The sequence below is a fragment of the Polaromonas eurypsychrophila genome, assembly GCF_014641715.1.
GTDB lineage: Bacteria > Pseudomonadota > Gammaproteobacteria > Burkholderiales > Burkholderiaceae_C > Polaromonas > Polaromonas eurypsychrophila.
This window is the reverse complement of sequence record NZ_BMIG01000005.1, coordinates 1-55,698: the sequence shown is the minus strand read 5'-3', so window position 1 is coordinate 55,698 and position 55,698 is coordinate 1. Positions and strand designations below refer to the sequence as shown.

52 protein-coding genes and 1 pseudogene (1 of these 53 only partly in view) are annotated in these 55,698 nt (G+C 62.8%); 21 read left to right on the top strand and 32 right to left on the bottom strand.

The genetic code is table 11. From position 1 onward, the window contains the following. The 12 genes from IEX16_RS08535 to IEX16_RS08480 form a co-directional block, all read right to left on the bottom strand. A protein-coding gene (locus IEX16_RS08535; protein WP_188707931.1) for a DUF411 domain-containing protein crosses the window boundary here: on the bottom strand, positions 1 to 360 show its 5' portion. It extends 129 nt beyond the left edge of the window; only the first 360 of its 489 coding nucleotides appear in the window; it begins with the start codon at positions 358 to 360; its stop codon lies beyond the left edge, outside the window. Between the two features lie 11 nt (positions 361 to 371). Next, the gene (locus IEX16_RS08530) at positions 372 to 866 is read right to left on the bottom strand and encodes a cupredoxin domain-containing protein (protein WP_188707930.1); all 495 of its coding nucleotides are present in this window, start codon (positions 864 to 866) and stop codon (positions 372 to 374) included. Between the two features lie 27 nt (positions 867 to 893). After that, a complete protein-coding gene (locus IEX16_RS08525) occupies positions 894 to 1,490 on the bottom strand; it encodes a Spy/CpxP family protein refolding chaperone (protein ID WP_188707929.1) in 597 nt (198 codons plus the stop codon). A gap of 23 nt (positions 1,491 to 1,513) precedes the next feature. Further along, positions 1,514 to 2,938 carry a multicopper oxidase family protein gene (locus tag IEX16_RS08520; protein WP_188707928.1) on the bottom strand — a complete coding sequence of 475 codons (1,425 nt, stop codon included), beginning with the start codon at positions 2,936 to 2,938 and terminating at the stop codon, positions 1,514 to 1,516. A gap of 22 nt (positions 2,939 to 2,960) precedes the next feature. Next, positions 2,961 to 4,379 carry a TolC family protein gene (locus IEX16_RS08515; protein WP_188707927.1) on the bottom strand — a complete coding sequence of 473 codons (1,419 nt, stop codon included), beginning with the start codon at positions 4,377 to 4,379 and terminating at the stop codon, positions 2,961 to 2,963. Further along, entirely contained in the window at positions 4,376 to 4,720 is a 345-nt protein-coding gene (locus IEX16_RS08510) for a hypothetical protein (RefSeq protein WP_188707926.1), read from the bottom strand. The genes IEX16_RS08515 and IEX16_RS08510 overlap by 4 nt, the downstream gene beginning before the upstream one ends. Before the next feature lie 613 nt (positions 4,721 to 5,333). After that, positions 5,334 to 5,711: a hypothetical protein gene (locus IEX16_RS08505; RefSeq protein ID WP_188707925.1), complete on the bottom strand. Its 378-nt coding sequence runs from the start codon at positions 5,709 to 5,711 to the stop codon at positions 5,334 to 5,336. A 39-nt stretch (positions 5,712 to 5,750) separates the two neighbouring features. Beyond that, on the bottom strand, positions 5,751 to 8,864 hold the full coding sequence (locus tag IEX16_RS08500) for an efflux RND transporter permease subunit (RefSeq protein WP_188707924.1): 3,114 nt from the start codon (positions 8,862 to 8,864) through the stop codon (positions 5,751 to 5,753). 16 nt (positions 8,865 to 8,880) lie between these two features. Beyond that, complete coding sequence (locus tag IEX16_RS08495; RefSeq protein ID WP_229676256.1) at positions 8,881 to 10,560, bottom strand: efflux RND transporter periplasmic adaptor subunit; 1,680 nt, start codon at positions 10,558 to 10,560, stop codon at positions 8,881 to 8,883. Further along, a complete protein-coding gene (locus IEX16_RS08490; RefSeq protein ID WP_188707923.1) occupies positions 10,557 to 11,786 on the bottom strand; it encodes a TolC family protein in 1,230 nt (409 codons plus the stop codon). Before IEX16_RS08490 ends, IEX16_RS08495 begins: the two co-directional genes overlap by 4 nt. A 133-nt stretch (positions 11,787 to 11,919) precedes the next feature. After that, positions 11,920 to 12,297, bottom strand: a complete 378-nt coding sequence (locus IEX16_RS08485) for a hypothetical protein (protein ID WP_188707922.1) — start codon at positions 12,295 to 12,297, stop codon at positions 11,920 to 11,922. A gap of 67 nt (positions 12,298 to 12,364) precedes the next feature. Continuing rightward, positions 12,365 to 12,994, bottom strand: coding sequence for a cation efflux transmembrane domain-containing protein (locus tag IEX16_RS08480; protein ID WP_188707921.1), 630 nt, complete (start codon positions 12,992 to 12,994; stop codon positions 12,365 to 12,367). Positions 12,995 to 13,065: 71 nt separating this feature from the next. On the opposite strand from IEX16_RS08480, the gene IEX16_RS08475 reads away from it, so the two are divergent. Both IEX16_RS08475 and IEX16_RS08470 read left to right on the top strand, forming a co-directional pair. Continuing rightward, positions 13,066 to 13,539, top strand: a complete 474-nt coding sequence (locus IEX16_RS08475; RefSeq protein ID WP_188707920.1) for a Cd(II)/Pb(II)-responsive transcriptional regulator — start codon at positions 13,066 to 13,068, stop codon at positions 13,537 to 13,539. A 67-nt stretch (positions 13,540 to 13,606) separates the two neighbouring features. Continuing rightward, a complete protein-coding gene (locus IEX16_RS08470; RefSeq protein ID WP_188707919.1) occupies positions 13,607 to 14,221 on the top strand; it encodes a class I SAM-dependent methyltransferase in 615 nt (204 codons plus the stop codon). A gap of 69 nt (positions 14,222 to 14,290) precedes the next feature. Here the strand turns inward: IEX16_RS08470 and IEX16_RS08465 are convergent, their stop codons facing one another. The 7 genes from IEX16_RS08465 to IEX16_RS08435 form a co-directional block, all read right to left on the bottom strand. Beyond that, positions 14,291 to 14,956: a DsbA family protein gene (locus IEX16_RS08465; protein ID WP_188707918.1), complete on the bottom strand. Its 666-nt coding sequence runs from the start codon at positions 14,954 to 14,956 to the stop codon at positions 14,291 to 14,293. Next, entirely contained in the window at positions 14,953 to 15,249 is a 297-nt protein-coding gene (locus IEX16_RS08460; RefSeq protein WP_188707917.1) for a hypothetical protein, read from the bottom strand. Before IEX16_RS08460 ends, IEX16_RS08465 begins: the two co-directional genes overlap by 4 nt. Continuing rightward, positions 15,249 to 16,406 carry an MFS transporter gene (locus tag IEX16_RS08455; protein ID WP_188707916.1) on the bottom strand — a complete coding sequence of 386 codons (1,158 nt, stop codon included), beginning with the start codon at positions 16,404 to 16,406 and terminating at the stop codon, positions 15,249 to 15,251. The genes IEX16_RS08460 and IEX16_RS08455 overlap by 1 nt, the downstream gene beginning before the upstream one ends. A 182-nt stretch (positions 16,407 to 16,588) precedes the next feature. Beyond that, positions 16,589 to 18,223 (bottom strand): response regulator, encoded by a 1,635-nt coding sequence (locus tag IEX16_RS08450; RefSeq protein WP_229676255.1) that lies wholly within the window; start codon positions 18,221 to 18,223, stop codon positions 16,589 to 16,591. After that, positions 18,220 to 18,582, bottom strand: a complete 363-nt coding sequence (locus tag IEX16_RS08445) for a response regulator (RefSeq protein WP_229676254.1) — start codon at positions 18,580 to 18,582, stop codon at positions 18,220 to 18,222. The genes IEX16_RS08450 and IEX16_RS08445 overlap by 4 nt, the downstream gene beginning before the upstream one ends. Beyond that, positions 18,572 to 20,326 (bottom strand): PAS domain-containing sensor histidine kinase, encoded by a 1,755-nt coding sequence (locus tag IEX16_RS08440; protein ID WP_188707914.1) that lies wholly within the window; start codon positions 20,324 to 20,326, stop codon positions 18,572 to 18,574. Before IEX16_RS08440 ends, IEX16_RS08445 begins: the two co-directional genes overlap by 11 nt. A 441-nt stretch (positions 20,327 to 20,767) precedes the next feature. Next, the gene (locus IEX16_RS08435; protein ID WP_188707913.1) at positions 20,768 to 21,730 is read right to left on the bottom strand and encodes a Bug family tripartite tricarboxylate transporter substrate binding protein; all 963 of its coding nucleotides are present in this window, start codon (positions 21,728 to 21,730) and stop codon (positions 20,768 to 20,770) included. Positions 21,731 to 21,849: 119 nt separating this feature from the next. Here IEX16_RS08435 and IEX16_RS08430 point away from each other — a divergent pair, with 119 nt between their 5' ends. Together IEX16_RS08430 and IEX16_RS08425 are read left to right on the top strand one after the other, a co-directional pair. Beyond that, entirely contained in the window at positions 21,850 to 23,544 is a 1,695-nt protein-coding gene (locus tag IEX16_RS08430) for a long-chain fatty acid--CoA ligase (RefSeq protein WP_188707912.1), read from the top strand. 752 nt (positions 23,545 to 24,296) lie between these two features. After that, positions 24,297 to 25,214 carry an ion transporter gene (locus IEX16_RS08425; protein ID WP_188707911.1) on the top strand — a complete coding sequence of 306 codons (918 nt, stop codon included), beginning with the start codon at positions 24,297 to 24,299 and terminating at the stop codon, positions 25,212 to 25,214. On the opposite strand, the gene IEX16_RS08420 is transcribed toward IEX16_RS08425, so the two are convergent. Next, positions 25,211 to 25,768 (bottom strand): YaeQ family protein, encoded by a 558-nt coding sequence (locus IEX16_RS08420; protein ID WP_188707910.1) that lies wholly within the window; start codon positions 25,766 to 25,768, stop codon positions 25,211 to 25,213. The two genes, IEX16_RS08425 and IEX16_RS08420, sit on opposite strands and share 4 nt — an antisense overlap. Positions 25,769 to 25,987: 219 nt before the next feature. Here IEX16_RS08420 and IEX16_RS08415 point away from each other — a divergent pair, with 219 nt between their 5' ends. The 7 genes and pseudogenes from IEX16_RS08415 (at position 25,988) to IEX16_RS08385 (ending at position 31,533) form a co-directional block, all read left to right on the top strand. Beyond that, positions 25,988 to 27,007, top strand: a complete 1,020-nt coding sequence (locus tag IEX16_RS08415; protein ID WP_188708185.1) for an LLM class flavin-dependent oxidoreductase — start codon at positions 25,988 to 25,990, stop codon at positions 27,005 to 27,007. A 38-nt stretch (positions 27,008 to 27,045) separates the two neighbouring features. After that, positions 27,046 to 28,080, top strand: a complete 1,035-nt coding sequence (locus tag IEX16_RS08410) for a methionine synthase (protein WP_188707909.1) — start codon at positions 27,046 to 27,048, stop codon at positions 28,078 to 28,080. A gap of 1 nt (position 28,081) precedes the next feature. Continuing rightward, positions 28,082 to 29,194: pseudogene (locus tag IEX16_RS08405) on the top strand (serine hydrolase domain-containing protein); the annotation flags it as partial. An 87-nt stretch (positions 29,195 to 29,281) separates the two neighbouring features. After that, the gene (locus IEX16_RS08400; protein WP_188708183.1) at positions 29,282 to 29,797 is read left to right on the top strand and encodes a cupin domain-containing protein; all 516 of its coding nucleotides are present in this window, start codon (positions 29,282 to 29,284) and stop codon (positions 29,795 to 29,797) included. Between the two features lie 157 nt (positions 29,798 to 29,954). Continuing rightward, a complete protein-coding gene (locus IEX16_RS08395; protein ID WP_188707908.1) occupies positions 29,955 to 30,611 on the top strand; it encodes an outer membrane lipoprotein in 657 nt (218 codons plus the stop codon). 182 nt (positions 30,612 to 30,793) lie between these two features. Further along, positions 30,794 to 31,075, top strand: coding sequence for a DUF427 domain-containing protein (locus tag IEX16_RS08390; protein ID WP_188707907.1), 282 nt, complete (start codon positions 30,794 to 30,796; stop codon positions 31,073 to 31,075). Between the two features lie 20 nt (positions 31,076 to 31,095). Continuing rightward, positions 31,096 to 31,533: a universal stress protein gene (locus IEX16_RS08385; RefSeq protein ID WP_188707906.1), complete on the top strand. Its 438-nt coding sequence runs from the start codon at positions 31,096 to 31,098 to the stop codon at positions 31,531 to 31,533. Between the two features lie 175 nt (positions 31,534 to 31,708). On the opposite strand, the gene IEX16_RS08380 is transcribed toward IEX16_RS08385, so the two are convergent. Together IEX16_RS08380 and IEX16_RS08375 are read right to left on the bottom strand one after the other, a co-directional pair. Beyond that, on the bottom strand, positions 31,709 to 32,197 hold the full coding sequence (locus IEX16_RS08380; RefSeq protein WP_188707905.1) for a cyanophycin metabolism-associated DUF1854 family protein: 489 nt from the start codon (positions 32,195 to 32,197) through the stop codon (positions 31,709 to 31,711). A gap of 10 nt (positions 32,198 to 32,207) precedes the next feature. Further along, entirely contained in the window at positions 32,208 to 34,556 is a 2,349-nt protein-coding gene (locus IEX16_RS08375; RefSeq protein WP_188707904.1) for a cyanophycin metabolism-associated ABC transporter, read from the bottom strand. 206 nt (positions 34,557 to 34,762) lie between these two features. Between IEX16_RS08375 and IEX16_RS08370 the strand changes: the two genes are divergently transcribed. Further along, entirely contained in the window at positions 34,763 to 36,988 is a 2,226-nt protein-coding gene (locus IEX16_RS08370) for a cyanophycin synthetase (protein WP_188707903.1), read from the top strand. Then, positions 36,985 to 39,588, top strand: a complete 2,604-nt coding sequence (cphA, locus tag IEX16_RS08365; protein WP_188707902.1) for a cyanophycin synthetase — start codon at positions 36,985 to 36,987, stop codon at positions 39,586 to 39,588. The genes IEX16_RS08370 and cphA overlap by 4 nt, the downstream gene beginning before the upstream one ends. Positions 39,589 to 39,708: 120 nt before the next feature. Here cphA and IEX16_RS08360 read toward each other — a convergent pair whose 3' ends face one another. From IEX16_RS08360 to IEX16_RS08350, 3 genes are all read right to left on the bottom strand, one after another. Next, entirely contained in the window at positions 39,709 to 40,464 is a 756-nt protein-coding gene (locus IEX16_RS08360) for an SDR family NAD(P)-dependent oxidoreductase (RefSeq protein ID WP_188707901.1), read from the bottom strand. A 48-nt stretch (positions 40,465 to 40,512) separates the two neighbouring features. Beyond that, entirely contained in the window at positions 40,513 to 41,157 is a 645-nt protein-coding gene (locus IEX16_RS08355; protein ID WP_188707900.1) for a dioxygenase family protein, read from the bottom strand. A 67-nt stretch (positions 41,158 to 41,224) separates the two neighbouring features. After that, complete coding sequence (locus IEX16_RS08350) at positions 41,225 to 41,920, bottom strand: pseudouridine synthase (protein WP_188708181.1); 696 nt, start codon at positions 41,918 to 41,920, stop codon at positions 41,225 to 41,227. Between the two features lie 44 nt (positions 41,921 to 41,964). Here IEX16_RS08350 and atpE point away from each other — a divergent pair, with 44 nt between their 5' ends. Further along, positions 41,965 to 42,207, top strand: a complete 243-nt coding sequence (gene atpE, locus IEX16_RS08345; protein ID WP_188707899.1) for a F0F1 ATP synthase subunit C — start codon at positions 41,965 to 41,967, stop codon at positions 42,205 to 42,207. Between the two features lie 11 nt (positions 42,208 to 42,218). On the opposite strand, the gene IEX16_RS08340 is transcribed toward atpE, so the two are convergent. From IEX16_RS08340 to IEX16_RS08325, 4 genes are all read right to left on the bottom strand, one after another. Beyond that, the gene (locus IEX16_RS08340; protein ID WP_188707898.1) at positions 42,219 to 42,485 is read right to left on the bottom strand and encodes a VF530 family protein; all 267 of its coding nucleotides are present in this window, start codon (positions 42,483 to 42,485) and stop codon (positions 42,219 to 42,221) included. 121 nt (positions 42,486 to 42,606) lie between these two features. Continuing rightward, the gene (locus IEX16_RS08335; protein ID WP_188707897.1) at positions 42,607 to 42,750 is read right to left on the bottom strand and encodes a hypothetical protein; all 144 of its coding nucleotides are present in this window, start codon (positions 42,748 to 42,750) and stop codon (positions 42,607 to 42,609) included. A 38-nt stretch (positions 42,751 to 42,788) separates the two neighbouring features. Then, the gene (locus tag IEX16_RS08330) at positions 42,789 to 44,099 is read right to left on the bottom strand and encodes an NAD(P)/FAD-dependent oxidoreductase (RefSeq protein WP_188707896.1); all 1,311 of its coding nucleotides are present in this window, start codon (positions 44,097 to 44,099) and stop codon (positions 42,789 to 42,791) included. A gap of 827 nt (positions 44,100 to 44,926) precedes the next feature. Next, positions 44,927 to 46,036 (bottom strand): substrate-binding domain-containing protein, encoded by a 1,110-nt coding sequence (locus IEX16_RS08325; RefSeq protein WP_188707895.1) that lies wholly within the window; start codon positions 46,034 to 46,036, stop codon positions 44,927 to 44,929. Between the two features lie 138 nt (positions 46,037 to 46,174). On the opposite strand from IEX16_RS08325, the gene IEX16_RS08320 reads away from it, so the two are divergent. Genes IEX16_RS08320 through IEX16_RS08310 form a run of 3 tightly spaced genes read left to right on the top strand, consistent with a single transcriptional unit; the run spans position 46,175 to position 48,449 of the window. Continuing rightward, a complete protein-coding gene (locus tag IEX16_RS08320) occupies positions 46,175 to 46,927 on the top strand; it encodes an ABC transporter permease (protein ID WP_188707894.1) in 753 nt (250 codons plus the stop codon). Next, complete coding sequence (locus IEX16_RS08315) at positions 46,927 to 47,616, top strand: ABC transporter ATP-binding protein (protein WP_188707893.1); 690 nt, start codon at positions 46,927 to 46,929, stop codon at positions 47,614 to 47,616. Before IEX16_RS08320 ends, IEX16_RS08315 begins: the two co-directional genes overlap by 1 nt. Next, positions 47,613 to 48,449: an ABC transporter substrate-binding protein gene (locus IEX16_RS08310; RefSeq protein WP_188707892.1), complete on the top strand. Its 837-nt coding sequence runs from the start codon at positions 47,613 to 47,615 to the stop codon at positions 48,447 to 48,449. Before IEX16_RS08315 ends, IEX16_RS08310 begins: the two co-directional genes overlap by 4 nt. A gap of 180 nt (positions 48,450 to 48,629) precedes the next feature. On the opposite strand, the gene IEX16_RS08305 is transcribed toward IEX16_RS08310, so the two are convergent. Beyond that, positions 48,630 to 49,535 carry an AEC family transporter gene (locus tag IEX16_RS08305; RefSeq protein ID WP_188707891.1) on the bottom strand — a complete coding sequence of 302 codons (906 nt, stop codon included), beginning with the start codon at positions 49,533 to 49,535 and terminating at the stop codon, positions 48,630 to 48,632. A 121-nt stretch (positions 49,536 to 49,656) separates the two neighbouring features. On the opposite strand from IEX16_RS08305, the gene IEX16_RS08300 reads away from it, so the two are divergent. The 3 genes from IEX16_RS08300 to IEX16_RS08290 all read left to right on the top strand — a co-directional run bounded on the left by IEX16_RS08300 (position 49,657) and on the right by IEX16_RS08290 (position 52,927). Next, positions 49,657 to 50,631: a tripartite tricarboxylate transporter substrate binding protein BugE gene (locus IEX16_RS08300; protein WP_188707890.1), complete on the top strand. Its 975-nt coding sequence runs from the start codon at positions 49,657 to 49,659 to the stop codon at positions 50,629 to 50,631. A 116-nt stretch (positions 50,632 to 50,747) separates the two neighbouring features. After that, positions 50,748 to 51,650 carry a site-specific tyrosine recombinase XerD gene (gene xerD, locus IEX16_RS08295; protein ID WP_188707889.1) on the top strand — a complete coding sequence of 301 codons (903 nt, stop codon included), beginning with the start codon at positions 50,748 to 50,750 and terminating at the stop codon, positions 51,648 to 51,650. Between the two features lie 284 nt (positions 51,651 to 51,934). Then, positions 51,935 to 52,927, top strand: a complete 993-nt coding sequence (locus tag IEX16_RS08290) for a Bug family tripartite tricarboxylate transporter substrate binding protein (protein WP_188707888.1) — start codon at positions 51,935 to 51,937, stop codon at positions 52,925 to 52,927. A 71-nt stretch (positions 52,928 to 52,998) separates the two neighbouring features. Here the strand turns inward: IEX16_RS08290 and IEX16_RS08285 are convergent, their stop codons facing one another. Beyond that, a complete protein-coding gene (locus IEX16_RS08285) occupies positions 52,999 to 54,276 on the bottom strand; it encodes a class I SAM-dependent methyltransferase (protein WP_188707887.1) in 1,278 nt (425 codons plus the stop codon). A 706-nt stretch (positions 54,277 to 54,982) separates the two neighbouring features. Between IEX16_RS08285 and IEX16_RS08280 the strand changes: the two genes are divergently transcribed. After that, positions 54,983 to 55,135 carry a hypothetical protein gene (locus tag IEX16_RS08280; protein ID WP_188707886.1) on the top strand — a complete coding sequence of 51 codons (153 nt, stop codon included), beginning with the start codon at positions 54,983 to 54,985 and terminating at the stop codon, positions 55,133 to 55,135. 225 nt (positions 55,136 to 55,360) lie between these two features. Here the strand turns inward: IEX16_RS08280 and IEX16_RS08275 are convergent, their stop codons facing one another. Beyond that, complete coding sequence (locus IEX16_RS08275; protein WP_188707885.1) at positions 55,361 to 55,660, bottom strand: TIR domain-containing protein; 300 nt, start codon at positions 55,658 to 55,660, stop codon at positions 55,361 to 55,363. Positions 55,661 to 55,698 lie beyond the last annotated feature (38 nt).

The following is a 55,698-nucleotide window of genomic DNA, read 5'->3' as shown; positions in this document are numbered from 1 at the left end:
CGGCGAACCGACCGGCATGCCCGGCACAGCTAGCCCCACAGCGCGGGGTTTTTCCTTGAGCAGGCGATGAATGTCGGCAGCCGGCACATGACCTTCAATGGCATAGCCGCTGATTGATGCGGTATGGCAGGAGCCGAGCTGCTCCGGTATGCCAAGCCGCTTTCTGGCCTGCGCGTTGCCGCTGTCGTAAACCTTCACCTGAAAGCCATTGGCTTGCAGGTGGTCTACCCATTCTTTGCAGCAGCCACAGTTCGGGTCTTTCCAGACTTCGACCTGCGGGCGTGTTTTTGCGATCACCGCGGGCGCCAGCGCAGCGGCAGTGAAACTGGCCAAGGTCTTAAGAAGAAAACGTCTTTGCATGTTGCTCATTCCTATCGTGTGGCGACATTGATCTTGCCAACCATGCCGGCCTGGTAGTGGCCGGCGATCAGGCAGGCAAAGTCAAAGTTGCCGGGTTTGTTGAAGGTCCAGACGATCTGACCGGTCTTGCCCGGGCCGACGTGTGCCATGTAGGGCTCTTCGTGCTCCATTCCAGGGAACTTGACCATCAGCGCGGCATGTTCGTCCAAATCCTTCCTGGTGCCGATCACCATTTCATGCATGATCTTGCCGCTGTTTTTAATCACAAACCGGATCGTCTCTCCCTGCTTCACATCAATTTTCTCGGGTGAAAACCGCATGGCGTCGCTCATGCCGACGGTGATGGTACGGCTGACGGCTTTGCTGTCGCCAGCAATTCCCCATTCCTTTTGTTCTTTTTTGACAGGGCCGGCTTTTTTGGCGTGCCCCTCATCGCCATGGGCAAAGGCGAGGGGGCTGGCGCTGGCAATAAAGGCAGCGAGGAGGGCAGAAGTCAATTTTTTCATGATGTGTCCTTATGGCGCGGTGAATGCTCAGTGTTTGTGGGAAGAGGGCACGGTGGGTGCCCCCGAGGTGTAGCCACGCAGCTCGGCGTATCGACTGATCTGCTGCGGTGTCAGCAACGCGGTTTGCTGCAGGTGGGTCTGCAGATGACTGGCGCGCAGTGCGGCCTGCAGTTGTGCGATGCGTTCAGTGTGGCTCGTCAGGCCGGCGGGGGTGATCTGCCGAGTCGAGAAAGCCTGATCGAGCAAGCGCTCAGCCTCCACCAGTTCGGCACCGATGCGTCGGGCGTCCGTCTTGTGGCGGTTCATCAGTGCCTGCGTGGCCTGCTGCTGCAAATCGCTCAGCGCCAAATCTTGCGCCAACTCCAGCGTGTGCATGGGGCCGGGGTAGCCATTGAGCTCGGCCGCCTTCGCCAACTCCATGCCCTTGCCAGCCAGCAAGTCTTCGGTCTGCGTCTCCGACAGCGATTTGATGTCGCGCTTTTGCTGCCCGGCGTAGGGGCTGGCTGCAGATGCCTGTCGCTGCCCGACGCCATGTCCCGTGGAGGAATGTTGAGAGAAAGTGGCTGTACCCCATGTCAACAGGGTATAAGCAGCTACTAATTTGATAGCGTTTTTAGTTTTCACGAAGATTTTTCCTGCCTTTGTGATCAGTGTTTCATGCCGCCCATGCCGCCCATTTTTGGCTTGCGGACCTGGACTTCGACTTCTTTCGCCGGCATGTTCTGCACCTTCATGGTCTGGCCACCTTGCGCCGCAAAACGCGCCGGGTTGGGCAGGGCGCCTGACCATTCATAGGCAACCTCGCCCGGCGGGTGCTTGTACCAGCCGGGGTCTTTGTAGTCGCCGGGTTTCTGGTTCTTGCGCACCTTGACCATGGAGAACATGCCGCCCATTTCGACCGAGCCAAAAGGGCCCTCGCCCGTCATCATCTTGGCGGTGTTGTCTGGCAGGGGCATGTCCATTTCGGCCATGTCCGCCATGCCGCGCTCACCCATCACCATGTAGTCGGGGATGACTTTGGTGATTTCGCTGACGATCTTGCGGTGGTCCACGCCAATCAGCGTCGGCACGTCGTGGCCCATGGCGTTCATGGTGTGGTGGCTTTTGTGGCAATGAAAAGCCCAGTCACCTTCCTCGTCGGCGAGAAACTCGATCTGTCGCATCTGGCCCACCGCCACATCGGTGGTGACCTCATACCAGCGTGTTGACTTCGGTGTCGGGCCGCCGTCCGTGCCAGTCACCAGAAACTCATGGCCGTGCAGGTGTATCGGGTGATTGGTCATGGTCAGGTTGCCCATGCGGATGCGCACCTTGTCGTTTTTGCGCACGACCAGCGGGTCAATGCCGGGAAAGACCCGGCTGTTCCAGCTCCAGATATTGAAGTCGAGCATGGTCATGATCTTGGGCGTGTAGGCGCCGGGGTCAATGTCGTAGGCATTGAGCAGAAAGACAAAGTCACGGTCCACCTCGTCGATCAGCGGGTGTTTTGCCTTGGGATGTGTAATCCAGAAACCCATCATGCCCATGGCCATCTGCGTCATCTCGTCGGCGTGCGGGTGGTACATGAACGTGCCGGGGCGCCGTGCCACAAATTCATAGACAAAAGTTTTCCCGACCGGAATGGCCGGCTGGTTCAAGCCCGCCACGCCATCCATGCCGTTGGGCAGACGCTGGCCGTGCCAGTGAACGCTGGTGTGTTCTGGCAGCTTGTTGGTGACGAAAATGCGCACGCGGTCGCCTTCGACCACCTCAATGGTGGGGCCGGGCGACTGGCCGTTGTAACCCCACAGGTGTGCCTTGAAGCCAGGTGACATCTCGCGCACCACCGGTTCGGCCACCAGATGGAACTCCTTGACGCCCTGGTTCATGCGCCAGGGCAAGGTCCAGCCGTTGAGGGTGACCACCGGGTTGTAAGGTCGGCCGGTGTTCGGCACCAGCGGCGCCATGGTGTCGGGTTTGGTCTGGATCATGGGCTCGGGCAGCGCCGCCATGGCGACCCTACTGACGGCAGCGGCCGCGACGGCAGTGGTGATCGCTCCCGCGCCTGTGAGAAAGTTTCTTCTGTTGTTCATGGGTGATCCGTTAATGGTTGGTTCAGTGACCGGCTTCGGCGGCGGCGTTGCCGCTACCCGTGGACACCGCGCCCATGGCTGTGGGTTTGCCGGTCATGGAGGCGCTGAGCGCCGCATCGGCCAGCCAGTACTGCTGGTAGGCGTTGATGGCCGCCTGCACGCTGGAAATCTGGTCGCGCGTATCCGCCAGCAGCTCGAACACGCCGATCAGCATGCCGTTGTAGCGAAGCAGGTTTTCTTCTGCCATGGTTTTGCGCAGCGGCACAATTTCGTCGCGGTAATGTCTTGCCACGTCGTAAGCGGTGCGGTAGGCCGAGTAACTTTCGCGCAACTGCGAGGTGGCGCCCCGCACCGTGCTTTCGTAGCGGCTCGCGGCCGCCAGCGACTGGGCGTTCATGCTGGCGCGCTGGGCCGAGCCCCAGTCGAAGATCGGCAGGCGAATGTCCAGCTCAAAACCGCGTCTAGGCGTGCTGGTGCGGCGGTCGTTGTCAAACACCGTGTCGCGGCGTATGCCCAGCTCCACATCGACCAGGCTGTTCAGCAGGTTCAGGCCCTGCGACTTGCCGGCAATGTCGAGCTGGTTGCGGGCCAGTTGTACGTCGAGACGTTGTTGCAAGGCCGCAGCATTGATGGTGCCTGCCGGTTTGGCCTCTTTCGGCAGGTCTGGCAATCGCTCCGGAAGTTTGAGCAGCGCCGATTGTTCGTCGGTCAGACCCAGCAAACGAATCAACTCCTCGCGCGCGGCGGTGCTGGCGTGCTGGCTGGAGGCCAGCCGGGCTGCGCTGTCGGCATAAAAAGACTGTTGCCGCGCGCGCTGCAGCTTGGTGAAATTACCCACTTGCTGCATGCGTTTGGCCAGTTCGGCGCTGGCCTTCGCGGTGGCGTTGATCTGCTCGGCATATTGCAGGTTTTGCTGCGCGGCCACGGCGCGCACCCAGGCCTGGCGCACTTGGGTCACCTGTTCAACGACATTGGCTCCAAGCTGAATTTTGGCCTGTGCTGTTTGGCTGCGCGAGATCTCCAGGCGGCGCGGCAAGGTCAGCAGGTCAAGCAAGCCGAAGGACAGCAGGCGGCCGATCTCCAGCTCGTCGGCAAAACGGATACGTTCAAAGCTGAACACCGGGTTGGCGATGCGGCCGGTCTGATTGGCTACCGCCAGATCAGCCCAGCTCTGCGCCAGCAAGGTTTGCACCGCCGGGCTGTTGGCCAGCGCCAGCTGCACGGCTTCGTCCTGGCCCAGGGGCTGGCCCAGCAGCTCGCTGCTTAGTTTGCTGCGCGCCTGCGACTGCTGCTCGGTACGGCTCAGTTCGAGCTTGCCTTGTGTGAAGTTGCCGGTACCGCTGTTGGTGTCCTGCAGCGCCTGGTCGAAGTTGACCGCCGCGCAGCCCGCCAGCACCAGGGTGACCACTGCAACGCTGCTTGATCGAAGAAAGGTCTTCATGGTTTGTCCTTTGGCGCCTGGCCATGACCGGCGTGCGGATCCGGCTGAGCTGCCGCACCGGGCGCGGCCGAAGCGGCGCCTTGCTGGGCCTCTTTGGCATAGGCGCGCCAACCGCCTACGCGGGCCGTGGTGTCGTTGGCGTCTTTCCACGACCGAATTTTTTCATCGGTGTAGGGCTGGTAGCCGTCCAGTGCCGAACGGAATCCGGTGCTTGCCGGTTCAGCCGTCGCAGCCGCGGGTACAGGTGCCTGCGCGATGACGGCCCCGGACAGGCCGGTTGCGAGCCCGGCAGCCAGCCAGGCCAGCACGGCGCGAGGTTTTGAAATAAGAAGCAAGTTCACGAAGTTCTCCTGATATACAAGCGGTGCGATGGCGGGCATCGCGACAAATCCGGGCGTCAATAGCGACGCAGGGCGTTTAAACCCGTGCCGGAGGCAAGTACAGGCCCAGTTGGGGCCTGAAAGTCAGGAGATCGGTGGTTTTTGGCCTTGTGCCGTGTCGGCACTGGCGAAACGGGCCACCGGCGAATGCGATGGCGAGAGGGGCGCTAGAACCGGAGCAGTGGTGTCTGCTGTGGGTGACAGCGCCACGGTGTGACAGGCCTGGCAAGCGGGGCAGACTTCACAGTGGGCGCCGCTTGCCGGGGCCGGGCTGTCCCCGTTCCCATGGCCCGCACAGTCCGGGGTTGCAGCAACGGGCTGCGGTGCTGCAGATGCATGGTCAAAATGGCCGTCAGCCCATACCAGTGGGGTGAGATCCGCTATGGTATTGGTAGCGGCCAGCACCGCGGGGCGGCTGGACGCCATTTCAGTCGCCATCACGTCGCCAACCCAGCCGCGTATGGGCAGCAGGGCGATCATGAGGGCGAGAATGAGGTGGCGCACAAGTGAATGATAAACGTCGGCACCAGATAGTTCCGACAGTTTTACAGTTTTACAGTTTCAGGCCAAACGGCTACTTCACTTCAAACCGTGCCGTGGCCGGCGGCTTGCCCGCAAGCGTCACCACCGCAATGCCTTTGGTGCCCTTGGTGACCTTGAAGGCGCCTTTGGCTTCAAGTTTGTCGCCAGCGGGGGTCAGTTCCACTTCTGATTTTTCCGTGCCGTTGAGCAAGGTCACCTTGGCCTTTGCGCCGTCCAGCTTCACCGCTTTGCCGTGGTCGCTGATATGGATCTGCAATGTGTCGGGTTTGGCGACGATCTCGAAGTCACCGGCTTTGGTTTCCACCACCATGCCGCCGAATTTCGGATCGTGGCCGTGGCCCCCTGCGGCCAGGGCGGCTGCGCCGGAGAGCGCGAGGGAGGCGGCAAGGAAGAGTTGGTTGAATTTCATGGAGAAACCTTTTAGTAAAGTTGGACAGCGAGAGAAAAATCAAAACGATTCAGTTCCTGAATCGGCCACCAGCGCTTCAATCGGCTTGCGGCCGAACATCGCGACCATCGCCGGTGTCAAAAACGAGTCGAGCAGGGTCGAGGTAATCAGTCCCGAGAAAATAACCACCGCCACTGGGTGCAGGATCTCGGTGCCCGGCATGTCGGCTTCGAACAGCAGCGGCGCCAGCGCCAGCGCTGCCACCAGCGCGGTCATCAGGACCGGCGTGAGCCGTTCCTGCGAGCCGCGCAGCAGCATGGCATTGCCGAAGTTTTCCCCTTCAAAGGCGCACAGGTTGATGTAGTGCGACACCTTCAAAATGCCGTTGCGGATGGCGATGCCGGCAAGCGTAATGAAGCCCACCAACGCCGCTACCGACAGCGGCTGGCCCGACAACCACAAACCGACCACTGCGCCGACCAAAGCCAGCGGTATGTTGGCCATGATGATGGCGGCAAGTACCCCGGACCTGTAGCGCGAGTAAAGAATTAGAAAGATCATTGCCACTGAACCCAGCGACAGCAGCCTGATAAGGCGCGACGCGTCTTCCTGCGCCTGAAACTGCCCGCCTATCGTGATGAAGTAACCCTCGGGCAGGGTGGTGGCGGCAATCGCCGACCGCATCTCGCCCACTACGTCACTGAGCGCGCGGCTTTGGGTATTGGCCGAGAGCACGATGCGCCGGCGCCCATCATCGCGGCTGACCTGGTTGGGGCCGTCACCTTCTTCAACGCTGGCCAGTTGGCTCAGCGGTACGCGCCCGCCGGGTGTATCTATCATCAGGTTGCGCAGGCCTTCAATGCCGCGAGAGGCCTCGGGCAGGCGCAGCACCAGGTTGAAGCGGCGGCTGCCCTCGACGATTTGCGTGACTTTCTCGCCATCGATCAGTACCTGCAACTCCTGCAGCAGCTTGGCCGGCGGCAGGCCCAGGCCCAGGGCGCGGTCATAGTCCACCTGGATCTTGATTTGTGGTGTCAGCACCTGTTTTTCGACTTCCAGGTCCACCACACCATTGATGCCGGCCAGTTTTTGCCGCAGCGCCTCAGCCTGCGTACGCAAGGTGTCCAGGTCGTCGCCAAAAATCTTGATGGCGATCTGTGAACGCACGCCCGACAACATGTGGTCGATACGGTGGCTGATCGGCTGGCCGATGCCTATGGCCGCCGGCAGGGTGGCGATGCGGCGGCGGATGTCGGCGTAAACCTCTTCCACGCTGCGGTCGCTGCGCTTGAGCTTGAGGTCGAGCTCAGACACATGCACACCCTCGGCATGTTCATCGAGCTCCGCGCGACCCGAGCGGCGGCCTACGTGCTCCACTTCGGGCACATCCACCAAGGCCTTTTCGGCGATGCTACCGATGCGGGCGGATTCAGTCAGTGTGGTTCCGGGGTTCAGACGAAGGCCGACCAGCGCCACGCCTTCATTGAAAGGCGGTAAAAAGGTCGTCGGAAAAAACGGTACGGCTGCCATGGCGAGCACCGCCGCCGCAGCGCCCCCTAACACCCAGGCGCGCGGCGCTTGCAGCACACGGCCCAGCGTAGCGGCGTAGCGCGTCTTTACCCAGGTCTGAACTTTGGTATCGCCGTGCTCCAGGCCCTTGATTTTCGGCAGAAGGTAATAAGACATTACCGGCGTCAGCGTGACCGACACCACCATGGATGCGAGCAATGACACGATGTAGGCAATCGCCAGCGGTTGCATCAGCCGGCCCTCGATGCCCGGCAGGAAAAACAGCGGCAGCAGTACCAGCACGATGATGACGGTGGCAATCAAAATGCCGGAACGCACTTCCAGCGTCGCCTTGGCAATCAGCTCCAACGGCCCCAGCCGCTGCCCAGGGTGGGCGGCGCGGTCCATCTTGAGGCGGCGCAGCACGTTCTCCACGCCGACCACCGCGTCGTCCACCAGCCCGCCGATGGCAATCGTCAGCCCACCCAGGGTCATCGTGTTGATCGACAGGTCGAAGTAGCGAAACACCAGCACCGTGATCATCACCGACACCGGAATCGCCGTCAGTGAAATCAGCGTGGTTCGAATGTTGAGCAAAAAGAAATACAGCACCACCGCCACCACCGCGGAAGCAGCAAGCAGCTTGCCGCGCAAGGTGTCCACCGAGGTCTCGATGAAGTTTGCCTGGCGCATGGTGACCTTGGGTTCGCCCATGCCTGGCGGCATGCCCTTTTTCAACTCCTCAATCGCGGCTTCTACTTTTTCTGTCAGCGCCACGGTGTCGGCATCAGGCTGCTTCTGGATGCCCAGAATCACGGCAGGCTGGCCGTTCAGGCCCGCATCGCCGCGTTTGATGGCCGGCGCAAACGTGACCGTGGCCACCTGGTTGAGCTGGATCGGTCTGCCGTTTTGAAAAGCAACCGGCAGCCGCTCCAGATCCTGCAGCCGCGTGGTGCGGCCGATATTGCGGATCAGATACTCGCGTGAATTGAGTTCAAGAAAACCGCCACTGGAGTTGCCCGAAAATCCTTTCAACGCCGCTTCAATGCTTTCGAGATCAATCTTCAGCGCCGCCATGCGCGCGGTGTCGGGCTGCACCTGGTACTGCCGCACCTCGCCGCCTATCGGCACCACCTGGGCGACGCCTGGCAATGTGAGCAGGCGCGGACGCATCACGAAGTCGGCGTATTCACGCACCGCCATCGGGCTGATCTTGCTGGTGTCTATGGGCAGGGCCAGCAGCATGATCTCGCCCATGATTGAGCTAATCGGCCCCATGCCGACATGTGTCACGCCCTGCGGCAACTGTTCGCGAGCCAGTTGCAGCCTCTCGCCCACCATCTGGCGTGCGCGGTAGATGTCGGTCTTCCAGTCGAAGGTGACATAGACGAAAGACAGACCGACGCTGGAAATCGAGCGAATGCTTTCGACCCCCGGTATGCCGCCCATGGCAATTTCAAGTGGTGCGGTGATCAGCTGCTCGACTTCTTCGGGCGCCATGCCGCCAGCCTCGGCCTGCAGCGTGACCGTGGGTTTGTTCAGGTCGGGAAACACATCGACCGGCATCTTCACCAATGTCAGCGCACCGGTCAGTAGCAACACCACCGACAGCACCACCACCATCAGGCGGTTGGCAAGGGAGGCGTGAATGAGTTTTTCAAACATGTCGTGCGGCCCTGCTTCAGCGAACCTGATTGACCAGGGGCGCACCTTGCGTCACCACCCGTTCACCCGGTTTCAGGCCATCCACTATCGCGGCGGTGCTGACGTCCAGCGGCACCTGGCGCACGGTGCGCGGCTGGAAGACTTCGGCGCCCGTGTGCAGCCAAACCATGTCTTGGTTGCTGGCGCTTTTGACCACGGCACTCAGGGGTACGGCAAAACCCTTGACCTGGCTTTTGGTCTGTACCGTCACTTTGACCGGCTGATGGACAGAAAGCGTCAGAGCGTTTTTGCCCGGCAGGGTACGAAAGACCAGCGGGATCGCGCCTTCGCGCAGGCTGCTGCCGGCGCCGACAAACTGCAGTGGCACGCTGGCGCCGGGCGCCGGGCTGGCGCTGGCCGAGGCGATGTTGGCCGACAGCGCGGCGTCAAAGGCACTGGCTTCCACACTCATGCGTGACGGGTCGACAATTTCAAACAATACTTCGCGCCCTTCGACCACCTGGCCGGCCACCACGTTGGCGGCGGCAATCACCCCCGACACGGGCGCGACCAGGGCCTCGGTGGCCGACACGCTGCCAGCGACCGCTGCCGCACGTTGCTGCAGGCTGACCACGTCGGACTGCGCGGCTTCGATGTCCTTTTGCGGCACCGTGCCCTCAAGTTGCTGCAGTCGCTCCACGCGCCTGCGGGCGAGGTTCAGGCTGGCGTTAAGTTCGGCGCTTTGCGCCTGCTGGTTGGCGCGGTCAATCGCGCTGCTGGACGCGCGTACCACGGCAAGGACTTCGCCCTTGCGCACCGCCTGCCCGAGTTGCGGGAGGCCACGCGGACCCGCTTCGATGCGTCCGGCCTGCGTCGGCTGCACCTTGCCGCCGGCGTTGCTGTCCAGTACCACCCGGCCTGTCAGTTCGACCGTGGTCGGCAAAGAAGCTTCCTGGGCGACTACGGTTCTCACACCGAGCTGGCGCTGGCTGGCCTTGGGCAAAAACACGCCGCCGTCGGCGAGACGACGTGGGGCGTTGCCGCCCGCGGTGGGCGCGGATTCTTCGCCGTGGTCGTGGCCAGGTCCTGCCTGCGCGTCCAGGGTGGCTGTAGCGCCCAGGCCCAAAGCGCAGGCGGCAATCAACATACTGGCCAGGCTTTTGCGGCGGCGGGCTCGCCATGCCGCACCGGCAATAGCCGTTAGCAGCAGAACAGCGCCCGCATACGCCGCCCAGCGCAGCCAGGACCGCGTTGCGCCGGCATGGTCGTCTTCGGCATGCGGGTCGGTGATGACCAGGTCGCCGGCCAGCAGGTCGGAGTCCTTGCCAGCGGCGACAACAAAGTTGACGGCCAGCGTGCCCGGCTGGCCCAGCAATTCATGTTTGAAGCTGTAGCTGCCGTCGGACTGGGGCACGGCGCTTCCCTTGGCTGCACCGGCTTCCACGTCAATCTTCGCGTCGGTGACCGGCTCGTTGCTGGCATAGCGGTCCAGGTAGATTTTCATCTCGCCGTTGTCGACCACGCCGACCAACTCAAACACGTCGGAGTGGCTGGAAATGCGCGGTGAGGTGACTGCGCCGGACGCCGCTGGCGCTTGTGCGCCGTGGTCTCCCGCAGCCCAGGCCGAAGCGAACAAACTTGTCGCTATTAAAACAATAGCTACCAGCGCAAGCTGGATATGGGCTAGAGGCTGGTTTGGCTTGTAAATGAAGTTCATGGGAGCAATCCAAGGGCTTGGTTCAATTGGGAAACGGCGCGTTGCAGGCCCACACGGGCACGCGCCAGAGAAAGATCGGCTTCAAACTTTTCGCTGTCGGCGCGCAGGCGGGTCGGCAAGTCGGACTCGCCCAGGCGGTAAGACTTGGCCACCAGGCCTTGCACCTCGGTGCTCAGGCGTGCGCGTTCGCTCATGCTGGCCTGCGTGCGGCGGGCGGCATTGATTTCAGTGATGGCCGATGCCAGTTCACCTTGTATCTGGCGCTGGGCGGCATCCAGCTCGGCCTGTGCCGCATCGAGCTCGGCGCGAGCTGCCGCGATACGCGGGGCATTGCGGTTGTCGGTACCGAAAGGGATTTTTATTGCCAGTCGCAAGCTGTTCTGGCTTGCAGCGCCAAACGCCGAGCGCTCGCGCGTGATACCTACACCGACTGACATCGGGTCGCGCTTGTCGGTTTCGCTCAGTTCGAGCGACGCTTGCGCCGCCTGGACTCGCGTCTGTGCGGCCTGTAACGCAGGGTGGTCTGGACCCATGATCGGATTGGCAGACCGCAGCGGCTCGTCAAGCGTCGGCACTGCGGCCATGCCGGTCAGGGACAGCCACTGGTTTTGCAGGCGGGCCAAGGCCTGCTGCGCCTGCTCCCGTCCGCTGGCGGCCTGTTGAGCCAAGGACTGTGCCTGCAAGCCGTCTACGCGGGCGCTGTCGCCGGCTTTTACGCGGCGCTCCACATCCTTCGCCAACACCAGCGCTTCGCTGTGTTTGCGTTCGGCCAGCTCGCGTTCGGTGAGCGCCACGGCCACGTTGGCGGCTGCTTCGCGCACCTCTGCGGCGAGTTTCAGCCGCGCCAACAGTTGCTGCGGCTCGAATCCCAGTCGCAGCGCTGCCAGCTCATGCTGTGCGGCACCGCGCACGCCGGGGCTCCAGATCGGCAGTTCCAGCTCGGCTTCGTATTCACGCAAGCCGCCGTTGTTGCTGAAACGGTCGCTGCGTTGCGCCAGCACGGCACTCGGCGAGCCATTGATCCAGGACGATGCCGCGCGCTCCCTGGCCTGTAGTTGCGCGCGGCGGCTGTCGGCGCTGCGAGCCGCCGGGCTGAGGGCCCAGGCGGAGTCGAGCGCCTCACGCAGATTGGGGCCACCGCGCGCAGCGGTGGAAGATTCAGGGGCTGGGGGCGGCAGCGGCAGCGTTTGCGCGCTGGCGGTGGCTGCAAATGCAGTCAGCAACATCAGCGTTGCGCGTGCCGGCCATGATGGTCGAAAGCGAGGAAAGGAATACAAAAGTGTTCTCCGAAGTGAAAAAACTTCGGCGAACCTTTGCGCGAGCGCAGTTGAAAAAAGGGGGAGTTATGCGCCTGTCAGCTCAAAGGTTCACCACGGCTAGCGTGGTGAATGCCCATTTGGGGCGCTCGATGCTGTTGGGTTGTTCGCGGCAGGCCCAGGCTTGCGGTGTGGGAAACGCGGCGCCAACACCTGCATCGCTGAAGCAAAGGTTGGCAGTTGCCAGCATGCCGGTTGAGTGACCATGGCCGCAGTGGCTCAGCCCGCAGGTCTCGGAGTGACCGTGGTCATGTGTGATGGCAGATTTTTCGGCGTCCTGAGTGCCAGCCAGTTGTGCCTCGATGGCATGGGCGGCGATGTGGTCCAGCTCCTGCGCAGCATCGGCCGCCGCATGTGCATGCGCGCCGCCCGCCAACAAGGTTAGCCAGACAATCAGGAGGTGACAAATAAATCGGTTCACGGGCGCATGCTAACAGCCGGGAAAGTCCCCGCAGCGCGCAGGGACGGCCGCGCAGCGTGGGCATCGCTCATGTGTGGTCCCGGCGCAATTCCTGCCGCGCCTGCTTGAACACCGCATATCCCCCGGTGATCGCCAGGCCGGCCATGACGGCAGCCACGGCCAGATCCGGCCAGGCGCTGCCCGTGCCAAACACACCGAGTGCGGCCAGCATCACCGCGAGGTTGCCGATGGCGTCGTTGCGCGAGCACAGCCAGACGCTGCGCATGTTGGCATCGCCCTCGCGGTAGGCGTACAGCAAGGCTGCCACGCCGACATTGGCGATGAGCGCCAGCAGGCCGATGCTGCCCATGGTCAGGGCCTCGGGCGTGCCACCGTGCCATGCCACCCACGCCGCGCGGCCCAGCACAAACACACCGAAACCCAGCATGCTGGCGGCCTTGAGCAGCGCCGCACGAGCGCGCCAGACCAGACCCATAGACAGTACCGCGAGGGTCACGGTGTAGTTGGCAGCATCGCCAAAAAAGTCGATGGCGTCGGCCAGCAAGGAGACCGAACCAGACTGCAGGCCGGCACCGATTTCGATGCCAAACATGGCCAGGTTGACGGCCAGCGCAATCCACAGGATGCGGCGGTAACGCGGACTGTTGGCCTGGGCGGCGCTGGGTGCGGGGTCGTGGTTGCAGCAGTGTGCGGACATGGGCTTGTGTTCCTCGGGTTTTCGATCTGATGGCATGATTGGAAACCCTCAAGTCACTTCAAGGTCAAGCGATGCCGCCATCAAGTCCATCCGCGCAGCGGGGTTATCAGATCGGCGAGGCCGCGAAGCGCAGCGGCGTGAGCGCGGTCAACATCCGCTTTTATGAGAAAGAACAGCTGCTGAGCCCTCTGGGGCGCGGCGACAACAGCTACCGGCTGTACAGCGAGGGCGATCTTCACCAACTGCGTTTCATCCGCCTGTGCCGGGCCATGGACATGTCGCTGGACGAGGTGCGCACCTTGCTGGGCCTGGACCTGAACAACAAGTCCGACTGCGCGGCGGCGCGGGAGGCGCTGGACGGCCACCTCGGCCATGTACGCGCGCGGCTGGCTGAATTGAAGGCGCTGGAGAAAGACCTGAAGGCCCTGCGTAATCGCTGTGATGGCAGCGACACGCATTGCCACATCATCGAGGCCTTGCACCAGTTGGCGGACGAGCAGGACTCGGCAAAGGCGGTACCGGCACAGAAAAAAAGGCATGTCTAGCTGCGTGTCTCATTGTTGATCCGCGTGTATATGATCAACGCCTGTCCGCACAAGTGAAGGAGTTTTCATGGAACCCAAATCGCATTGGGAAGAGGTCTACAGCACCAAGTCGTCCGAGACGGTGAGCTGGTATCAGCCGCACGCCACTCTGTCTCTGGAGATGATTCGCGCTGTGGCCAACGAAAAATCGGCACGCATTGTGGATGTCGGTGGCGGCGCATCGAGTCTGGTGGACGACTTGCTCGCCCATGGCATGCGCAAGGTGGGTGTGCTGGATATCTCCGGCGCGGCACTCGCGGTTGCGCGCCAGCGCCTGGGCAAGCAGGCCGCGGGCGTGCACTGGATGGAAGGCGACATCACTACCTTCCCTCTTGAAAAAGCCAGCATTGACATCTGGCATGACCGGGCGGTATTTCATTTCCTCACTGATATGGCGGATCGCGCGGCCTATGTCGCCCAGGTGCGCCACGCGGTCCGGCCCGGCGGCCATGTCATCGTTGCCGCGTTCGGGCCCGACGGGCCGCTGGAATGCAGCGGTTTGCCCGTGGTGCGGTGTGCGCCGGATGCCCTGCATGCCCAGTTCGGCGGCGCGTTCGAGTTGCTTGAGCATATCCAGGAAGACCACCACACGCCTTCCGGGCTGGTGCAGCATTTTGTGTATTGCCACTGCGTGATGCACTGACCGGTTTGACCGTGCGTGACCAGCGGCCCTGCAGGCCAGAGCGCTGGCCATGGCCGCGCCGTCGGTGCGTCAAGGCAGGAGCGGTTTCCGAATGATGATCTGTGTTAACCGTTCCATCAGCACCTCGGCGTCGGCATACCCATTGGTCAGGAGCTGCGTCTGCCCGTCTCCCACGGCAAGCAAGGTCGGGAAGCCGCGCACGCCCCAGTCCTGGGCCTGCGCAAAGTCGTCGCGCGTGCGCTGGCGCATCGCGTGGCTTTCGAAGTTGCGTAAAAAGTCGATGTGGCTCCGGGCTTCCTTGGTGCGGCCGTGCACCTCGTCCCAGATCTCGCCGAGCACGGCCGCCTTGGTCGTATCGCGGCCATGAGCATAAAACGCCTGCTGGATCGCGTGGTACATGGCGAGTGCCAGCTGCGGCGCATGTTCGCGAACGGTCACCACGGCGCGGCAGGCCGGTTCCGTGTCGTAGATGAAATCTTCACTCTCGAACAGCGCTTCTGAAAAGGGCTGGCCAGAGCGCTGTGCCACGCCGGCCCAGGCCCCGCGCAGCTTGGCTTTCAGTGCGGCGTCCATCACCTGCGTGTTGTAAGCGCGCAAGCCGCCAAGCACAAGCTGCACCGGTGTGCCCGGAAAGCGGCCCAGCAACTGCGCCAGCGGCACGCCAAAGCCGTAACACCAGGAGCACATCGGGTCACCGACGTAGATCAGGGCCACTGGAGCGGATGGATTGTTCATGCGGTATCTCCTTTGTCCAGTTGGCGCTGCGCATGGTCCAGCCATAGCTGCAGGCTGTCCAGCAATTCTTTCTGGCTGAAGGAGCAACTCTCTTCGCTGAACAGCGCGCCCGACTCCAGCCGGTCCAGCAACTGCTGCAGCACGCTCGCAAACGCGGTTGGCAATGCTGCCAGCAACACCGCCTGGTTTTGCGCCAGATGCGAAAAAGCCGCCACGGCCAGCGTGTCGCTGCGCAGTTGTTGCAGCGCGCCGACCAGTGCGGCGAGTTGATGCTGGGCGGGGTGTATGGCCATCAGGATGCCGCGGTGGCGCGTGCTTGGGTTTGCGCGGGCTCGAAGGCCAGGGTCAGCAGGGCCAATAGGCAAAAAGGCACGCCAACCCAGCCCAGACGTGAGAGCTGCACATCGTCCAGCAGGGCGCCGCTGATGACCGCGCCAAGTGCGGTGCCGGTGTACACCATGGATCCATTCAGGCTCAGCAGCAGCGGTGCCTGCGTGGGCGACAGGCTGGCGAGATGGCTTTGCTGCGGCGCCATCAGGCCGAAACCCGCCACGCCCCAGACGATCAAGGTGGCCTGGGTGGCGACGACCTGGCCGGCGGTCAAGGGCAGCATGGCCATGCTCGTCATCAGCACCAGCAGTTGCACCCGCATGGTCCGCATCGGACCAAAACGGTCATTGGCCCAGCCGCCCGACAAGGTGCCGGCTACCCCTGCCAACCCGAACCCGGCCAGCGTGATGGATAACTGCGTGGAACTGATGGCGTTGAGCGCCTGCAACACCGGCCCGATGTAGGCAAACACGCTGAAGATCGCGATAAAGTACAGCAGCGTGCGTAGCCAGGCCCGCAGCACTGCGCCTTGCCGCGCCGCCGCGCCAAACCCGGCAAAGCTGGCGCGACCGGCCGCCATATTAGCGGGCACCAGCCAGCTTGCCGCTGCCAGCATGGTCAGGCTAGCGCCCACCGAGAGCCAGACCGGCGCGCGCCAACCATACTCAAAGCCCAGCCAGGCGCCGACCGGTACACCGACTGCGTAACTGATGCTCATGCCCAGGAAAGTGATGGACAGTGCAAGCCCGCGCTGCGCCGGCGCCACCAGGCCGACCGCCAGCGCCGAGGCGGCGGCGCTGAACATCGCGCCCGCCCCCATGAACGCCCGGCCCAGCAGCAGCGCCGTCAGGTTGTTTGCCAGCGCGCAAATCAGGCAGCCGACGGCGAAGATGCCCAAGGCGAGCTGGATCACGCTTTTGCGCGACCAGCGCGCGGTGGCCACGATCAGCAGCGGCGCCAGCACGGCGGTAGCCACGGCATAGGCTGTCATGGCCTGCCCGGCCGCCGCCACGCTGATGCCCAGCGAGCCGGCCAGCGGCACCAGAATGCCGCCCAGCACAAAGGCGCCGCTGCCGATGACGAGGTTGCACAGCGCGAAGAGGTAAAGGACGGGCGGCATGGCGGGACGGGTCAATCGCAGAAGTTATGAGTCGAATCGAGCTCTGGCTCATAACGGACCAGTGCCAGCAGCTATCAAAATGAGAGCAATTGTCGGTCTGTGAATGGGGGCGTGGCGCGGGGGCTTGCCGCAATTGTGCCCGCGTGGCGCGAAACATGTGGGCTGCTTTGGGTTCTCCGGCACTAGTCCTGCGGCAGGCCCAGCGTGAAGTGGAAGCTGGCGCCCTGTCCAGGCGCGGACTCTGCCCAGATGCGCCCACCGTGACGCGTGATGATGCGGTGCACCGTCGCCAGGCCGATGCCGGTACCGGCAAATTCGGCGGGGGAGTGCAGGCGCTGAAAAGCCCCGAACAGCTTGTCAGCATAGGCCATGTCAAAGCCCGCGCCATTGTCCTGAACCGTGTATACCTTGTCTTCGCTGCCGCTAACGGTACAGCTGAAGGCAATGCTGCTTTGCGTGGCGTGGCCGCTGAACTTCCAGGCATTGCCGATCAGGTTGTCGAGCACACGCTGCAGCAGCCGGAGGTCGCCCGACACCTGCAGGTCCGGCTGGATATGTATCAGAACTGATCGCAGCGGCTCACGTTCGCAGTGGTCCTTGAGCAAGGCAACGGCCATGGCACTGAGATCGACATGTTCCGAACTGAGTTTGCTCCGCGAGACCTGGGCCAACGATAGCAGGGCGTCGATCAACTCGCCCATGTGCGCCACGCTTACGCGAATGCGGGACAAATAATGTTTGCTGCGTTCGCTCATTTCGCCAGCACTCATTTCTTTGCCGAGCAGGCTGCTGTAGCCGTCGATGGCGCTAAGGGGTGTACGCAAGTCGTGCGAAGCCGAGTACGAAAACGCTTCCAGTTCCTCATTGGCCGCCAGAAGCTGTGCAGTGCGCGATCGGACACGTTCCTCCAGATGGAGGTTCAGGCGGAGAACTTCTTGTTCAGTCTGCTTGCGCGCGGTGATGTTGGTGTGCATCACGATGGCGCCACTCAGCCGGTCATTTGACAAAGGAGTTACCGTCATCATGAACCAGCGCTGGGCCATGGGCGAATGGCAGGGGTATTCAAGTGAAAATTGGTCTGTGTTCCCGTTCAAAACTGAACGGACACCATCGGCTGCCCGCTCTGCCTCGGCGCGGTCTTTTTCGCGCGCATTGAGACAAATCCCGAGATAGCTGACGCCCACGTCGTCGCCAGGGGGGTGAAGCGCGCTTCCTCTTGAAAATTGCCGCCATGCCTCATTCACCGCGATGATGAGTCCGTCACCATCAAGCAACGCGATGTGCGCCGGCAGGGCGTCCAGAATGGCCATCTGTTTGGCGGCCTCGACCAATTGCAGCTCGGTGGAGCGCCTTAGCTCAGCCGTACGGTCCATGACCTCCTGCTCCAGCAGCCGGCTGTGATTTTGCAGATCGGCAATCGCTTTCAGGCGCAACAGGTTTCTCACACGCAGAGACAGCTCAACCCGGTCAACCGGTTTGGTCAGGAACTCTTCAGCACCGGCTGTGAGTCCCGCCAACCGGGCGCTGCGCTCGCTTCTCGCCGTGACCATGATGATCGGTATGTTCGCCGTGTCAGGGTTGGCTTTGAGTGCGCTGGCCACATCGTAGCCGTCCATATCGGGCATCATGATGTCAAGCAGTATCAGATCCGGGGCATGTTTTACTGACGATTCCAGACCCTCCTGGCCGCTGGCGGCGTTAAGTGTCAGGTAGCCTTCAGGCTGCAGCAATGCTTCGAGCAATTTTCGATTCTTGCTCTCATCGTCGATGATGAGGATGGTCGAGGCGACGTCGTTGAGCTCGGCGATGGCGTTCATGATTTTCCTGCGATCAGAAGGGAGTCAATAGCCGCATACAGCTCTTTGTAACGCAGCGGTTTTGCGATATACAAGTCGCAGCCAGCTGCCCGGCTCTTTTCATGGTCCGCTTTCATTGCCATGGCAGTCAGCGCAATGACCGGAATGGCCGCCGTGGCCGCGTCCTGCTTCAGCAGGGCAGTTGCCGCAAGGCCGTCCATGCCAGGCAGCTGGATGTCCATCAGGATCAGGTCGGGATGATCAGAGCGGGCCAGCGACAGGCCCGTCTCTGCATCGACCGCGCACAACACGGCATGTCCGGCATCGCGCAGCAAAAGGCAAACCAGTTTCATATTTGCGGCGTTGTCTTCAATGACCAAAATGCTTGCCATCTGGCGTCTCCCCTGCGGCATGAGTTGTCAACAGACTGTGTGTGCGCACTGGAAGCCATGCAGCAAAGCGCGCACCCTTGCCTTCCGTACTGGCAACAGCCACCGTGCCGCCATGCAACTCTGCCAGTTGCTTGACCATCGCCAGACCGAGTCCGGTGCCTTGGTATTTACGCGCCAGGCTGCTGTCAATCTGACTGAAAGCCTGAAACAGTTTTGCCATGTTTTTTTCCGAAATACCGATCCCGCTATCGCTGACGGAGATTTCCAGAAACTCTGTGTATTCGTTGTCAACCAGAGGGAAGCTGTGCACCGGCCAGGCGCCGGGCAGTGTTCCAACCGCCTCGCGCTGGACGCGCCGTGCACTCAATGTGATCCGGCCCCCACCTGCGCCAAATTTGACGGCATTGGCGAGCAGGTTGTAGACGATCTGTTTGGTCTTGCGCATGTCCAGCAGCAGCCCCGTCCCGCCGTCATTCTGAAGTTCAAGTGCGATGGATCGGGCCAGCGCTTTTTCCTTGACGATGGAAAGGGTTCCAGACAACAGACTGTTCAGATCGACCAGCTCCAGTTCGAGCGCCATCATGCCGGCCTCGACCTTGGACAGGTCCAGAATGTCATTGATCAGCGAGAGCAAGTGCTGACCGCTGGTAAAAATGTCGTCGATGTACTCATGCTGCTTCTCGCTCATCGAGCCCACCAGTCCGTCCTTGAGAACCTCGGAAAAGCCGATGATGGCGTTGAGCGGCGTCCTCAGTTCATGCGACATGGTGGCCAGAAATTCCGATTTCATGATGCTGGCATGTTCCAGCTCAATATTTTTCTCTTGCAAGGCGCGCTCAAAACGCTTGCGCTCGGTCACGTCCCGCGCTGCTGCAAACACCCCTTGCAGTTTGCGGTCGCGGTCCTGGAAGGTCGCGGCGTTGTAAGACACAACCGTTTCCTCGCCGTTCTGGGCGCGTACCGTGAGTTCGTAGTTGCTGACCTTGTGTTCGGTAAGCACCCGCTTGATGGCGGCCTCGGCGCGGGCAGGATCGGTGAAGAACTTCTTGCAGGGAGCCCCGATCAGTTCGTCGCGCGTGCGACCGGTCAGCGTCATCATCTGCTGGTTGACGTCAGAGATGAAGCCTTGTGGGTCCGTCATCATCAGCGCATCGATGTTTGATTCAATCAGCGAGCGCGTATAAAACTGTTGGTCGCGCAGCCTTTGGTCCAGCATGGCCTGGGCCGCCTCCACCTTTTTCCGCGCCGTATTGTCGGTGCCGATCAGCAAGTAACCAATGATGCCTTCCTGGGCATCGCGCAAAGCGGTCACCGAAACAATGGCCGAAAAGCGGCTGCCGTCCTTGCGGATGTAGGTGAGTTCGTAGATGTCTTCAATGCCTCTCGATGCCTTGAAAACCAGGGCTTCGAAACCGGGCGTGATGCGGGTACCCAGTTCCAGGCTAAGACCTTCAGCCCGGGCAATCACTTCCTGAGGGTCGGAAATATCGGCGGGCGTGATTTTGTTCACCACGTCGGCAGCAGCGTAGCCAAGCATGCGTTCGGCACCCACATTGAAAATCTGGATGACGCCTTTTTCGTCAGTGGCGATGCTTGAGAAGTTGGCGCTGTTGAAGATGGCATTCTGCAAAGCGCCGGCCTTGAGCAATTTTTCCTGGCGCCCGAACTCCACAGCGCCATCGGCGCTTGCCGGTTTATCACTGACGCTGACGGTAAAGCCCGTATTCGTCATTCAAATCTCTCCACGCGAAGGGGCACTCTTCAGTTGACGGGTGTGGCACACGTCCCGTCAACTGAAAAGTAGGCTCTCGGGTTGCCACTTGGTCAGCACTGAAACGCGAACAGGCTGGTGGCAAGGAGGAGTTGATAGAACAAGACTAACAGTGTTGCAACCTTTAGGGATTGCAAAAACTAAGGAATACCCGCTAAATGACCATCAATTGGCAGTTTTGTCGGTAACCGGAAAATTTCTTGGCCCTTGACTCAAGCAGGCATCGTCGCTTGATCTCGCAAAGTCGCCTCAATGGCTATCGAATCCGTCCCAGCAATTGCTTCCGCCCTGGAATCCGGGGACTTGAAAATACATCGTCTGACGTGCCTGTCGCGTGCACCGCCCTTGCGCAGAAAACCATCCTGCCGCGCGCCTTGTGCGGATCAACAAGCGGCGAAACTCTCAGTCAAGCTTGGCGCCGGAAGCCTTGACCGCCTGTGCCCAGCGCGGCATTTCTGCGGTGAGGAATTTTGCGAAGTCTTCGCTGCCCAGGAATGCCGGGTCGGCGCCCTGGGTCACCATGCGGTTGCGGATGTCGGGGCTGGCCATGACCTGTCTGAAGGCATCGCTCAATTTTGCGGTGACATCCGAGGGCAGGCCCGCCGGTGCGAGAAAGCCGTAAAAGCCGACGACCTCAAAGCCTTTGAAGCCTGACTCGATGACTGTGGGAATGTCCGGCAGCGCGGGATTGCGCTCCTTGCTGGTCACCGCCAGCGCGCGCACCTTGCCCTGCTTGTGGTAATTCGCCGCCTGCGGGATCGACTCGCCCATGAACTGCACCTGGCCGCCCATCAGGTCGGTGAAGGCCGGCGCACTGCCGCGGTAGGGAATGTGCACCATGAACAGCCCGGTGGCGTTTTTGAACATCTCGGGCACCAGATGGCTGATGCCGCCGTTGCCGGCCGATCCATAGTTGATCTGGCCTGGGCGGGCTTTGGCGTAATCCACAAATTCCTTGAGTGTCGTGACCGGCAGCTTGGGGTTGACCAGCAGGGCCAGCGGCTGCATGGCAGTGCGCGCAATCGGCGTGAAGTCCTTCAGCGTGGCGTAGGGCAGCTTGCCGTACAACGCCGGGTTGATCACCATCACGCCGGTGTTGGCCAGCATCAAGGTGTAGCCGTCGGGCGCGGCCTTCATCACGTCTTGCGCGCCGACGGTACCGCCAGCGCCCGACTTGTAGTCGATCACGATGGGCTGGCCCAACACGGCCTGCAGGCGCTCGGTCAGCAGCCGCGCATGCTGGTCCAGCGGCCCGCCGGCGGGGAAGCCGATGACCACACGTATCGGTTTTTCCGGGAAGGCTGCGAAAGCTGCGGAGCTGGCTGCGACCAGCAAGGCAGCCAGGACACGCTGGGGGGTGAACATGTTTGTCTCCTTTTTGAAATAGTGGCCCATGATAAACAACGTCGCGCACGCGACGCGGCTAGCGTCTTCCCCGATGCCCTGCTGGCCCGGGCACGTTACGCTTGCACCAAGGAGACACCATGGATCGTGCCCATTTCAAGTTCTGGCCGAAACGCCTGCCGCATCACATCACACCGCCGACCACCTCGCTGTGGCACAACCTGGTGGTCAGCGCCCTGCGTTTTCCGGACAAGGCGGCGCTGGTGTTCTTCGGCCGCGTGTTCACATATGCCGAAGTGCTGGACAAGGCCGAGCGTCTGGCCGCGACGCTGCATGCCCTGGGCGTCAAAAAAGGCGACCGTGTGGTGCTGGACATGCAGAACTGCCCGCAGTGGGTGATTGCCCACTTTGCCATCCTGCGCGTCGATGCCGTGGTGGTGCCGGTCAACCCGATGAACCGCGCCGAGGAGCTCAAGCACTACATCATCGACCCGGATGCCAAGGTCGCCATCATCGCTGCCGACCTGGCCCCCGAGCTGGCCCGCGCCGATGCGCAATTGGCCCCCGCCGAACGCCTGCAGCACATGATTGTTTCGCATTACAGCGACGCCTTTGACCTGCAGGCCGAGGGTGCTGAAACACTCCCGCCCGCCTGGCAGGACTGGCTGGGCACGCGGCATGTGCTGCCGGCGCTGGATGGCGGGGCTGTACTGGACTGGGGCGATGCCCTGCGCGGTGATGTCGCGAAGCTGCCGGCCCACACCGCCACGCCGCAAGACCTGGCGGTGCTGCCTTACACCAGCGGCACCACCGGCCTGCCCAAGGGCTGCATGCACACGCACGCGAGCATCATGCACAACGCGGTGGCCAGCGGCCTGTGGGGCAACAGCACGTTTGAAAACGTGGTGCTGTCGGTGGTACCGATGTTTCATATCACCGGCATGGTGTCGGTCATGCACGCGGCGATTTACGGTGGCGCAACGCTGGTCGTGATGCCGCGCTGGGACCGCGAGCTTGCTGGGCGGTTGATCTCCAGGTGGCGCGTCACGCATTGGACCAACATCCCGACGATGGTGATTGACCTGCTGGCCAGCCCGAACTTCGCAAGTTTCGATTTGAGTGGCCTGGTTTACATCGGCGGCGGCGGCGCGGCGATGCCGCAGGCCGTGGCCCAGCGCTTGTGGGAACAGTACGGCCTGCGTTTTGCCGAGGGGTACGGCTTGACCGAAACCGCCGCGCCTTCACACAGCAACCCGCCGGACGCGACTAAGCAGCAGTGCCTGGGTGTGCCTTTTGTGGGTGTGGACGCGCGCGTTATCGACCCCTTGACGCTGCAGGAAATGCCGCAGGGCGAGCAGGGCGAGATCATCATGTGCGGCCCACAGAATTTTTCAGGATACTGGAAACGGCCTGAGGCTACGGCCTCGGCCTTTATCGACTTCGACGGCAAACGCTTTTTCCGTTCCGGCGACCTTGGGCGCGTCGATGAGGACGGCTATTTCTTCATCACCGACCGGCTCAAACGCATGATCAATGCGTCAGGCTTCAAGGTCTGGCCGGCCGAAGTGGAAGCCTTGATGTTCAAACACCCGGCCATTCAGGAAGCCTGCATCATTTCCACCCGCGATGCCTACCGCGGAGAAACCGTCAAGGCAGTGGTGGTGCTGCGCCCTGCCGCCAAGGGCGCCACCTCCGAGGAAGACATCATCGGCTGGTGCCGTAACAACATGGCGGCCTACAAATACCCGCGCGTCGTGCAGTTTGTCGATGCCTTGCCCAAGAGCGGGTCGGGGAAGGTGATGTGGCGGACCTTGCAGGAGGCGGAGAAGGCATAAGGCCTGGCTTCCGACACCTTCCGGGTTGTCATCCCGGAATGGATCCGGGATCCATCTTTTGCTTCCTCGTGCCTTGAGGTCTGCCTGCGCCGGTTGGCCGGGGGTTGCCCGGCGGCAACTCACTTTCTTTTGCGTCGCCAAAAGAAAGTAAGCAAAGAAAAGGCGACCCGATGGTCTGGGTCCCTCCGCTTCGCTACGGGCAACCTGCGGTGCTCGGTCAAAGCGGGGTCTCGCTCGAACTCGCCTTCGGCTCAGACAATCGCGATCCCTGATCCGCTTTGACCTGCGCTCCTCGGCCCAGCCCGACGGGAGGGGGGGGGGAGAAGACCAACATCCAAATTCAGATACCGAACTCCCATCCGGAGTGCATGAAGCGCGCAGCGCTTCATGCACGGGAATCCCAACAGACCGTCATGTGTGCACGCGAGCGCAGCGCACGCGGCCAAATGAGGTTCCCCTCCATCGCCCAGCGGGGCGAGGGAGGGGTTAGGGGTGGGAGTGGGGAGTTACCTACTACTGTCCCTGCGCGAGCCGCGACAGCAGCGTGATGCAAGTGAAGGTGACGAATTCCAGGTCGATTCATGAACAAAATCGCCATCTAGCCCATGCCCAGCAAGCGCAACCAGCTATCAAATAAATAGCGAATTGCCGGCAAGACGGCGCCCACATCAACACAGGCTACTGGCCGACTTGCCATCCCACCGAACTCGGTTAAGGTTTAGGTCCTGCAAAACAAGGCATCACGCGCAAGCATGCCCCCACCCCAACCCGCCACTTTCCCCTCGTCCGACGACAAGCCGCTGGCCGGCTGGCGGCTGCGCTGGTACACGGTTATTTTTGAAGCCGACACGCGTGCTGGCCGCTGGTTCGACCAGGCGCTGATTGCGGTCATCCTGCTGAGCATTGCCGTGGTGATGGCCGACAGCGTGCAGGCGATTCACCAGCGTTACGGCCGCATATTCATGTCGCTGGAGTGGATATTCACGCTGCTATTCACGGCCGAGTACATCGCGCGCCTGCTCTGCGTGCGCCGGCCGCTGCAGTACGCGACCAGCTTTTTCGGCATCATCGACCTGGTGGCGGTGCTGCCGACCTACCTGGCGCTGTTTTTCCCGGAGCTGCATGCGTTGATCGATGTGCGCGTGCTGCGGCTGCTGCGTGTGTTCCGGGTTTTCAAGCTGGCGGCCTATGTCACGGAATACCAGTTCCTCGGGCGCGCGATGGCGGCCAGCGGTCGCAAGATCCTGGTGTTTCTGTCGGCGGTGTTGATGGTGGTGCTCATCATGGGCACGGTGATGTATGTGGTAGAGGGCCAGACCAACGGCTTCACCAGCATCCCGATCTCGATTTACTGGGCCATCAGCACGGTGACCACCGTGGGCTTCGGTGACATCGTGCCCAAGACCGACCTCGGGCGGCTGATCGCATCCTTCATGATGCTGATGGGTTGGGGCATTCTGGCGGTACCCACGGGCATCGTCACGGCCGAGATGGCGGCGCAGCGGCGCTTCCAGTTGTCGGAGGCGCTGACTACACGCACCTGCCACGAGTGCCTGACGGAGGGCCATGCGGCCGAAGCAAACTTCTGCTTCAAATGTGGTGTGGGTTTGCCGCCTTATCAGCAGCAGTCTGGCAACCCCGAGGCTGGGCCGCCCGGAAAAACGCTCTAGTCGCCAGCCGTTAACCGACGCGGCGTGATTTCTACCGAGTCTGCCGCTGTGCTCATCCACACCGTGCCATCTTGCACCGACACCTGCAGTTGCATGCTGCGTTCGGCCAGTTTGGCCAGGGCCTGGCTTTGTGCGGCATCGATCTGCCAGACCACCAGGTTGGCCGCGCGCGTGAGTTTGCTTTCGATGGCTTTCCACCAGACCGGCGTGCTGCTGGCAAAGCTGTAGACGCTGACCCGTTCGGCTCGGCCGGCGGCGCGCATCAGGCGCTTGTCGTCGGGCTGTCCCACGTCGATCCAGTGCAGGATCTGGTCGGTGTAGTCCTTGTGCCAGAGCGCGGCCTCATCGACATCCCACAAGTCCTTGGCAAACTCAAGATGGCCTTTCTTGTCGTCGGCCGGCACGTTCAGCGCATAGGCCAGCAGCCGGATCATCATGCGTTCGTCGGCCTCGGACGGATGCCGCGCAATCGTCACATTGTGATCGCCATAAATGCCGCGGTCCATGTCGGCAAGGGCCAGTTGGGCTTTGTAAATGGTGGCTTTGAGTGCCATGGTTTTTGCGGGTCTTCCATAAATCCGTTTCTCGGGCGCATGGCGGCTTTGCGCGATGCTCGGAATCCTCATGCACCCAAGTGCATTCCGACTCCTGCGCCGTGCGCCTTGCCCTGCATCCCGACAAACGAATTTCTGAAAGCCCCGGGGGCTTGTTGCTAAGCCTGTATTGGAACAGACCAGCAGGGGCAGGGTACTCTGGCTATAGTCGGTGCCATGATCCGACTGTCTGTTCTTGACCAATCGGTGGCCGTCACCGGCCGCAGCGCCGATGCCTCCATCCGTGAAACGCTGGCCCTGGCCCAACATTGCGAGGCACTGGGTTATGAACGCTTCTGGGTCAGCGAGCATCACAGCCACCCCACCATTGTCGGCAGCGCGCCCGAGGTGTTGATGGCCGCGATTGCCGCGACCACGCAGCGCATACGCATCGGCAGCGCCGGCGTGATGCTGCCGCATTATTCGGCGCTCAAGGTGGCCGAGCAGTTCCGCGTGCTTGAAGCGCTGGCGCCGGGCCGCATCGACCTCGGCGTTGGCCGCGCGCCGGGTTCTGACGGCCGCACCGCCCAGTTGCTCAATCCACAGGCGCACAGCGCGGCCGATCACTTTCCGCTGCAGGTGCGCGAGTTGCAAGCCTGGGTCGGGGGAAACGAACTGCCTGAAGGGCATCCCGGTCGCGGCGTCACTGCCGAGCCGGGTGGTCCGACCGCGCCCACGATGTGGATGCTGGGCAGTTCCAACTACGGCGCGCAACTGGCGGCGCATTACGGGCTGCCTTACGCGTTTGCTTATTTCATCACCGACGGGCAGGGCGCCGAAGAAGCCATCGCCGTGTACCGCGACATGTATCGGCCCAGCCCCCAACACCCCGAGCCGCAGCCTGCGCTGTGTGTTTGGGCGCTGGCGGCCGACACCGAAGAAGAGGCTTGGCAGCATTTTTCAGGCCGTGAGCGCTGGAAAATAGACCGCAACCGTGGCGCTTTGGGCCCGCTGCAATCGCCGGCCGAACTGGCGCAGCGGCCCTACAGCCCCGCCGAACAGATGCAGGCCGATCAACTCAGGCGCACGGCGCTGGTGGGCAGCGGGCCGCAGGTTGCCGAAAAATTGCGTGCATTGTCGGATGCGCTGGAGGTTGAGGAACTGGTGGTGATCACCTGGGCCCACGATCCGGCCGTGCGCAGGCGTTCTTATGAATTGTTGGCGACACACTTTTGTGCGGTCCCGACCCGTGCAGCCTGACGACCCAAAAATACTTTCAACCCACATCAGGAGACACCATGACAAGAACGCTTTTCAGCAGCACCATTGCCGGCAGCCTGCCCAAACCTGCCTGGCTGTCGGAAACCCAGAAGCTCTGGCCACAATGGAAAGCCGAAGGCGCCGAACTCGCGCAGGCGAAGGCCGACGCGACCCTGCTTTGGATCAAGGCGCAGGAAGACGCCGGCCTGGACGTGATCGGCGACGGGGAGCAGTCGCGCCAGCATTTTGTGCACGGCTTTCTTGAGCAGGTCGAAGGTATCGACTTCGAGCACAAGGTCAAGATGGGCATACGCGACAACCGTTATGACGCGATGGTGCCGCAGGTGGTGGCCCGGCTCAAACTCAAGGGCCGGGTGCATGCCGCAGAAGCGCAGCTACTGCGCGCGCACACTGGCAAAAAAATAAAATTCACCTTGCCTGGCCCGATGACGATTGTGGACACCGTGGCCGACCAGTTTTATGGCGACCGCATCAAGCTCGCCATGGCCTTTGCCGAGTTGCTGAATCAGGAGGCGCTGGCGTTGCAGGCGGACGGTGTGGACATCATCCAGTTCGATGAGCCGGCTTTTAATGTCTACATGAAAGACGCCGCCGACTGGGGCGTGAAAGCGCTTGAGCGCGCCGCGCAGGGCCTGACCTGTACCACGGCCGTGCACATCTGTTACGGCTACGGCATCAAGGCCAACGACGACTGGAAGCAAACCCTGGGCGAGGAATGGCGGCAGTACGAGCAGGTGCTGCCGGCGCTGGCCAAAAGCAGCATCCAGCAGGTCAGCCTGGAGTGTTATCACTCGCATGTACCGCCGCACCTGATGGCGCTGCTGGAAGGCAAGGACGTGATGGTCGGCGTGATCGACGTGGCCAGCGACGAGATTGAAACGCCCGAGCAGATTGCCGACACCATCGGCAAAGCGCTGCAGTATGTGCCGAAGAACCGCCTGTTGCCCTGTACCAACTGCGGCCTGGCGCCCATGAACCGTGAGATTGCGCTGAAGAAACTGCAGGCCCTGGCCCGGGGTGCGGCGTTGGCGCGTGAACGCTACGGCGCCTGAGATGGTAGCGTCAAGCGCACTCGAATTCGCCGCGCCGTCCAAACTCGGCCTGTGCCCAGATCGCGTGCAGCGTTTGCTGGATGTGTTGCAGTCGGAGATTGACCGCGGACGACTGCCCGGTGCGGTGGTGCTGGTCGCTCGCCGCGGCAAGGTCGCGCTGTTCGAAAGCCTGGGCCAGCTTGATCCGGCAACCGGTACGGTGATGCCGCGCGACGCGATTTTCCGGATCTATTCGATGACCAAACCGGTGGTCTCGGTCGCCGTGATGATGCTGATGGAGCAGGGAAAGCTGCTGCTCAGCGATTCCGTGGCCAACTACTTGCCGGAGTTTGCCAACCAGAAGGTGGCCGTGGAACGTGACGGTCAGGTGACGCTGGAGGACGTGGTTCGGCCAGCCACGGTGCAGGACTTGCTGCGCCACACCGCCGGCCTGACGTATGAGTTCCTCGGTTCGGCGGCGGTGCAGCGGCAATATGCGGAAATCAATATGGGGTCGCGCGAACGCAGCAATGCAGAGTTCTCACGCACGCTGGCCGCGCTGCCGCTGATGCACCAGCCCGGCAGTGTCTGGGAATACAGCCGCGCCACCGATGTGTTGGGCCGGCTGGTTGAAGCCGTCAGCGGGCAGGCACTCGGCGACTATCTGCAACAGCATATTTTTGCCCCGCTGGGTATGTTTGAGACCGGCTTTGCGGTGGACGCAGCCGATCAGCACCGCATTGCCGAACCTTTTGCGCACGACCCTGACGGCGGCGTGCCGCTGCGTGTGCTGGATCCGCGCCGCACCGTGGCCATGCAAAGCGGCGGTGGCGGCCTGATGTCCACCGCGATGGATTACGCGCGTTTTCTGCAGTTCATGCGCAACCGTGGCGAGCTGCAGGGCGCGCGCCTGCTGGGCCCGCACACCGTGGATTTCATGACGGCCGACCATCTGGACGGTCTTCCGTCCACCGGTGACCTGCTGCCGCCTGGTCATGGTTTCGGGCTCGGGTTTGCGGTGCGCACGGCGGCCGGTGTGTCACCGGTGCCTGGCTCGGTCGGACTGTACTACTGGGGCGGCATTGCGGGAACCACATTTTTTGTCGATCCGGCCCAGGATTTGTATGCGCTGCTGATGATCCAGGCACCGATGCAGCGCGATTTCTACCGGCCACTGTTCCGCAGCCTGGTGTACGCTGCCTTGCTGGACCAGGATGTGTTCATGAGCCACGACCCCGGACACAATCATTCCCACGAACACAGCCACGCACCTGAGCCGACCGACTGGAAACACGACGGTGTGCGCGTGATCCCCGGCGGCCAGCTCGACGGCAACGTGCCGTCGACCCCCGGCATGGACCGCAAGGCCGCCATCAATTTCGCGCGTGTCGGTGCGCAAAAGCTCTGGGCTGGCACCGTCACCATCCATGCCAACGCCAAGACCGGCGCGCACCACCATGGCCATCTTGAAAGCGTGATCTACGTTGTGCGGGGCCGGGCCCGCATGCGCTGGGGCGAGAAGCTGGAGTTCACGGCTGAGGCCGGGCCGGGCGACTTTATCTACGTGCCGCCTTATGTGCCACACCAGGAAATCAACGCCAGCCCGACCGAACTGCTCGAATGTGTGCTGTGTCGCAGCGACGGTGAGGCGGTTGCCATCAACCTGGACATCGCGCCGGCCGAACAACCTGAGCAGGTGTTGTGGATTGACCCCACCCACCCCCACGGAGGTGTGTAAAGCGCCGGTCAATTTCCGGTGAAGCGACATGAAAGTGGGCAATTTCGCACGTTTTGAACGCTGTCGCTCCAACAGGACTTACAACTTGTCACGTCGTCCTACAGCCGCGTTTACGCGTTGTTGGTACAACAGAGTTTCACACAAAGGAGTACCCATCATGGATACAAACAATCAAGTTCCCGCCACGCCCGGCAGTCAGCCCGGTTTCCCGCAGCGCATGCAGCACAGCAAGGCGCTGGTCGCCATTGCAGCCGTTTTGGGGGTCACGGTGATGGCGCTCGCCGCCGCGCTGGTGGTCAACCGCTCTGACGCACAGCCTGGTGGAACCGCGGCTGTGGCGCCGACGACGCAGTCGAGCACGACCAGCAAACAGGCCAGCAACACAACTGCTCCCGCGAAACCTGCGGTTCAGCAGCGGCCTGTTGTGGTGGCTCAAGCCCCGGCACCCAAATCTGTGGTTTGTGCCGACTGCGGCACGGTGGAAGCCGTGACACCCGTTCAGCGCCAGGGCCAGGTCAATGGTGTTGCCGTTGGCAACACCACTGTGGGTCTGGGTACTGTCGCTGGCGGCGTGATCGGCGGCCTGTTGGGCAACCAGGTTGGCGGCGGCAACGGCAAGACGGCCATGACCGTGATCGGAGCCGCTGGCGGCGCCTTTGCCGGCAATAAGATCGAGGAAAACATGAAGAAGGTCACCGTCTACCAAGTGCGCGTGCGCATGAATGACGGCTCCACCCGCAATGTCGAGGTGTCGAGCGCGGTGCCGGTCGGCTCCAAAGTGATTGTTGAAGGCAACAACCTGCGCATGGCCTGAGCGCGGCCCGCCGCAAGGCGTGCATGAATCTATGAAAGAGGCGTGATGGCTTTCCATCACGCCTCTTTTTGCATTTGAAATGCCTTCGCTGCCACCCCACAGCCGGTGCAGACTGTGCGAAGATTGCTGGCAGCTCCATCCCTGACCCGGCGGCGGACCCCGCAATCCAAGAAAGAAGTGTTATGAAGGCCATCTGGAACGGCGCAGTCATTGCGCAAAGCGACGACATTGTGACCATCGAAGGTAACCATTATTTTCCTGACAGTACGCTCAATCGTGATTACGTGACTTTCAGCAACCATCACACCATGTGTGCATGGAAAGGGCAGGCGAGTTATTACTCGCTGCTGGTCAATGGCGAGATGAATACCGACGCGGCCTGGTACTACCCTAACCCCAAGTCTGAAGCTGAAGAGATCAAAGGCCGTGTGGCTTTCTGGAAAGGCGTGAAGATCGAAGCCTGATTTTTAGGGAGACCGCGATCATGTTCAAGCACATCTTGCTGCCAGTGGATGGTTCACAGACGTCGTTGATGGCTGTGGAAAAAGCCAGGGGACTTGCCCAGGCCTTCGGCAGCACGGTCACCGCGATTTACGTTATTGATCCCTATGCCTTCAGCGGTGTCGGCGCCGACTTTGCTTATGGTCAGGCGCAGTACCTGGGCGCGGCGACCAAGGAGGGCAAGGAGGCGCTGAGCGGGGCGACCCGATTGCTTGAAAGCGCGGGCATCACGGTGGCCTCGTCCATCATCGAAAGCCATGCCATTTATCGCGGCATTCTGGAAGCCGCCAACTCGGTGGGTGCCGACCTGATCGTCATGGGTTCGCATGGCCGTCGCGGCCTTGAAAAACTCGTGCTCGGCAGCGTGGCGGCGCAGGTGCTGGCGCATGCGCACCTGCCCATCCTGATCGTGCGCGACTGAGCCAGTGCGCGGTTTGCTGCCTGAATCAGGCGGTTTGGGCATGAAATCTGCCTGCAGCCTATAGCGTGCGGTCATGAATAGCTATTGAATTTATAGCGGACGCCGTGCGCTGGCGGTCATCCCGGACTTGATCTGGGGCCACTTTTCGCTTCGACGCCTTCTGCCGCCCAGACGCCTAAAGAAACCGTTCGAGCAGTCGCCGCGAAGCCCGATCCAGCGCCGCCATGTCCTTCACGCTGAAATGCACGCCATGCCCGGCGGCGATCAGCAGCGACTGGCGGCTGAGGCGCCGGATATCCTCCTCGCCCTTGAGCACAAACGTGGTGTCGCCGCGGTCGGTCTCCACCGTCCAGGTACTGGGCGTGCCGAAACTTGAAACACTGATGATGCGTGTGATCTCGGGCACAAAGTCGCGCAGGGCCAGCTCTTCTTCCAGCAGGCTGCGCAGCGCTGGCGGCATGCCATCCAGGCGCTCCAGCCAGGCCAGTTCATGGCCCTCGCTACTGACCAGCGAGATGCCTTCATCCGGGGCGGCAATCGGAAACGCCCGCACCGGGACAACACCGACATGTTGCTGGCCGCTGCTGTCAGTCAGCAGTAGCCGGCCCGAGGCGTGGCGCACCAGTTCAAAGGGAGGGTCGGCGGGAATGGAAACAGGGGCCATGGGTATTCCTTCAAACGCTGCCAGCACGCTGGGCTGTGTGCGCCACCTGCGAGGTCGCCAGCGCAATCCTTCCTTCTTCGGCGTCATGGTTGCCTTCGCTGTCAACCTGGCGCGCCTGCGCTTCGTAGAGCCGCCAATACGCGCCCTGTTGGGCCATCAACTCGTCATGCCGGCCAACCTCCACCACCTGGCCGCGCTCCATCACCACCAGGCGGTTGGCCTTGCGCAGGGTGGACAGGCGGTGTGCGATCGCAATCGTCGTGCGGCCCTGCACCAGATTGTCCAGGGCCTTCTGGATTTCCAGCTCGGTCTCGGTGTCCACCGATGATGTGGCTTCGTCAAGGATCAGGATGCGCGGGTCGATCAGCAGTGCGCGCGCGATCGAGATGCGCTGGCGTTCACCGCCCGACAGACCCTGGCCACGCTCGCCGACCAGCGAGTCGTAGCCCTGAGGCAGCCGCAAGATGAATTCGTGGGCATGGGCAGCGCGGGCCGCAGCCACTATTTCGGCGCGGCTGGCGCCGGGTTTGCCGTAGGCAATGTTCTCGGCAATCGTGCCGAAGAACAAAAACGGCTCCTGCAGCACCAGGCCGATATTGCGCCGGTAGTCAGCCACGCCAAAACGCCGGATGTCAATTCCATCCACACTGATACTGCCATCGGTCGCATCGTAAAAGCGGCAGATCAGATTGACCAGCGTGCTTTTGCCCGAGCCGCTATGGCCCACCAGGCCGATCATTTCGCCCGGCTGAATCACCAGGTCCAGCCCGCGGATCACCGCGCGGTTACCGTAGCGAAAGCCCAGGCCGCTCATCTCGATGCGGCCTTGCAGTGAGGCCATGGGCACCGGGTTGGCGGACTCGGGCACGTTCGAGACATGGTCAAGGATGTCGAAAATGCGTTTGGCGCCGGAAGCTGCTTTCTGCGTCACCGACACAATGCGGCTCATGGAGTCCAGCCTTGTATAGAAGCGGCCAATATAGGCAATAAAGGCGGTCAGCACGCCGACGGTGATCTGCTGTCTGGACACCAGCCAGATACCAAAAGCCCAGACCACCAGCAGGCCGATTTCGGTCAGCAGCGAGACCGTCGGCGTGAACAGCGACCAGACCTTGTTGAGCTTGTCGTTGACATCCAGGTTGTGCCGGTTGGCATCGCGAAAGCGCTGGGCTTCGCGTTTTTCCTGGGCAAAGGCCTTGACCACGCGGATGCCGGGGATGGTGTCGGCCAGTACATTGGTCACTTCGGACCAGACCCGGTCGATTTTCTCGAAGCCGGTGCGCAGGCGCTCGCGCACGGCATGGATCATCCAGGCGATGAAGGGCAGCGGCAACAAGGTCACCAGCGCCAGCCAGGGGTTGATGGAAAACAGAATGGCGGCCGTCATCACAATCATCAGCACATCGGTCGCGAAGTCCAGCGCGTGCAGCGACAAAAAGACGTTGATGCGGTCGGTTTCCGAGCCAATACGCGCCATCAGGTCGCCGGTGCGTTTGCCGCCAAAGTAGTCCAGCGACAGCTCCAGCAAATGGTCAAAAGTAGCGGTGCGCAGGTCGGCGCCTATGCGCTCGGACACCAGCGCCAGCAAATAGGTGCGGGCCCAGTTCAGCGCCCAGCCGACAACCGCGGCCGCCAGCAGCGCGCCCAGGATGGCCAGCACCTTACCCGACGCGATCTGCTGGCCGTTCTGGAACGGGATCAGGATGTCATCAATCAGCGGGATGGTCAGGTAAGGCGGCACCAGGGTGGCGGCGGTGGACGCCAGCGTCAGCAAAAATCCCGCCAGCAGCTGCCACTGGTAGGGGCGCGCGAATCGCCATAAGCGCAGCAGCACCCAGGTCGACGGCGGGGTGTGCAGTTCCCGGACGCAGTTGCCACATTCGTCGCTGTCCGGCGGCAGGACGGTGTCGCACAGCGGGCACAGGGCGACCTCATCGGCCAGACCCACCGCGGCCTCGGAGCCGGACAGCGCGCTTTGCTGCTCAAACAGGCGCTGCAGGCGCAAGGCCTGCACATTGGCCGCCAGGGTGAAACGCCAGCTGGCCAGCCGGGCGCCGCCCTGGTGCAACTCCAGCGTGCCGACGCCGGCATGGTCGAAATGACGCAGGGACAGGTCCGGGGGAGCGCCGGTAGGGGTTTTCCCGGGCAGCGCCCAGCTTGTCCATTGGCCGGTTTCCGGGTCCTGGGCCATCAGGCGCTGGTCGGTCAGCGCCAGCAAGCCACGCGAAAACCGAAGTTGCCGGTTCAGGTCAACCAGCACCGTACATAAAACGTTCTCATGGGCTGTGAGCTGTGCGCGCAATTCTATTTGCGCCTGGCCGGCCTCGCTGGAGACATCAACCGGATGAGAATTTTGCATTGTGAGTTTGGAAGCCGTCAAAACCAGTACCTTGGGGATTTCCAGGGCCGAAGCGGCGATTTTCGCCCAAGCCGGGGAACCTGCTGATGTCTCATTCAACACCCGTGCAGGAAAACCCGCATTTATTAACCAGAAACGCCCCTTCCGGGGCGCTTTCCAAAAAGAACGCCCGCCCGGCCGGCGCGGTTGACCCAAGCGATAAAAACATGAGCAAAAAGGACGACATCAAGCTTCTGCGCATCAATTACCTGCGTGGCCCCAACATCTGGACCTACCGGCCCGTGCTGGAAACCTGGCTGGACCTGGGAAGTCTGGAAGATTTTCCGTCCAACCTGATTCCCGGTTTCAGCGACCGGCTGGTGGCCCTTTTGCCGGCTCTGGTCGAGCACCATTGCGGCGTCGGCGAGCGCGGTGGCTTCATCCAGCGCCTGGTGGAAGGCACCTGGGCCGGCCACGTGCTCGAACACGTGGTCATCGAATTGCTGAACCTGGCCGACATGCCGACTGGCTTCGGCCAGACCCGCAGCACCTCCCACCGCGGCATCTACCGCATGGTGTTCCGGGCTCGCGACGAGCAGGTCGCCCGCAGCGCCCTGGCCGAAGGCCACCGCCTGCTGATGGCCGCCATCAACAACGGAGCCCACCATGAGCCTTATGGCGAGGCCGAACTGCAGGTCGCAGTGGCCCGCGTGCGCGCCAAGGTCGACGAGTGTTACCTCGGCCCCAGCACCGCCGCCATCGTCGCTGCCGCCACCGAGCGCCGCATCCCGCACATCCGCCTGAACGACGGCAATCTGGTGCAGCTCGGCTACGGCGCCAGCCAGCGCCGCATCTGGACCGCCGAGACCGAATTCACCAGCGCGATTGCCGAAGGCATTGCCGGCGACAAGGACCTGACCAAAAGCCTGCTGGCCTCCTGCGGCGTGCCGGTGCCCGAAGGTCAAATTGTCGACACCGTCGAGGCTGCCTGGGAAGCCGCCCAGGACATCGGGCTGCCGGTGGTCGTCAAGCCTTCGGACGGCAACCACGGCCGCGGTGTGTCGTTGGACCTGAAGACACGGGAAGAAGTCGAGGCCGCCTTCCATGTCGCCGCGCCTCAGGGCAGCGATGTGATGGTCGAGCGTTTTGTGCGCGGCCATGAGCATCGCCTGCTGGTCGTCGGCGGCCGCGTCGTCGCCGCCGCGCGCGGCGAAACGGCATCCATCCGCGGTGATGGCGTGGCCAGCGTGGCCCAACTGGTCAACACACAGCTCAACACCGACCCGCGCCGCGGCGCCACCGAAGACTTCCCGCTCGGGTTGATCGAACTCGACAAGGACGAAGCCATCCAGCTCGACCTGCAGCGTCAGGGCCTGAGCCCCGACGCCGTTCCGGCCGCTGGCCGCGAGGTGCTGATCCAGCGCAACGGCAATGTATCCATCGACTGCACCGACGAGGTCCATCCCGAGGTCGACCACATCGTCTCGCTGGCCGCGCGCGTCGTGGGCCTGGACATTGCCGGCGTTGATGTCGTGGCACAGGACATTTCAAAACCGTTGCATGGCCAGGGCGGCGCGATTGTGGAAGTCAATGCCGGCCCCGGTCTGCTGATGCACCTCAAACCAGCCGAGGGCGCGCCCCGTCCGGTCGGCCGCGCCATCTGCGACCACCTGTTTCCAGAAGCGCCGGACGGTGAGCAAAGCGGCCGTATTCCGGTGGTCGGCGTGGCCGGTTCGGCCGGCGCGCACAACATCGCGCGCCTTGTCGCCTGGCTGCTGCAGCTCTCGGGCCGGCACACCGGTCTGGCCTGCCGCGACGGCCTGTTTGTGGACGGACGCTGTCTCGACAAAACCGACGGCACCTGCTGGGAAGCCGGCCAGCGCCTGCTGATCAACCGCGCCGTACAGGCGGCGGTGTTTGAAAACAGCGCTCGCACCATCCTGCGTACCGGCCTGGCCTATGACCGCTGTCAGGTCGGCGTGGTCACCGACCTGGGTGGCTGGGACAAGCTTGCCGAGTTCGATATCTTCGACGAAGAACCGATGTTCAAGGTCATGCGATCACAGGTCGATGTGGTACTGCCCGACGGCGTGGCCGTTCTCAACGCCGCCGATCCCGCCATCGTCACCATGGCCGGCCTGTGCGACGGCGAAGTGATTTTTTATGCGCTGGACCCAACGCTGCCCGCTATTACCGCCCACCTGGACACCGGCGGCCGCGCCGTGTTCATTCGCCAGGGACAGGTGGTGCTGGCCACTGGCAGCAGCGAGGTCTTTTTGCCCGGCCTCGACAAGCTGGCCGTCTGGCAGGACCGCCACGTCCCGACCGCCGAAGACAGCCTGCTCGCCGCGATTGCTGCGGCCTGGGCGCTCGGCATACCCCTCAACCTGATCGGCGCGGGCATTGAAGCCTTTGAATCCAGCCCGGCCCAGCCCCGAAAGATCCTCCCATGAACGTTTCGCGCATCCGTGCCCTGCGCGGCCCCAACCTCTGGAGCCGCCACACGGCGCTTGAAGCCGTCGTTGGCTGCACCGATGCCGAGTGCGCCATCGACAGGCTGCCCGGCTTTGAGCCGCGCGTGCGTTCGCTGTTTCCCGCCATCGGCGCGCTGCGGCCCGGCGGTTATGTGGGCCCGGTGTCGCTGGCCCATGTGCTGGAGTCGGCCGCGCTGGCGCTGCAGGCCAACGCTGGCTGCCCCGTTACCTTCAGCCAGACTTCGGCCACGCTGGAGCCCGGCGTTTACCAGACGGTTATCGAGTACAGCGAAGAGGCGGTCGGTCGACTCGCGCTGGAGCTGGCCCAAGCGTTGGTGTTTGCCGCGCTCAATGAAACCGGTTTCGACGTGGACGCGGCGATTGCGCAACTGCGCGACCTCGACGAAGACGAACGCATAGGCCCCAGCACCGGCGCCATCGTGGACGCGGCGGTTGCCCGCGGCATTCCCTACCGGCGCCTGACGCGCGGCAGTCTGGTGCAGTTCGGCTGGGGCTCGCGCCAGCGCCGCATCCAGGCCGCCGAGCTGGACGCCACCAGCGCCGTGTCCGAATCGATTGCCCAGGACAAGGACCTGACCAAAAAACTGCTGCTGGCCGCCGGTGTACCGGTGCCCACCGGCCGCCCGGTCTCCGATGTCGACGACGCCTGGACAGCAGCCCTGCAGATCGGGCTGCCGGTGGTGCTCAAACCGCTGGACGGCAACCAGGGCAAGGGCGTGACCGTCAACATCGTGACGCGCGAGCATCTCGACATCGCCTTCCGCGCGGCGGCTGAGCACGGCGACGTGATGGTCGAAAAATTCCTGCCCGGCAATGACTTCCGCCTTCTGGTGGTCGGCAGCAAGCTGGTGGCCGCCTCGCGGCGCGAACCGCCGCAAGTGCTCGGTGACGGCCTGCACACCGTGCGCGAGCTGGTCGATATCGTCAACCAGGACCCGCGGCGCGGCGAAGGCCACGCGACCTCGCTGACCAAGATCCGGTTTGACGAGATTGCCGTGGCTCGGCTGGCGGTTCAGGACCTGACACCGGAGTCGATTCCTGCGCGTGGACGCCGCGTGATCCTGCGCAACAACGCCAACCTGAGCACCGGCGGCACCGCCACCGACGTGACCGGCGATGTGCACCCTGAGGTGGCCGCGAGCGCCGTGGCGGCCGCACAGATGATCGGCCTGGACATCTGCGGCGTGGACGTGGTCTGCGAAAGCGTGCTGCGTCCGCTGGAGGCGCAAAACGGCGGCGTGGTTGAAGTCAACGCCGCGCCCGGCCTGCGCATGCACCTGTCGCCTTCCTACGGCAAGGGCCGATCCGTAGGCGGCGCCATGATCAACGAATTGTTTGCACACGGCGATGACGGCCGCGTGCCGGTGGTGGCCGTGACCGGCACCAACGGCAAGACCACGGTGACCCGCCTGATCGCACACTTGTTGACTGCCAGCGGTTTGCGCTGCGGCATGACCAACACTGATGGCGTTTATGTCGATGGCCGGCAGACCGACAGCGGCGACTGTAGCGGACCGAAAAGCGCGCGCAATGTTTTGATGCATCCCGACGTGGATGCCGCCGTGTTTGAAGTCGCGCGCGGCGGTGTGCTGCGCGAAGGCCTCGGCTTTGACCGTTGCCAGGTGGCCGTCGTCACCAACGTCGGCAGCGGCGACCACTTGGGCCTCAACTTCATCACCACGGTCGAAGACCTGGGGGTGCTCAAACGCGTGATCGTGCAGAACGTCGCGCCCACCGGTTACGCGGTGCTCAATGCCGCCGATCCCATTGTTGCTGCCATGGCGCCGACCTGCCCCGGAAACGTGATCTTCTTCGCCGCCGACCGGCACCACCCGCTGATGGCCACTCACCGCGCGCAGGGCAAACGCACCGTGTATGTGGACGGCAATACCATCGTCGCCGCCGAAGGCGCCTGGCGTGAACGCGTCTTGCTGCAACACATCCCGCTGACCCGCAGTGGCAGTATCGGCTTCCAGGTCGAAAACGTGATGGCCGCGCTGGCAGCGGCCTGGGCGGTCGGCCTCAAGTGGGAAACGCTCAAAAGCGGTCTGGCCAGCTTCGTCAGCGATGCGCACAATGCACCCGGCCGCTTCAACGTGATGGACTACAAGGGTGCCACGGTGATTGCCGATTACGGCCACAACCCCGATGCCATGCGCGCGCTGGTGGCGGCTGTGGACACCATGCCGGCGAGCAAGGGTCAGCGCCGCAGCGTCGTGATTTCGGGTGCCGGCGACCGCCGCGACAGCGACATTCGCGACCAGACCATCATCCTGGGCAAAGCCTTCGACGACGTGCTGCTGTATCAGGACGCGGCCCAGCGCGGCCGTGCCGACGGCGAGGTCATGGCCCTGCTGCGCGAAGGCCTGGCCGGCGCATCCCGCACCACCCGCATCGACGAAATCCGCGGCGAATTCGTCGCCATCGACACCGCGCTCGAACGCTTGCAACCCGGCGACCTGTGCCTGGTGCTGGTCGATCAGGTGCAGGAGGCGCTGGCGCACCTGGCCGAGCGGGTCAAGGGTGCGCGTGATGCGCAGCATCTTGCGACAGCCTGAACCGCAGCCTTCAGTGGTGCTGGCAAGGTAGCCCCAGCGCGTTCCGCCGATCCATCAAGAAAATCGGCCTCCAGCCCATATGCGTCATGGGCCAGAAGCTATCAAAACCGTAGCAAAGAGTCAGTCCCGGACGTCTGCCACCGGCTGGCTGCCGAAATCCGGCCTGGCCAGGAAGGCCAGGATGCGGGCGGCGGCTTCCTCGGGCGAGGTTAGCAAGCCTCTGTCCTTGAGGTTGATGAAGTTGCCCTGGTCCGGAAACGCTGCTGCGTCGGCGCCGCGCAACTGGGTTTGCATGTCGGTGTCGATCACGCCGGGCGCTAGCGAGCAGACGGTGGCGCCGTTCGGCTTGAGCGCTTCCTCCAGCGCGACGCAGCGCGTGAAGTGGTCCATGCCGGCCTTGGCCGCGCAATAAATCGACTGGGACGCCATGGCCTTGCGGCCCAGTCCGGAAGAGATGTTGAGCACCTTGCGTTTCGCTGTCCAGTTCTCGGTGGCGCGCAGGAAGGCGGCGGTCAGTTGCATGGGGGCTTCCAGCCCGACCGCCAGGCCCAGGTGCAGGTCGTCGGCATCGGCATCGCTCAGCGGCCCGATGCGCGGGATCATGCCGGCGTTGTTGATCAATACGGCGCCGGTGAAACCTTCGGCGGACTGCTCGCGCAGCCATTGCTCCAGCCGCGCGCTGAGGTCGACGCTGTGTGCCAGGTCCTGCGGCCACTGCAGCATTGTGGCGCCTGCCAGCTTGGCCTGTGCGGCCAGGGTGTCGTTGGTCTTGCGCGAGATGCACAGCAAGGTGTGGCCAGGTTGGAGCAATTGCCGCGCCATGGCCAAGCCCATGCCGCGCGAGGCGCCCGTCAGGATAAAAAGTTGGTGATTCATAACCACGATATTAATGACAAACGGCACCGGCATGCCGGTTTGTGGCCTTCAGGCCGCCACGACGATAGGAAAGTTCGCGCGCAGGCCATCGCTTGCTGCCGTGAACGGCACGGTCAGCGCCGCCCGCTCGGTTTCATCGAGCCGGCGCCACAGAAAATCGCGGGTGTTGCCGGCATCACCGGCCACATACAACTGCGTGGTCAGCAGTTCGCGCTGACCGAGTTTGACCTTCACATGGATGTGCGGCGTGCGGCCGGCATAGGCCACCGGTTTGAGCGTGCGAAAGCGGTAGCGCCCGTCGGCGCCCACCGCGATACTGCCGAAACCCTGGAAGCGCCGGTCCGCCCGGTCGCCGTCGCCGGGGTGGTGGTAGTGGCCGGCGTGGTCGCACTGCCAGATCTCGACACGGGCACCGGCCACCGGCTTGCCGGTCAGGTCACTGACCTGTCCCTCGATCCAGGCGCTTTGTCCTTCGGGGTAGACCAGCGTGCCGTTGCGCAGCAAATCGTTGTCGCTGTCTTTGGGCGGGGCCACCGGGTAATAAGGCCCTTCGGTTTGCGACGGGGTGGCGCGCCGGGCGGCGGCCGGTTGGGCGCGCAACCCCAGCCACAGGGCAGGCGCTGCCACCAGCGCTGCGGCCACGGTGCGACGGCTCAGCAGCGTGGGCGGGAAAGGGGACGGTATTGGTCGCATGGAGGCTCTCCGGTGATCGGTGTGGGAGGCTTCAAAAGCGCTGAAGTTCCAGTCTGGCACCGGTTTGTCAGAAAGGCGCGGGGCGGTTGAACTGCAGGGGCTGGCCGCTGACCGGATGCACAAACCCCAGCGCACTCGCATGCAGCAGCAGGCGTGGCGCGCGGGCCTGCACGGCGGCGCTGCCGTACAGCCTGTCGCCCAGGATGGCGTGGCCGATGGCCTGCAGGTGCACGCGCAACTGGTGCGAACGGCCGGTCAGCGGCGCCAGTTCCAGGCGCGTGCTGTTGGGGGGCGCCACATCGTGCGCCAGCACGCGCCAGCGGGTCTGGCTGGCTTTGCCGTGCGCCGCATCAATGATGCGTATCGGCCGGCGCGGCCAGTCCACCGCAATCGGCAGGTCAATCAGGCCCCAGCCATCGGCGCCGGGTGCATTGGCCAGCTCGCCATCAACCACCGCAACGTAACGCTTGTCCACCTGGCGGCGCTCGAACAGCGCGCCCAGCGCCCGCTGGATGGTGATGCTGCGCGCCATCAGCAGCAGGCCCGAGGTCGCCATGTCAAGGCGGTGCACCACCAGCGCGTCGGGGTAGTGCTGCTGCACACGCGTGCTAAGGCAGTCCTGCTTATCCTCGCCCCGGCCGGGCACCGACAGCAGACCTGCCGGTTTGCCCAGCACCAGCAGGCAGGCGTCGGCGTAAACCAGTTCAAAACCGGCCTCTGCATGACCTGCGAGGTCATTGTTTTGCGGCAAACCGGCCAGCATCATGGAGCCATCAGCAAGCAGTGTTTCAACCAAGGAGAAAAATCATGACAGACGCAGGTGCCATTTCCATTGCATCTGGTTTGTTGATCGGACTGGGCGCCATCGGTGCCTGCCTGGGCATAGGCGTGATGGGCGGACGGTTCATCGAAGGTGCTGTGCGCCAGCCCGAACTGATGGAGACCCTGCAGGTCAAGTTGTTCCTGCTGGCCGGTCTGATCGACGCCAACTTCCTGATTGGGGTGGGTGTAGCCATGATGCTGCTGTTCGCCAACCCGCTGGGCGCTTAGGGGCTCCAGACTCAGGCCTTGGGCGGCGGGAAGTTGTGCACGGTGGGCGCAGCGCGCCGCTGCTCACGCAGCATGAACAGGTAAAGGCCTTCCACCTTCTCGCGGGCCCACGGCGTCTTGCGCAGGAATTTCAGGCTGGACGGCACGCTGGGCTCAAAGGTGAAGCAGCGAATGGCGATGCGCTGGCCGAGCTCTTCCCAGCCATAGTGGTCCGACAGCGCGGTGACCATGGCTTCCAGCGTGACGCCGTGTAATGGGTTGCCGGGCTGCTCGGTCATGGCGATGGCCGAGCTTTTGTCTTTACCAGCCGGGGCCGCGGGTCCGGCTCTGCCGGCCCGCAGGCGCAGCGCCCCCTCGGGGGGCAGCGCAGTACACGAAGTGACAAGCGTGGGGGCCTGTTTATTTGTTTTTCAGTTTGCCGCGCAGGGGTACCTGAGTGACGATGGTTGGACGCACCGCATCGGGCGAGACGGCTTTTGGGGGTGCCGTATCCTTCCTCGGTTTTTTGACCATCTTGTCCTTGTTTTGCTGTCCTTTTGCCATGGTGTTCTCCGTTGGGTTGAAAAAATATTCGCTGATTATCAGTGCAACTTGATGCGCGGGCGGTAGGTGCGGTCAATCATTTCTGACAAGGTGATCAGCGCGGTTTTCTTCCAGCCGCCCAGCGCCAGCTGGTGCTGCTTGTGCAGCGCCCAGTACATCACTTTGGCGAGCTGGCCTTCGATGAAAAAACTGCCCTTGGTCAGGCTGCCCATCAGACTGCCGACCGAGGAATATTCGGACAGCGAGACCAGCGAACCCTGGTCCCGGAACACAAAGGGCGAGACCGGTTCGCCGCGCTGCAGGCGTGGCAGCGCCTTCACCAGGTACATGGCCTGCTGGTAGGCGGCCTGGGCGCGCGGCGGCACCCAGGTGCCGTCCGGTTGCTGGCAGGCGGCGCAGTCGCCGAAGGCGAAAATGCTGGCGTCGTGCGTGCTCTGCAGGTTGCCGTTGACAACCAGCTGATTAAGCCGGTTGGTTTCCAGCGGCTGATCGCCGCCCAGCGTTTTCAGGAAGTCGCCGGCCTTGACCCCGGCGGCCCAGACCGTGAGGCTCGACGAAATCACCTTGCCGCTGGCCATCTTCAGGCTGCCTTCAGTGACTTCGACCACTTTTTCATTGGTGTGCACCTCGATGGCCAGCTTGCGCAACTCGCGCAGCGCCGATTCGCTCAGGCGCTCGGGCAGTTGCGCCAGCAGGCGCGGCGCGGCCTCCACCAGCACGATCTGCAAGTCTTTTTCCGGGTGGATGTGGTCAAAGCCGTAGTTGGCCAGCACGCGCGCCGATGCGTGCAGCTCGGCGGCGAGTTCCACGCCGGTGGCGCCGCCGCCGACGATGGCCACCGTCAGGCGGCCGCTGCCCGCAACACGCGGCACGGTCTGCGCGCGTATGCAGGCGTTGATCAGGCGGTCGTTGAAGCGTTTGGCGGCCTGCGGGCTGTCCAGCTTGATCGTGTGTTCGGCCGCGCCCAGTGTGCCGAAGTCGTTGGTCTGGCTGCCGACGGCAATCACCAGCGTGTCGTAGCCCAGCTCCTGCGCCGGCGTGATCTCGCGGCCGGCCTCGTCGTGGCTGGCGGCGAGCTGCAGGGTTTTGCTCGCGCGGTCCAGGCCTTCGAGCCGACCCAGGCGAAACTTGAAATGGTTCCAGCGCGCCTGCGCCAGGTACTCGATTTCCTCGGCATGGGTGTCGAAGCTGCCTGCGGCTAGCTGGTGCAGCAGCGGCTTCCACACATGGGTGCGCGCCGCATCGACCAGCGTGATCTCGGCCAGACCTTTTTTGCCCAGATGTTTGCCAAGCTGGGTGGCCAGTGCCAGCCCGCCGGCGCCCCCTCCGACGATGACGATGCGTTGCATGAGTTTTTCCTCTCCGGCCTCAAGTGGCCGGCAATGTTGTTGTGGCTCCATGGTAACTGGCGTGGGAGGGCTCGGGATGTCAGTCATCCCGGACTTGATCCGGGATCCATGTTGGCCTGCTCGTGCGGTCGGGTGTGCCTGCGCCTGCTGGCCGGGGGTTGCCCGGCGGCAACTCACTTTTCTTTTGCGTCGCCAAAAGAAAAGTAAGCAAAAGAAAAGGCGACCCTGCTGTCTGCGTCCCTCCGCTTCGCTGCGGGCAACCTGCGGTGCTCGATCCAGCCGGGGCCGGGCTCGAACTCGCTGCGCTCAGACAATCGCCCGTCCTGATCCGTCTGGACCTCCGCTCCTCGGCGCATACAGAAGGGTGGTGGGTATGGGAGCGGGGCCGGATTCGGGTACGAATCGGGCTCCGGCGAGGCGCGCTTTGCGCGTCCTCGCCTCCCAGAATTGGTATTGGTATTTCTCTGCCCCACCCGTCGGGCTGGGCCGAGGAGCGCAGCCGAAAGTGGATCAGGGCGAGCGATTGTCTGAGGCGAAGCCGAGTTCGAGCTCGACCCCGCTTTCGGCGAGCACCGCAGGTTGCCTGGAGCGAAGCGGAAGGACCCAGACCATCGGATCGCCTTTCTTTTCCTTAGGTTTCTTTGGCGAAGCAAAGAAAAGTAAGTCGCCCGCCGGGGCGAGACCCGGCTTGTAGGCACACCCCAACAGCACGAGTTATCGACCATGGATCCCGGATCCAGTCCGGGATGACAGATCAGGCGATAAATTTGCTATGAATTCAGTAGCTGACCGCGCACGTCTACCAAGGGCCGGGGCCCAAAACACTCTCAGGAATGAGAGATTTTGGCTTTCCGGTAATTCCACCACGGCAACATCGCCCGCAGCGACAGCACCTGGCCGCTTTGCGCCTGGTCGCCGGTGTAACCGGGCAGGCGGGCCAGCGTGTTCTGCCAGGCGGCGCTTTGCAGCTCAGCCAGCAGGGCCTGCACCGGCGCTTGCGGCAGCGCCGACTTCAGGCAGACCAGGTGATAACGTTCCTGCACCAGCGGCACGAAGTCCAGGCCTTTTTCACGCGCGGCGGCTTCGATGCCGAGCCCGCCATCGGCCGCACCGCTGGCCACGGCCTGGGCGACCGCGGTGTGCGACGGCTCCTGGCTGTCGTAGCCGCGCAGCTTGCCCGCACCCAGCCCGTCCTGCGCCAGCAATTCATCGAGCAGCACACGGGTGCCGGTACCTTCAGCGCGGTTGACATAACGCAGGCCAGGCTGCTGCATGTCGGCCAGTTGCCGAATCCGCCGCGGGTTGCCCTTGGCGACGATCAGGCCCTGCTTGCGGTGGGCAAAACCAATCAGCTTGTGCAGACCCGGCTTGAGCAGGTTGCGGTAAGTGCGCGCGGCCAGCGAGCTGGTGCTTGGCCGGTCCAGCGTGTGAAAGCCGGCCATCATGCAGCGCCCGCTGTTGAGCGCGGCGATCGCGTCCACGCTGCCCATGAAACGGATGTCCAGATGCAGGCGGCGCGCCGCCGCCTCGTCGCGCAGCGCGCTCAGCGCAGCGTCATGGCTGGCATACAGCGTCAGTACATGGGCGTCGTCATCAAAGGCGGTGGAAAACGCGCGCTCGATGTCGCCGCGCAGCGCTTCAATCTGCGGCGCCAGCCGGGCCTGGGCCTGGCGCTCGGCCCACAGCAGTTTCTCGCCAAACTCGGTGAGTTGTGCGCGCTGGCCCTTGTCCCAGACGATCAGCGTGCGGCCCAGTGTCTGCTCCCACTTCTTGAGCGCGCCCCAGACATGGCGGTAGGACAGGTCCAGCGCGTGAGCGGCTTTGGTGATGGAACCCTGCTCGCGCACCGCGTGCAGCAGGTCCATCAACGGGTTGCGGATCAGTGCGTCTTTGCCGCGTTCGGGCGACAGCAGGTAGGAGAGTTCGACTTTGTGCATGGCAGGAAGGTGAGTATTGATTATGGGCGCAGCTCCCACACCGGTCTGCCGCACCTATGCACAGGGCTTCATAGCTCGGGATTCCCGATGGCTTCAAGGAATCCGCCCGCCTACGATAGGCTCACTTTTCCGTTTCGCATGAACACCTTCTCAGACAGCGTCAGCACAGCTTTCTCGCTGATTGCCTCCTTCGATCCCCTGCTCGGCAGCATTGTGCTGCGGTCGCTGGCCGTCAGCGCCTGCGCCTGCCTGCTGGCCTGCAGCGCCGGCCTGGTGCTGGGCGCCTGGCTGGGTGTGGCGCGCTTTCGCGGCCGCGACGTGGTGCTGACGCTGCTCAATACCTTGCTGGCGCTGCCCTCGGTGGTGGTTGGGCTGGTGGTTTACCTGCTGCTGTCGCGCTCCGGGCCGCTGGGTTTTCTGGGCTGGCTGTTTTCCTTCAAGGCCATGGTGCTGGCGCAGACCGTACTGGTGCTGCCGGTGGTGACGGCGCTGGTGCGTCAGACCATTGAAGACGCCGACCGCCTGCACGGCGAGCAGTTCCAGTCACTGGGCGCGGGCAAGGGCATGCGCAGCCTGCTGCTGCTCTGGGACGAGCGTTACACCCTGCTGACGGTGCTGATCGCCGCCTTTGGCCGTGCCATCTCCGAGGTCGGTGCGGTGATGGTGGTCGGCGGCAACATCGACGGCTTCACGCGGGTGATGACCACCGCGATCGCGCTGGAGACCAGCAAGGGCGACCTGCCGCTGGCTTTGGCGCTGGGGCTGCTGCTGCTGGCCGTGGTGCTGTTGCTCAATGTGCTGATTGCGCTGGTGCGGCGCTGGCGTGAGCGCCTGGACGACCACGCGCCGCCACCCGAAAGCGCCAGCCTGCAGCGACAGGGAGGCGGTTGATGAAGCCGCTGTTCGATCTGAAAACCGTGGGGGTGACCTTCGGCAAGGTGCAGGCAATAAAAGCCTGCGACCTGCGCATCCAGGCCGGTGAGCGCGTCGCGCTGGTCGGCTCCAATGGCAGCGGCAAAAGTACCTTGCTGCGCACCTTGCACGGCCTGGTGCGGCCCAGCACCGGCAGCCTGCAGGTTGATGTGGCGGCACGCCAGGCCATGTTGTTCCAGCATCCCTACATGTTGCGTGCCAACGCCCAGACCAATGTGGCGCTGGGCATGTGGCTCAAGGGCATGGCCTGGAAAAAAGCCACGACCCAGGCGCTCAGTGCGCTCGAACGTGTCGGCCTGCTGGCATTGGCGCAGCGCAATGCCAAGGCGCTGTCGGGCGGGCAGCAGCAGCGGCTGGCGCTGGCGCGCGCCTGGGCACTGCGGCCCGACGTGCTACTGCTTGACGAACCGACGGCCAGCCTGGACCCAGCCGCCAAACGCGAGGTCGAGGCCCTGATGGCGGAATTTGCGCAGTCCGGCATGACGCTGATTTTCAGCAGCCACAACCTGGGCCAGGTCAAGCGCCTGGCCAGTCGCGTGATCTACCTGGAGCAGGGCCGCCTGCTGGCAGACCTGCCCACGCATGACTTCTTCAACGGCCCGCTGCCGCCTGAAGCCGAGATTTTTGTCAAAGGAGAGCTTGTATGAACGCCGTCCCTGTGTATGCCCGATTTTTTAAGTATTTTAAGGCTGTAGCCCTTGTCCCCATTGCGCTGGCAGCTACGGTTTCCATAGCGCAACCACAGCCCATCGTGATGGCTTCAACCACTTCGACGGAGCAGTCCGGCCTGTTCGGCAGCCTGCTGCCGGCCTTCAAACAGTTCAGCGGCATCGACATCAAGGTGGTGGCGCTGGGCACCGGCCAGGCCATAGACATGGGCCGGCGCGGCGATGCCGACGTGCTGTTTGTGCACGACCAGGTGGCCGAGGAAAAAGTCGTGGCCGAGGGGTTTGCGTTAAAACGCTTCCCGGTGATGTACAACGACTTCGTGCTGGTCGGCCCGGCCGCCGATCCGGCGAAAACCAGAGGCAAGGACATCGTCGAGGCTTTGAAAAAACTCAACGCGGCCAATGCCAGCTTCATCTCGCGCGGCGACAAAAGCGGCACGCACGCCGCCGAGTTGCGTTACTGGAAAAACGCCGGTGTCGACAACCCGCAGTTCGCCGGCTACAAGGCCTGCGGCTGCGGCATGGGCCCGGCGCTCAACATCGGTTCCTCGTCCAGCGCCTATGTGCTGACGGATCGTGGCACCTGGCTCAGCTTCAAGAACCGCGGTGAGCTTGCGGTGCTGGTCGAGGGCGATACGCGTCTGTTTAACCAGTACGGCGTGATGGTGGTGAACCCGGCCAGACACCCGCAGGTCAGGCTTGCCGAGGCGCAGAAGTTTGTCGACTGGATTGTTTCCCCGGCGGGACAGGCCTCGATTGCCAGCTACAAGATTGGCGGCGAGCAGTTGTTCTTCCCGAACGCGACCAAGTGATACGCATTCTTCGAACCTTCGACAAGCTCAGGGGGAACGGATAAGGAGAAATTCGCGAGGGCAGCTCTTTTCAAGCAGGGGCCGTGGATCCGGCTTTGCCGGTCCGCAGGCGCAGCGCCCCCATTTTTTGTGCAAGGGGCAGGGAGCTGCCGCAGGCTCGCAGTGAGCGAACGTGGGGGCTCACCGTAATAGCCCCAGCGCAAACGGCAAGCTGATGATGCCCAGCAGGGTCGAGAGCGTGACCAGGCCAGCGACAAACGCGCCGTTGTAACCCATGCGTGCGGCCAGCACGTAGCAGCTTGAGGCGGTCGGCACAGCCGAAAACGACAGCAACACGGTGGTTTGCACCGGCGACAGCCTGAACACCCAGGACAGGCCCAGCGCGATCAGCGGCATGAAGAAGTGGCGGATGGCCAGCAGCGACACTGCCAGGGTTTTGGCCGAAGCCAGCGGGCCGAACTGCATGCCGGCACCGGCCGCCATCAGGCCCAGCGCGAGTGAGGCCGCGCCTATGCGTGTGACGGTGGGCTCCAGCCAGACCGGCATCTGGAAACCCAGCAGGTTGGCGGCCAGCCCGGTGGCGGTCGCGATGATCAGGGGATTGCGCACCAGCGCACCCAGAAAACCGGTGTTGGCGTGGCGCGCCATCGGCCAGACCGCGCCCACATTGAACAGAGGCACACAGACACCGATCAGCACCGCAATCAGCAGCAGGCCTTCGGCGCCGGCCAGCCGTTCGGCCAGCGCCAGCGCGATGAAGGAGTTGAAGCGGAAGGCGACCTGCGCACTGGCCGCGTGTTCACGCCTGTCAATGTGTGCGCCCAACCAGGGCAGGTAGGGCAGGGAATAAGCCAGGGCGATGCCCAGCACCCCCATGGTCAGCCCCGCGGCAATCAGGCCGGAGGCCGCGCCCAGGTCCAGCGGGCTTCTGACGATGGAATGAAACAGCAGCACCGGAAACAGGAAGTAGTACACCAGGCTTTCCACTTGCTGCCAGACCGTGCGGTTCAGTGCGGTGTAACGGCAGACCAGGTAGCCACACAGAATCAGCGAGAAATCGGGAAAAAGAAGTTGCGCGTAGTTCACCCGGTGAGAATAACAAAACCGTGGGGCTTTCCTAGGGATAGCCCTTATGCGTTATCCACAAGAGGCAGGCACGTTGCTTGCGCTTAGGATTAGCCATTGTTATTTCTTCAAGGAAACCGTCATGCAACGTCGCTATCTGCTCACCCTCTCCGCGCTGACGCTGGCCACTGCCGCGGCAGGTTCGGCCTTTGCCCAGGCTTACCCCAACAAGGTCATCAAGCTGCAAGTGCCGTTTGCACCGGGCGGCACCACTGACATCGTCGCCCGCGTGATCAGCGAGCCGCTGGGCAAGGCGCTGGGCCAGACTGTGGTCGTTGAAAACAAGGCCGGTGGCGGTGGCGTGGTAGGGGCACTGGACACCGCCCGCGCAACGCCGGACGGGTATTCGCTGGGCATGGCCACGGTGTCCACCACGGCGGCCAATCCGGCCATCAACCCGAAAATTCCGTACAACACCCTGACGGACTTCACGCCCATCATGAACATCGCGGCGACGCCCAACATCATTGCGGTGCATCCGAGCTTCCCGGCACGCAATTACAAGGAGTTTCTCGCCGAGCTTAAGAAGAGTCCCGGCAAATACTCGTACGCCTCATCGGGCACTGGCGGCATCGGTCACCTGCAGACCGAGTTGTTCAAGAATCTCAGTGGCACCTTCATCACTCACATCCCTTACCGCGGAGCCGGCCCGGCCCTGAACGACACGGTCGCCGGGCAGGTGCAGATCATTTTTGACAACCTTCCTTCGGCGCTGCCTTTCATTCAGCAAAAACGCCTGATTCCCATCGTGGTCGCTGCGCCACAGCGTCTGACCGTGCTGCCGGACGTGCCAACGTTCAAGGAGGTAGGCCTGGAGCCCGTCAACCGCATGGCTTACTACGGCCTCACCGGCCCCAAGGGTCTGCCGAAAGAGGTGGTCGAGAAGGTCAGCGCGGCAGCCCTTAAGGCCCTGCAGGACCCTGCCGTCCGCAAGCGCATTGAAGACACCGGTTCCATCATTGTTGGCAACACGCCTGAACAGTTCACTGCACAGATCAAGGCTGAATTCGAGGTCTATAAAAAGGTCGTCAGCAGCGCCGGCCTGAAACTCGAATAAACCGCGCAGGCCCGGCAGCCCGCCGCGTACCCCCACCCCGCAGGCCTGGTGCCTGGCGGGGTGTTTTTTTGCGCGTCGCCCGACGCGTTGCCTGTGCATTTTGTTATCGTCGATACATGCACCCTCAGAGCCAGTCCGGCATAGACACCTTTATTGACGCCCTGTGGCTGGAAGACGGCCTGTCGAAAAACACGCTGGCCGCCTACCGGCGCGACCTCTCGCTGTACGCGGCCTGGCTGGGCGCGAAAGAGCAGGGCGGCCGGGCGCTGGACGCCTCGGTCGAGAGCGATATCCACGGCTACTTCTCCGCGCGCCACAGCGCCACCAAGGCGACCTCGGCGAACCGCCGGCTGACGGTGTTCAAGCGTTATTTCCATTGGGCGCTGCGCGAGCGCCTGATCAGCGCCGACCCCACACTCAAGCTGCAATCGGCCAAACAGGCGCTGCGTGTGCCCAAGCTGCTGTCCGAGGCCCAGGTCGAGTCGCTGCTGGCCGCACCGAATGAAGACACGGCGCTGGGCCTGCGCGACCGCGCCATGCTGGAGCTGATGTACGCCAGCGGCCTGCGCGTGAGTGAGCTGGTTGGTCTCAAAACCTTTCACACCGGCATGAACGAGGGTGTGCTGCGCGTCACGGGCAAGGGTGACAAGCAGCGCCTGGTCCCGTTCGGTCAGGTGGCCCGATTGTGGATAGAGCGTTACCTCGCCGAAGCCCGGCCCGAGATTTTGAAAGGCCAGCAGACCGACGATTTGTTCGTCACGGCGCGAGGCAGTGGCATGAGCCGCGTGATGTTCTGGATGCTGGTCAAGAAATACGCGCTGCGTGCCGGCATCCATTCGCCGTTGTCGCCGCATACCCTGCGCCACGCCTTTGCCACACATCTGCTGAACCACGGCGCCGACCTGCGTGCGGTGCAGATGCTGCTGGGCCATGCGGACATATCAACCACCACCATCTACACGCATGTGGCGCGCGAACGGCTGAAGGCGCTGCATTCGCAGCACCATCCGAGGGGCTAGATAGGGCCCCCACGCTGGTCACTTCGTGGACTGCGCTGCCCCCCGAGGGCGCGCTGCGCCTGCGGACCGGCGGAGCCGGACCCGCGGCCCTTGCTTGACAAGAGCTGCCTTCGCGGATGCCTCTTTTTATCCGTTCGTCCTGAGCCTGTCGAAGGATGCTCCGAGGGGCGCTGCGCCTGCGTACTGCCAAAGCCAGATCTGTGGCCCTTGCTTGAAAGGGAGGGCGGCGGAGATGCGGTCGCTGCGCGGGGCAAAATAGAGTCACGTTCATCTCAGGAAAATTCATGTCACGCCTCATCCCGCGCCGCCGCCTGCTGGCCCTGCCTTTGCTCGCCCTGTGTGCCGCTGCGCTGCCCTCAGTTTCCATCGCCCAGGCCGGCTGGCCGGCGCGGCCCATACGCATCGTGGTGGCCTACCCGCCGGGCGGCATCAGCGACAACATTGCGCGTGCCCTGGCCGAGAAGCTGTCGCAGCAACTGGCCACGCCGGTGGTGATCGAAAACCGCGCCGGCGCCGGTGGCGCCATCGGCATGGATGTGGTGGCCAAGGCCGCGCCTGACGGCTACACCCTGGGCTTCTCGTCGATCAGCCCGCTGGCGCTGAACCCGCACCTCGGCAAGCTGCCTTACGACCCGCTCAAGGACATTGCGCCCGTGGCCAGCGTCATGTACTCGCCGGTGGTGCTGCTGGCGACGTCCGCTTTCGAAGGCAAGGACTTCAAGGACATGCTGGCTGCGGCCAAAGCCAAACCCGGCAGCGTGCGCTGGTCCACCTCGGGTCTGGCCACGGTCGGCCATATCGTGCTCGAACAGGTGCAGAACGGCGCCAAATTGGAGATCACCCACATTCCTTACAAGGGCGGCGGCCAGCAACTGACCGACGCGCTGAGCGGGCAGTTCGAGGTGATCACAACCAACCTCAGCGGTGCGGTGATGCCGCACATCCAGTCCGGCAAGTTGCGGCCGCTGGCGGTCGGCGCGCCGGCGCGGGTTGATGCCCTGCCGCAGTTACCGACCTTTGCCGAGTTGGGTTTTGCGCCGGCCAACCTCAGTTCGCTGTTCGGCGTGTTTGCCCCGGGCAACACGCCGGCGCCGGTGTTGCAGCGGCTCAACACCGAGATCAACCTGGCCTTGCAGACGCCGGAACTGCGCAAGCGCCTGCTGAGTGCCGACAACGTGCCCACGGGGGGTAGCCCCGTAGAGTTCACCCGGCAGATCGCGCAGGAATCGGCCAGCAATGCGCGTATCGTCAAGGCCGCGCAGATCAAGACCGATTGAGTGCTGCCTGAGTTGCTACATATTTGATAGCTGCTTGCGGCCTACGGGCATGGGCTGAAGGCCGATTTGGCTTATGAATCGGGTGTGTTGTACATGTATTCGCGCCGGAAGGGGTAAGCGCTTTGCGCGCCCTGGATGGCTTCGTCCGCCATGGCTTCAGCTGGGCGGGCTGCCAGCATCTGGTGCAGGCTGATCCAGCCTTGCTCGAAACACATGGCGCTGCCGGCCAGGTAGAGGCGATAGGCCCGCAGGATTTTTTCGGCGCGGGCGTTTACGCCGGGGGCCGCCAGTACCTGCTGGGCCTCGTCCAGCCTGGCCTCGAGCGCATCCGACCAGTCCCAGAGCGTGCGCGCATAGTGGGGCCGCAGGTTTTCGGTGTCCACCATTTCCAGCCCGGAGCGCGCCAAGTGGGTCAGCACATCGCTGACATGCAGCAACTCGCCGCCGGGGAAGATGTATTTTTCGATGAAGTTCCCCATGCCCGCGCCGAGCTGCCGGTTGTCCAGGCCGCCTGCGGTGATGCCGTGGTTCAGCACCAGCCCGCCTGGCGCCAGCAGCCGCATGATCTTGCTGAAATACGCCGGCATTTGGGCCCGGCCCACATGTTCAAACATGCCGACCGACGAGATCTTGTCGAAGGGCTTGTCTTCATCCAGATGGCGGTAGTCGCGCAGCTCGACGCGCACCCGGCCTTGCAGGCCTTTTTTGGCAATTTGCGCCTGCACATGCGCATACTGGTTTTTTGACAGGGTGATGCCGGTGGCGTCCACGCCGTAGTGTTCGGCAGCCCACAGCAGCAGCCCGCCCCAGCCCGTGCCTATGTCGAGGAAGCGCTCGCCCGCTTGCAGCATCAGCTTGCGGCAGATGTGGTCGAGCTTGGCCTGCTGTGCCTGGGCCAGCGTCATGGCGTCTTCGCGGTAGTAGGCGCAGGAGTAGACGCGGTGCGGGTCCAGCCACAGTGCATAAAAATCGTCGGACACGTCGTAGTGAAACTGGATCTGCGCGGCGTCTTTTTCGGGCGTGTGCGTCCGCAGTGAGCGGATCTGGCGCTGCAGGCCGGTCCACCAACCGGTGTCGCTGTGCGACGGATTCGCCGGCAGCAGGCTGGCCGCCACTGCCATCACGTCACGCATGCGGCCTTCGAGCTTGAGCTTGCCCTCGACATATTCCTCGGCCAGTGCGCCGATCTGGCCGGCCCGCAGGCGGGTCAGGCTGGACCAGTGGGAAAAACTCATCTTCACCGGCGCATCCGGCGCGCCCAGCAGCGGCCCTTCAGGCAACTGCACGGACATGGGCGCTGGCAGGCCGAGCAGGCGGGACTCCAGATGGGGAACGAGATGCCGGATCATGGGCCCACTCCTGTTCTTGCATTCAAGCGGGTCTGGAATGAAGAGCTTGGTAGCTGCTGCGACCAGTTTGCCATCCACCGATTGGCAAGTCCCGAATATGCGTGAACTTCAGGCGGCCGTCTGTAGGAGAGAACGGATTGTTTCGAATTGGTGACTGGGCCGAGGTCCGGCTGGTCCTATGGTTAACGCGTCGGTCATCCCGGGCCTGTCCCGGTGTCCTGGCCGCATGCAAGTCGCAGTAAAGGCGCTCCGGGCGCATGTTTTAGCGTCAAAGTGCTGAAAGGGTGCCTCCCTTGCCAAGAGTCCGGGGACACTGTATTTTGATGTGTCCTTTTGCAGTCATTTTCGATTCAACACTTGGGTCTGCCTGCTCGGAAGACCGCCGTCGACCATTCTGTGCACATCCAGGGCGGCAAGAGCGTTTTCAAGGAGAGCCGTCGCCAAGATTAAGGACGGCTGCGCGTCCCAATCTACGGGGTACCGACGAAGTGGTCGACTTGCACGACCTTGACGATTACAGCAACACCGACCATGACGTCTCATGCCCGACTAGGAGATCGACAAGTTTATCCACAATTTAAAACTCTTGGTTAGGTGGATTTTGTGATTTTGCGAGGGTTACACAAAAGTTATCCACATGATATGCAGGACTTATACATAGCCTTTTCCGATGACAACTAGGAAGGCAATCCCGTAGGCTATGCGCATGAACATCGAAATTCAAAATTTGCCAAGCCCGTCAAAGCTGATTGCAACGATGGATAGGCATCCGCTTGGTGCTTGCCTGTTTGTGGTCGCTCTGTTGATCTGCACTGTGGCATTAGTGGGGCTGGCCTGGATATGGTTTTTGGCTCGCTAACAGTCTAGTGCGGTTAACAGCGAGGACGCGCAGTAGTACCCCCGCTCATGAACATCGAAATTCAAAACATACCCAGCCCATCTAAGCTGATCACGACTATGGACAGACACCGATTTGGGGCAGCCCTCTTCGTGATCGCGTTGTTGATCCTTTGTGTGGCGGTGGTGGGATGCTTTTGGCTTTGGAGAAGGTGAAAACGACCTTAGCTATTGTTCTCAGTGACCATCAGAACCAGCTCTTGATGTCATAGCCGCAAGCCGTAAGCTCTTTTGCTATTTCAGTCTTCCATGCGCCCTGGGCATCAAAGCCAACGTAGACAACGCCGCCGATGTCGTTCGGTGTTTCAATCTCGCCCTTTACCAATGCGGAAACATTCTCTCTGCCTAGTTTAGCCATCAGATATCCGTGCTCGAATACTACGTTTTGTCTGGCTCTTTGACGAGGGTGAATATTGCTTTCATGAACCCCTCGGCCATGATCGCACGGCGTGTACAGGTGATCTTGCCCCCGAAAAACGTACTCCATAGCTGATGTGAAAATTCAGTAATTGGAGATGAGAAATG

Coding starts and splice junctions, on each gene's coding strand:
- IEX16_RS08530 (WP_188707930.1), bottom strand. CDS start 866: ATGAAAAAATTGACTTCTGCCCTCCTCGCTGCCTTTATTGCCAGCGCC.
- IEX16_RS08520 (WP_188707928.1), bottom strand. CDS start 2,938: ATGAACAACAGAAGAAACTTTCTCACAGGCGCGGGAGCGATCACCACT.
- IEX16_RS08515 (WP_188707927.1), bottom strand. CDS start 4,379: ATGAAGACCTTTCTTCGATCAAGCAGCGTTGCAGTGGTCACCCTGGTG.
- IEX16_RS08505 (WP_188707925.1), bottom strand. CDS start 5,711: ATGAAATTCAACCAACTCTTCCTTGCCGCCTCCCTCGCGCTCTCCGGC.
- IEX16_RS08500 (WP_188707924.1), bottom strand. CDS start 8,864: ATGTTTGAAAAACTCATTCACGCCTCCCTTGCCAACCGCCTGATGGTG.
- IEX16_RS08495 (WP_229676256.1), bottom strand. CDS start 10,560: ATGAACTTCATTTACAAGCCAAACCAGCCTCTAGCCCATATCCAGCTT.
- IEX16_RS08490 (WP_188707923.1), bottom strand. CDS start 11,786: ATGTTGCTGACTGCATTTGCAGCCACCGCCAGCGCGCAAACGCTGCCG.
- IEX16_RS08480 (WP_188707921.1), bottom strand. CDS start 12,994: ATGTCCGCACACTGCTGCAACCACGACCCCGCACCCAGCGCCGCCCAG.
- IEX16_RS08475 (WP_188707920.1), top strand. CDS start 13,066: ATGCCGCCATCAAGTCCATCCGCGCAGCGGGGTTATCAGATCGGCGAG.
- IEX16_RS08470 (WP_188707919.1), top strand. CDS start 13,607: ATGGAACCCAAATCGCATTGGGAAGAGGTCTACAGCACCAAGTCGTCC.
- IEX16_RS08465 (WP_188707918.1), bottom strand. CDS start 14,956: ATGAACAATCCATCCGCTCCAGTGGCCCTGATCTACGTCGGTGACCCG.
- IEX16_RS08460 (WP_188707917.1), bottom strand. CDS start 15,249: ATGGCCATACACCCCGCCCAGCATCAACTCGCCGCACTGGTCGGCGCG.
- IEX16_RS08455 (WP_188707916.1), bottom strand. CDS start 16,406: ATGCCGCCCGTCCTTTACCTCTTCGCGCTGTGCAACCTCGTCATCGGC.
- IEX16_RS08450 (WP_229676255.1), bottom strand. CDS start 18,223: ATGAACGCCATCGCCGAGCTCAACGACGTCGCCTCGACCATCCTCATC.
- IEX16_RS08440 (WP_188707914.1), bottom strand. CDS start 20,326: ATGACGAATACGGGCTTTACCGTCAGCGTCAGTGATAAACCGGCAAGC.
- IEX16_RS08435 (WP_188707913.1), bottom strand. CDS start 21,730: ATGTTCACCCCCCAGCGTGTCCTGGCTGCCTTGCTGGTCGCAGCCAGC.
- IEX16_RS08430 (WP_188707912.1), top strand. CDS start 21,850: ATGGATCGTGCCCATTTCAAGTTCTGGCCGAAACGCCTGCCGCATCAC.
- IEX16_RS08425 (WP_188707911.1), top strand. CDS start 24,297: ATGCCCCCACCCCAACCCGCCACTTTCCCCTCGTCCGACGACAAGCCG.
- IEX16_RS08420 (WP_188707910.1), bottom strand. CDS start 25,768: ATGGCACTCAAAGCCACCATTTACAAAGCCCAACTGGCCCTTGCCGAC.
- IEX16_RS08410 (WP_188707909.1), top strand. CDS start 27,046: ATGACAAGAACGCTTTTCAGCAGCACCATTGCCGGCAGCCTGCCCAAA.
- IEX16_RS08400 (WP_188708183.1), top strand. CDS start 29,282: ATGAGCCACGACCCCGGACACAATCATTCCCACGAACACAGCCACGCA.
- IEX16_RS08395 (WP_188707908.1), top strand. CDS start 29,955: ATGGATACAAACAATCAAGTTCCCGCCACGCCCGGCAGTCAGCCCGGT.
- IEX16_RS08390 (WP_188707907.1), top strand. CDS start 30,794: ATGAAGGCCATCTGGAACGGCGCAGTCATTGCGCAAAGCGACGACATT.
- IEX16_RS08385 (WP_188707906.1), top strand. CDS start 31,096: ATGTTCAAGCACATCTTGCTGCCAGTGGATGGTTCACAGACGTCGTTG.
- IEX16_RS08380 (WP_188707905.1), bottom strand. CDS start 32,197: ATGGCCCCTGTTTCCATTCCCGCCGACCCTCCCTTTGAACTGGTGCGC.
- IEX16_RS08375 (WP_188707904.1), bottom strand. CDS start 34,556: ATGCAAAATTCTCATCCGGTTGATGTCTCCAGCGAGGCCGGCCAGGCG.
- IEX16_RS08370 (WP_188707903.1), top strand. CDS start 34,763: ATGAGCAAAAAGGACGACATCAAGCTTCTGCGCATCAATTACCTGCGT.
- cphA (WP_188707902.1), top strand. CDS start 36,985: ATGAACGTTTCGCGCATCCGTGCCCTGCGCGGCCCCAACCTCTGGAGC.
- IEX16_RS08360 (WP_188707901.1), bottom strand. CDS start 40,464: ATGAATCACCAACTTTTTATCCTGACGGGCGCCTCGCGCGGCATGGGC.
- IEX16_RS08355 (WP_188707900.1), bottom strand. CDS start 41,157: ATGCGACCAATACCGTCCCCTTTCCCGCCCACGCTGCTGAGCCGTCGC.
- IEX16_RS08350 (WP_188708181.1), bottom strand. CDS start 41,920: ATGCTGGCCGGTTTGCCGCAAAACAATGACCTCGCAGGTCATGCAGAG.
- atpE (WP_188707899.1), top strand. CDS start 41,965: ATGACAGACGCAGGTGCCATTTCCATTGCATCTGGTTTGTTGATCGGA.
- IEX16_RS08340 (WP_188707898.1), bottom strand. CDS start 42,485: ATGACCGAGCAGCCCGGCAACCCATTACACGGCGTCACGCTGGAAGCC.
- IEX16_RS08335 (WP_188707897.1), bottom strand. CDS start 42,750: ATGGCAAAAGGACAGCAAAACAAGGACAAGATGGTCAAAAAACCGAGG.
- IEX16_RS08330 (WP_188707896.1), bottom strand. CDS start 44,099: ATGCAACGCATCGTCATCGTCGGAGGGGGCGCCGGCGGGCTGGCACTG.
- IEX16_RS08325 (WP_188707895.1), bottom strand. CDS start 46,036: ATGCACAAAGTCGAACTCTCCTACCTGCTGTCGCCCGAACGCGGCAAA.
- IEX16_RS08320 (WP_188707894.1), top strand. CDS start 46,175: ATGAACACCTTCTCAGACAGCGTCAGCACAGCTTTCTCGCTGATTGCC.
- IEX16_RS08315 (WP_188707893.1), top strand. CDS start 46,927: ATGAAGCCGCTGTTCGATCTGAAAACCGTGGGGGTGACCTTCGGCAAG.
- IEX16_RS08310 (WP_188707892.1), top strand. CDS start 47,613: ATGAACGCCGTCCCTGTGTATGCCCGATTTTTTAAGTATTTTAAGGCT.
- IEX16_RS08300 (WP_188707890.1), top strand. CDS start 49,657: ATGCAACGTCGCTATCTGCTCACCCTCTCCGCGCTGACGCTGGCCACT.
- xerD (WP_188707889.1), top strand. CDS start 50,748: ATGCACCCTCAGAGCCAGTCCGGCATAGACACCTTTATTGACGCCCTG.
- IEX16_RS08290 (WP_188707888.1), top strand. CDS start 51,935: ATGTCACGCCTCATCCCGCGCCGCCGCCTGCTGGCCCTGCCTTTGCTC.
- IEX16_RS08285 (WP_188707887.1), bottom strand. CDS start 54,276: ATGATCCGGCATCTCGTTCCCCATCTGGAGTCCCGCCTGCTCGGCCTG.
- IEX16_RS08280 (WP_188707886.1), top strand. CDS start 54,983: ATGAACATCGAAATTCAAAATTTGCCAAGCCCGTCAAAGCTGATTGCA.
- IEX16_RS08275 (WP_188707885.1), bottom strand. CDS start 55,660: ATGGAGTACGTTTTTCGGGGGCAAGATCACCTGTACACGCCGTGCGAT.